Origin of the sequence: Pseudomonas sp. SJZ078 (assembly GCF_007828255.1) — a bacterium.
Classification (GTDB): Bacteria; Pseudomonadota; Gammaproteobacteria; order Pseudomonadales; family Pseudomonadaceae; genus Aquipseudomonas.
Genome location: NZ_VIUG01000010.1, coordinates 1 through 55,763, shown reverse-complemented (window position 1 = coordinate 55,763; position 55,763 = coordinate 1). Strand labels below are relative to the sequence as shown.

50 protein-coding genes, 2 tRNA genes, 2 rRNA genes and 3 pseudogenes are annotated in these 55,763 nt (G+C 60.7%); 28 read left to right on the top strand and 29 right to left on the bottom strand.

The window, feature by feature from the left end; translation table 11 throughout:
* The first annotated feature begins 104 nt into the window (after window positions 1-104).
* A complete protein-coding gene (gene dauA / locus FBY02_RS11825) occupies window positions 105-1,820 on the top strand; it encodes a C4-dicarboxylic acid transporter DauA (protein WP_144927590.1) in 1,716 nt (571 codons plus the stop codon).
* Window positions 1,821-1,868: 48 nt separating this feature from the next.
* On the opposite strand, the gene FBY02_RS11820 is transcribed toward dauA, so the two are convergent.
* Both FBY02_RS11820 and FBY02_RS11815 read right to left on the bottom strand, forming a co-directional pair.
* Window positions 1,869-2,342, bottom strand: a complete 474-nt coding sequence (locus tag FBY02_RS11820) for a WbuC family cupin fold metalloprotein (protein ID WP_144927587.1) — start codon at window positions 2,340-2,342, stop codon at window positions 1,869-1,871.
* A 3-nt stretch (window positions 2,343-2,345) separates the two neighbouring features.
* A complete protein-coding gene (locus FBY02_RS11815; protein ID WP_041020499.1) occupies window positions 2,346-2,903 on the bottom strand; it encodes a hypoxanthine-guanine phosphoribosyltransferase in 558 nt (185 codons plus the stop codon).
* A 161-nt stretch (window positions 2,904-3,064) separates the two neighbouring features.
* Between FBY02_RS11815 and upp the strand changes: the two genes are divergently transcribed.
* Window positions 3,065-3,703, top strand: coding sequence for a uracil phosphoribosyltransferase (upp, locus tag FBY02_RS11810; protein WP_024778135.1), 639 nt, complete (start codon window positions 3,065-3,067; stop codon window positions 3,701-3,703).
* 2 nt (window positions 3,704-3,705) lie between these two features.
* A complete protein-coding gene (locus FBY02_RS11805; protein WP_144927584.1) occupies window positions 3,706-4,980 on the top strand; it encodes a uracil-xanthine permease family protein in 1,275 nt (424 codons plus the stop codon).
* Between the two features lie 132 nt (window positions 4,981-5,112).
* On the opposite strand, the gene hemH is transcribed toward FBY02_RS11805, so the two are convergent.
* Together hemH and FBY02_RS11795 are read right to left on the bottom strand one after the other, a co-directional pair.
* Window positions 5,113-6,138, bottom strand: coding sequence for a ferrochelatase (hemH, locus tag FBY02_RS11800; RefSeq protein ID WP_144927581.1), 1,026 nt, complete (start codon window positions 6,136-6,138; stop codon window positions 5,113-5,115).
* A gap of 13 nt (window positions 6,139-6,151) precedes the next feature.
* Entirely contained in the window at window positions 6,152-7,051 is a 900-nt protein-coding gene (locus FBY02_RS11795; protein ID WP_144927578.1) for a TIGR01777 family oxidoreductase, read from the bottom strand.
* 196 nt (window positions 7,052-7,247) lie between these two features.
* Here FBY02_RS11795 and FBY02_RS11790 point away from each other — a divergent pair, with 196 nt between their 5' ends.
* The 6 genes from FBY02_RS11790 (at window position 7,248) to FBY02_RS11765 (ending at window position 12,989) form a co-directional block, all read left to right on the top strand.
* Window positions 7,248-8,234 (top strand): NAD(P)/FAD-dependent oxidoreductase, encoded by a 987-nt coding sequence (locus tag FBY02_RS11790; RefSeq protein ID WP_144927575.1) that lies wholly within the window; start codon window positions 7,248-7,250, stop codon window positions 8,232-8,234.
* A 175-nt stretch (window positions 8,235-8,409) separates the two neighbouring features.
* Window positions 8,410-9,372, top strand: coding sequence for a DUF523 and DUF1722 domain-containing protein (locus FBY02_RS11785; protein ID WP_144927572.1), 963 nt, complete (start codon window positions 8,410-8,412; stop codon window positions 9,370-9,372).
* Complete coding sequence (locus tag FBY02_RS11780) at window positions 9,372-10,310, top strand: MerR family transcriptional regulator (protein ID WP_144927569.1); 939 nt, start codon at window positions 9,372-9,374, stop codon at window positions 10,308-10,310. Before FBY02_RS11785 ends, FBY02_RS11780 begins: the two co-directional genes overlap by 1 nt.
* A 13-nt stretch (window positions 10,311-10,323) precedes the next feature.
* On the top strand, window positions 10,324-11,778 hold the full coding sequence (phrB, locus tag FBY02_RS11775; protein WP_144927566.1) for a deoxyribodipyrimidine photo-lyase: 1,455 nt from the start codon (window positions 10,324-10,326) through the stop codon (window positions 11,776-11,778).
* Between the two features lie 118 nt (window positions 11,779-11,896).
* Window positions 11,897-12,655, top strand: coding sequence for an SDR family oxidoreductase (locus FBY02_RS11770; RefSeq protein ID WP_144927563.1), 759 nt, complete (start codon window positions 11,897-11,899; stop codon window positions 12,653-12,655).
* A 28-nt stretch (window positions 12,656-12,683) separates the two neighbouring features.
* The gene (locus FBY02_RS11765) at window positions 12,684-12,989 is read left to right on the top strand and encodes a YkgJ family cysteine cluster protein (protein ID WP_144927560.1); all 306 of its coding nucleotides are present in this window, start codon (window positions 12,684-12,686) and stop codon (window positions 12,987-12,989) included.
* 179 nt (window positions 12,990-13,168) lie between these two features.
* On the opposite strand, the gene FBY02_RS11760 is transcribed toward FBY02_RS11765, so the two are convergent.
* From FBY02_RS11760 to hemA, 6 genes are all read right to left on the bottom strand, one after another.
* Entirely contained in the window at window positions 13,169-13,687 is a 519-nt protein-coding gene (locus FBY02_RS11760; RefSeq protein ID WP_144927557.1) for an acyloxyacyl hydrolase, read from the bottom strand.
* Window positions 13,688-13,803: 116 nt separating this feature from the next.
* A complete protein-coding gene (gene murI / locus FBY02_RS11755; RefSeq protein WP_144927554.1) occupies window positions 13,804-14,595 on the bottom strand; it encodes a glutamate racemase in 792 nt (263 codons plus the stop codon).
* Entirely contained in the window at window positions 14,588-15,343 is a 756-nt protein-coding gene (locus FBY02_RS11750) for a molybdopterin-synthase adenylyltransferase MoeB (protein WP_144927551.1), read from the bottom strand. The genes murI and FBY02_RS11750 overlap by 8 nt, the downstream gene beginning before the upstream one ends.
* Window positions 15,337-16,167, bottom strand: coding sequence for a peptide chain release factor N(5)-glutamine methyltransferase (gene prmC / locus FBY02_RS11745; protein ID WP_144927548.1), 831 nt, complete (start codon window positions 16,165-16,167; stop codon window positions 15,337-15,339). The genes FBY02_RS11750 and prmC overlap by 7 nt, the downstream gene beginning before the upstream one ends.
* Before the next feature lie 11 nt (window positions 16,168-16,178).
* Entirely contained in the window at window positions 16,179-17,261 is a 1,083-nt protein-coding gene (gene prfA / locus FBY02_RS11740) for a peptide chain release factor 1 (protein WP_144927546.1), read from the bottom strand.
* Window positions 17,258-18,547, bottom strand: a complete 1,290-nt coding sequence (hemA, locus tag FBY02_RS11735) for a glutamyl-tRNA reductase (RefSeq protein ID WP_144927544.1) — start codon at window positions 18,545-18,547, stop codon at window positions 17,258-17,260. Before hemA ends, prfA begins: the two co-directional genes overlap by 4 nt.
* 172 nt (window positions 18,548-18,719) lie before the next feature.
* On the opposite strand from hemA, the gene FBY02_RS11730 reads away from it, so the two are divergent.
* The 8 genes from FBY02_RS11730 to ychF all read left to right on the top strand — a co-directional run bounded on the left by FBY02_RS11730 (window position 18,720) and on the right by ychF (window position 25,628).
* Window positions 18,720-20,444, top strand: a complete 1,725-nt coding sequence (locus FBY02_RS11730; protein ID WP_144927542.1) for a tetratricopeptide repeat protein — start codon at window positions 18,720-18,722, stop codon at window positions 20,442-20,444.
* 4 nt (window positions 20,445-20,448) lie between these two features.
* Entirely contained in the window at window positions 20,449-21,066 is a 618-nt protein-coding gene (lolB, locus tag FBY02_RS11725; protein WP_144927540.1) for a lipoprotein insertase outer membrane protein LolB, read from the top strand.
* A gap of 1 nt (window position 21,067) precedes the next feature.
* Window positions 21,068-21,919: a 4-(cytidine 5'-diphospho)-2-C-methyl-D-erythritol kinase gene (gene ispE / locus FBY02_RS11720; protein ID WP_144927537.1), complete on the top strand. Its 852-nt coding sequence runs from the start codon at window positions 21,068-21,070 to the stop codon at window positions 21,917-21,919.
* 37 nt (window positions 21,920-21,956) lie between these two features.
* A tRNA-Gln gene (locus tag FBY02_RS11715) sits at window positions 21,957-22,031 on the top strand.
* A gap of 47 nt (window positions 22,032-22,078) precedes the next feature.
* On the top strand, window positions 22,079-23,020 hold the full coding sequence (locus FBY02_RS11710; protein ID WP_003205529.1) for a ribose-phosphate pyrophosphokinase: 942 nt from the start codon (window positions 22,079-22,081) through the stop codon (window positions 23,018-23,020).
* 137 nt (window positions 23,021-23,157) lie between these two features.
* Window positions 23,158-23,760, top strand: a complete 603-nt coding sequence (locus tag FBY02_RS11705) for a 50S ribosomal protein L25/general stress protein Ctc (protein ID WP_144927533.1) — start codon at window positions 23,158-23,160, stop codon at window positions 23,758-23,760.
* Window positions 23,761-23,921: 161 nt separating this feature from the next.
* Window positions 23,922-24,506 (top strand): aminoacyl-tRNA hydrolase, encoded by a 585-nt coding sequence (gene pth / locus FBY02_RS11700; RefSeq protein ID WP_030138575.1) that lies wholly within the window; start codon window positions 23,922-23,924, stop codon window positions 24,504-24,506.
* A 21-nt stretch (window positions 24,507-24,527) separates the two neighbouring features.
* Window positions 24,528-25,628: a redox-regulated ATPase YchF gene (gene ychF, locus FBY02_RS11695; RefSeq protein ID WP_144927531.1), complete on the top strand. Its 1,101-nt coding sequence runs from the start codon at window positions 24,528-24,530 to the stop codon at window positions 25,626-25,628.
* A 156-nt stretch (window positions 25,629-25,784) separates the two neighbouring features.
* On the opposite strand, the gene FBY02_RS11690 is transcribed toward ychF, so the two are convergent.
* From FBY02_RS11690 to FBY02_RS11680, 3 genes are all read right to left on the bottom strand, one after another.
* Window positions 25,785-26,369, bottom strand: a complete 585-nt coding sequence (locus FBY02_RS11690) for a hypothetical protein (RefSeq protein WP_047701413.1) — start codon at window positions 26,367-26,369, stop codon at window positions 25,785-25,787.
* A gap of 2 nt (window positions 26,370-26,371) precedes the next feature.
* The gene (locus FBY02_RS11685; RefSeq protein ID WP_144927528.1) at window positions 26,372-26,815 is read right to left on the bottom strand and encodes a DUF3592 domain-containing protein; all 444 of its coding nucleotides are present in this window, start codon (window positions 26,813-26,815) and stop codon (window positions 26,372-26,374) included.
* 67 nt (window positions 26,816-26,882) lie between these two features.
* Window positions 26,883-27,491: a LysE family translocator gene (locus FBY02_RS11680; protein WP_144927525.1), complete on the bottom strand. Its 609-nt coding sequence runs from the start codon at window positions 27,489-27,491 to the stop codon at window positions 26,883-26,885.
* Between the two features lie 95 nt (window positions 27,492-27,586).
* On the opposite strand from FBY02_RS11680, the gene gcvA reads away from it, so the two are divergent.
* Window positions 27,587-28,552: a transcriptional regulator GcvA gene (gcvA, locus tag FBY02_RS11675; RefSeq protein WP_144927522.1), complete on the top strand. Its 966-nt coding sequence runs from the start codon at window positions 27,587-27,589 to the stop codon at window positions 28,550-28,552.
* On the opposite strand, the gene FBY02_RS11670 is transcribed toward gcvA, so the two are convergent.
* The 3 genes and pseudogenes from FBY02_RS11670 to FBY02_RS28750 form a co-directional block, all read right to left on the bottom strand.
* Window positions 28,434-30,005 carry a TerC family protein gene (locus FBY02_RS11670; protein WP_144927519.1) on the bottom strand — a complete coding sequence of 524 codons (1,572 nt, stop codon included), beginning with the start codon at window positions 30,003-30,005 and terminating at the stop codon, window positions 28,434-28,436. The two genes, gcvA and FBY02_RS11670, sit on opposite strands and share 119 nt — an antisense overlap.
* A gap of 251 nt (window positions 30,006-30,256) precedes the next feature.
* Complete coding sequence (locus FBY02_RS28755; RefSeq protein ID WP_371921417.1) at window positions 30,257-31,045, bottom strand: methyl-accepting chemotaxis protein; 789 nt, start codon at window positions 31,043-31,045, stop codon at window positions 30,257-30,259.
* A gap of 111 nt (window positions 31,046-31,156) precedes the next feature.
* Window positions 31,157-32,179, bottom strand: a pseudogene (locus tag FBY02_RS28750) (HAMP domain-containing protein); the annotation flags it as partial.
* 1,013 nt (window positions 32,180-33,192) lie between these two features.
* Between FBY02_RS28750 and FBY02_RS11660 the strand changes: the two are divergent.
* Both FBY02_RS11660 and FBY02_RS11655 read left to right on the top strand, forming a co-directional pair.
* On the top strand, window positions 33,193-35,256 hold the full coding sequence (locus tag FBY02_RS11660) for a methyl-accepting chemotaxis protein (protein ID WP_371921414.1): 2,064 nt from the start codon (window positions 33,193-33,195) through the stop codon (window positions 35,254-35,256).
* Between the two features lie 103 nt (window positions 35,257-35,359).
* Window positions 35,360-35,436: transfer RNA gene (locus tag FBY02_RS11655), tRNA-Met, on the top strand.
* Window positions 35,437-35,594: 158 nt separating this feature from the next.
* On the opposite strand, the gene FBY02_RS11650 is transcribed toward FBY02_RS11655, so the two are convergent.
* A complete protein-coding gene (locus FBY02_RS11650) occupies window positions 35,595-36,206 on the bottom strand; it encodes a glutathione S-transferase (RefSeq protein ID WP_144927510.1) in 612 nt (203 codons plus the stop codon).
* Between the two features lie 134 nt (window positions 36,207-36,340).
* Between FBY02_RS11650 and ggt the strand changes: the two genes are divergently transcribed.
* On the top strand, window positions 36,341-38,179 hold the full coding sequence (gene ggt, locus FBY02_RS11645) for a gamma-glutamyltransferase (protein WP_256667313.1): 1,839 nt from the start codon (window positions 36,341-36,343) through the stop codon (window positions 38,177-38,179).
* 17 nt (window positions 38,180-38,196) lie between these two features.
* Here the strand turns inward: ggt and FBY02_RS11640 are convergent, their stop codons facing one another.
* The 4 genes and pseudogenes from FBY02_RS11640 to FBY02_RS28740 all read right to left on the bottom strand — a co-directional run.
* Window positions 38,197-38,415: a helix-turn-helix transcriptional regulator gene (locus FBY02_RS11640; RefSeq protein WP_144927507.1), complete on the bottom strand. Its 219-nt coding sequence runs from the start codon at window positions 38,413-38,415 to the stop codon at window positions 38,197-38,199.
* 7 nt (window positions 38,416-38,422) lie between these two features.
* On the bottom strand, window positions 38,423-38,977 hold the full coding sequence (locus tag FBY02_RS11635) for a DUF2975 domain-containing protein (protein ID WP_055128162.1): 555 nt from the start codon (window positions 38,975-38,977) through the stop codon (window positions 38,423-38,425).
* Between the two features lie 92 nt (window positions 38,978-39,069).
* Window positions 39,070-39,501: pseudogene (locus tag FBY02_RS28745) on the bottom strand (methyl-accepting chemotaxis protein); the annotation flags it as partial.
* A gap of 108 nt (window positions 39,502-39,609) precedes the next feature.
* A pseudogene (locus FBY02_RS28740) lies at window positions 39,610-40,296 on the bottom strand (PAS domain-containing protein); the annotation flags it as partial.
* Between the two features lie 311 nt (window positions 40,297-40,607).
* On the opposite strand from FBY02_RS28740, the gene FBY02_RS11625 reads away from it, so the two are divergent.
* The 3 genes from FBY02_RS11625 (at window position 40,608) to FBY02_RS11615 (ending at window position 44,033) form a co-directional block, all read left to right on the top strand.
* Window positions 40,608-42,026, top strand: coding sequence for a short-chain fatty acid transporter (locus FBY02_RS11625; protein WP_144927501.1), 1,419 nt, complete (start codon window positions 40,608-40,610; stop codon window positions 42,024-42,026).
* A gap of 111 nt (window positions 42,027-42,137) precedes the next feature.
* Window positions 42,138-43,298 (top strand): hypothetical protein, encoded by a 1,161-nt coding sequence (locus tag FBY02_RS11620; protein ID WP_144927498.1) that lies wholly within the window; start codon window positions 42,138-42,140, stop codon window positions 43,296-43,298.
* A gap of 207 nt (window positions 43,299-43,505) precedes the next feature.
* Entirely contained in the window at window positions 43,506-44,033 is a 528-nt protein-coding gene (locus FBY02_RS11615) for a hypothetical protein (RefSeq protein ID WP_047701425.1), read from the top strand.
* An 11-nt stretch (window positions 44,034-44,044) separates the two neighbouring features.
* Here FBY02_RS11615 and can read toward each other — a convergent pair whose 3' ends face one another.
* On the bottom strand, window positions 44,045-44,689 hold the full coding sequence (gene can / locus FBY02_RS11610; protein ID WP_041023284.1) for a carbonate dehydratase: 645 nt from the start codon (window positions 44,687-44,689) through the stop codon (window positions 44,045-44,047).
* A 131-nt stretch (window positions 44,690-44,820) separates the two neighbouring features.
* Here can and FBY02_RS11605 point away from each other — a divergent pair, with 131 nt between their 5' ends.
* A complete protein-coding gene (locus tag FBY02_RS11605) occupies window positions 44,821-45,225 on the top strand; it encodes a hypothetical protein (RefSeq protein ID WP_047701426.1) in 405 nt (134 codons plus the stop codon).
* Between the two features lie 125 nt (window positions 45,226-45,350).
* Here FBY02_RS11605 and rimI read toward each other — a convergent pair whose 3' ends face one another.
* The gene (gene rimI / locus FBY02_RS11595; protein ID WP_144927495.1) at window positions 45,351-45,803 is read right to left on the bottom strand and encodes a ribosomal protein S18-alanine N-acetyltransferase; all 453 of its coding nucleotides are present in this window, start codon (window positions 45,801-45,803) and stop codon (window positions 45,351-45,353) included.
* Window positions 45,796-46,581 (bottom strand): energy transducer TonB, encoded by a 786-nt coding sequence (locus tag FBY02_RS11590; protein WP_144927493.1) that lies wholly within the window; start codon window positions 46,579-46,581, stop codon window positions 45,796-45,798. Before FBY02_RS11590 ends, rimI begins: the two co-directional genes overlap by 8 nt.
* A gap of 180 nt (window positions 46,582-46,761) precedes the next feature.
* Between FBY02_RS11590 and mksB the strand changes: the two genes are divergently transcribed.
* The 3 genes from mksB to mksF are packed head-to-tail and all read left to right on the top strand — an operon-like array spanning window position 46,762 to window position 51,567.
* Window positions 46,762-48,039 carry an Mks condensin complex protein MksB gene (gene mksB / locus FBY02_RS11585; RefSeq protein ID WP_144927490.1) on the top strand — a complete coding sequence of 426 codons (1,278 nt, stop codon included), beginning with the start codon at window positions 46,762-46,764 and terminating at the stop codon, window positions 48,037-48,039.
* Window positions 48,029-48,730: an Mks condensin complex protein MksE gene (gene mksE, locus FBY02_RS11580; RefSeq protein WP_024778194.1), complete on the top strand. Its 702-nt coding sequence runs from the start codon at window positions 48,029-48,031 to the stop codon at window positions 48,728-48,730. The genes mksB and mksE overlap by 11 nt, the downstream gene beginning before the upstream one ends.
* A complete protein-coding gene (mksF, locus tag FBY02_RS11575) occupies window positions 48,727-51,567 on the top strand; it encodes an Mks condensin complex protein MksF (protein WP_144927487.1) in 2,841 nt (946 codons plus the stop codon). The genes mksE and mksF overlap by 4 nt, the downstream gene beginning before the upstream one ends.
* A gap of 121 nt (window positions 51,568-51,688) precedes the next feature.
* Here the strand turns inward: mksF and FBY02_RS11570 are convergent, their stop codons facing one another.
* From FBY02_RS11570 to FBY02_RS11550, 5 genes are all read right to left on the bottom strand, one after another.
* Complete coding sequence (locus FBY02_RS11570; RefSeq protein ID WP_144927484.1) at window positions 51,689-53,992, bottom strand: PqiB family protein; 2,304 nt, start codon at window positions 53,990-53,992, stop codon at window positions 51,689-51,691.
* Complete coding sequence (locus FBY02_RS11565) at window positions 53,985-54,608, bottom strand: paraquat-inducible protein A (RefSeq protein WP_144927480.1); 624 nt, start codon at window positions 54,606-54,608, stop codon at window positions 53,985-53,987. The genes FBY02_RS11570 and FBY02_RS11565 overlap by 8 nt, the downstream gene beginning before the upstream one ends.
* Window positions 54,595-55,254, bottom strand: a complete 660-nt coding sequence (locus FBY02_RS11560) for a paraquat-inducible protein A (protein ID WP_144927476.1) — start codon at window positions 55,252-55,254, stop codon at window positions 54,595-54,597. The genes FBY02_RS11565 and FBY02_RS11560 overlap by 14 nt, the downstream gene beginning before the upstream one ends.
* A gap of 148 nt (window positions 55,255-55,402) precedes the next feature.
* Window positions 55,403-55,518 (bottom strand): 5S ribosomal RNA (rrf, locus tag FBY02_RS11555).
* A gap of 171 nt (window positions 55,519-55,689) precedes the next feature.
* Window positions 55,690-55,763, bottom strand: a 23S ribosomal RNA gene (locus FBY02_RS11550); the annotation flags it as partial.

The window sequence follows — 55,763 nt, the reverse complement described above, 5'->3', positions numbered from 1 at the left end:
CAGCCAGGGGCTGCTACGCAGCCCAGCGGGAGCAAGCTCCCTCGCCACAGGGATTGGTGTCCGGCAGGTCCGGTGTCTTTGCCCATTCATTTTGAGGAGTACCCATGTCCTTCTCCGCTCCACCGCTATTCGCCGCCTGGCGCCAAAGCTGGCGGGCCGGTTATACCCTTGAAAGCCTGCGGGGCGACCTGGTGGCCGGGCTGACGGTCGGGATCATCGCCATTCCCCTGGCGATGGCCCTGGCAATCGCGGTGGGCGTACCGCCGCAACACGGCTTGTACACGGTGCTGGTGGCCGCACCGCTGATCGCCCTGACCGGTGGCTCGCGTTTCAACGTGAGCGGGCCGACGGCGGCATTCGTGGTGATCCTGCTGCCCATCACCCAGCAGTACGGGCTAGGCGGCCTGCTGCTGTGCACGATGCTGGCCGGGCTGATTCTGGTCGCTTTAGGATTGATGCGCGCCGGGCGGTTGATCCAGTACATCCCCTATCCGGTCATCCTCGGTTTCACCGCCGGCATCGGCGTGGTCATCGCCACCCTGCAACTGAAGGATCTGTTGGGCCTGACGACCACCGGCCAGGCCCGACACTACATTGAACAACTGGGCGAGCTGATCGTAGCACTGCCGGGGGCCCACTTCGGTGACAGTCTCATCGGTGCCGCGTGCCTGGCGGTCTTGATCGTCTGGCCACGCTGGGTTCCGCGGGTGCCGGGCCACCTCGTCGCCCTGCTGGTCGGTGCATTGCTGGGGCTGGCACTGGAGCGCGGCGGGTGGTCAGTGGCGACACTGGGGGAACGCTTCAGTTATGTCGTCAACGGCATCAACCATCCCGGGATTCCACCGTTCCTACCGAGCTTCGACTGGCCCTGGAATCTTCCTGACGGCCAGGGGCGACCGTTGGTGCTGTCCTACGACCTGATCCGACAGTTGCTGTCACCCGCCTTCGCCATTGCCATGCTCGGCGCCATCGAGTCGCTGTTATGCGCAGTGGTGGCGGACGGCATGACCGGCAGCAAGCACGATCCCAACGCAGAGCTGATGGGCCAAGGCCTGGGCAACCTGGTGGCGCCGCTGTTCGGCGGCATCACCGCCACCGCCGCGATTGCCCGCAGCGCCACCAACGTGCGCAGCGGCGCGTCTTCGCCCTTGGCGTCGATCATCCACAGTCTCGTGGTGCTGGCGGCGATCGTGCTGTTGGCGCCGCTGTTCAGCTACCTGCCCATGGCCGCGCTGGCGGCGCTGCTGGTGATGGTCGCCTGGAACATGAGCGAAGCCGGGCACGTGCTGCACACCCTGCGCATCGCCCCGCGTAGCGATGTACTGGTGCTGCTGACCTGCCTGGGCCTGACGGTGCTGTTCGACATGGTCCTGGCGGTTTCCGTCGGCCTGCTGCTGGCGGCCGGGCTGTTTATCAAGCGCATGAGCGAGCTGACCGACAGCACCGAACTGCCGCGGCACTTTCATCAAGCCTTGCAGGACATGCCTGAGCATGTGCGTTGCTACGAGATTCGCGGCCCACTGTTCTTCGGCGCGGCAGAAAAGGCCCTGGACGTGCTGCGTCGGTTCGATCCGGGGGTCCGCATCGTGGTGGTGGAAATGAGCGCCGTGCCGATGCTGGACATGACCGCACTGGCGGCGTTTGAAAATATCCTGAAGGACTACCGCAAGCACGGTATCGGCCTGATCCTGGTAGCGACCGCGCCGCGAGTGCGCCTGAAGCTACGCCGCGCCGGCATCCATCGCGAGCAGCGCCAACTGGCGTATGTACAAACCCTGGAGCAGGCGCGGATCAAAAGCCAGCAGTGGTTGGCAGCTTGAGAGCAAGGCTGTGGGAGCAACGCTTGCTCCCACAGGGTGAAGCGCACCTTAGTCGAACTGAGCACGCATCCATGCCTGGTACTCAGCCACGCCCGCCTCGCCTTCGCGGGGCGCCCAGTGGGCCAGCTCGCCGTCACCCACCGGCCGGTAAGGGCCGGCCTTGCACTCGAACATCAAGCTGTCGGCTTCCAGCACCACCAGGCCGTGAAACACACCGGCCGGAAGGTCGACGCCGAGGCAATCGCCACCGGCCTGGAGAATGCGCTTGTCCGTCACCGCACCGGCGTCGTCAAAGATCAATACCCCCAGGCGCCCCCTGAGCACCAACAGGGTTTCTGCCTTGTCGGCGCTGAGGTGACGATGGGGCGGGATGTACGTGGAAGGCTGCAAACCCACCACCATGCGATGGCAGGGTTCGTCCATCCGATGGAAGTTGTGGTGCTGCCGCCCGCGAGGGCTGGTCGCGGCTTTCTCGGCCAGCTCAGCGAACAGTGTCTGATCCAGGAACCCCGGCCGAGACATCGATCACATGCCCTTGACGGCGAAAATACCGTTGGCGTTGCGCCAGTAACCTTTGTAGTCCATGCCATAACCGAAGATGTAGCGATCGATACACGGCAGGCCGACGAAATCGGCCTTCAGGTCGGGACGGGCCTTGCGGTCATGGTCCTTGTCGATCAGCACGGCGGTGTGCACCGCGCGCGCACCGGCATGCCGACAGAAATCGATGATCGCGCCCAGGGTGTGCCCCTCATCGAGGATGTCGTCGATGATCAACACGTCGCGGTCGATGAACGAGACTTCCGGCTTGGCTTTCCAGAACAGATCGCCGCCGCTGGTTTCGTTGCGATAACGGGTGGCATGCAGGTACGACGCCTCCAACGGGAAGTTCAGGTAGGTCAGCAACTTGCCGGAGAAAATCAGCCCGCCGTTCATGACACAGAACACCACCGGATTGGAATCGGCCAGTTGGTCGTTGATCTGCGCACCGACCCGGGCAATGGCTGCTTCGACTTCGGCTTCGGTGTACAGGCAATCAGCCTCCGCCATAATTTGACGGATATGCTCGAGATCAGCGGACATGGTGCTCTCCAGAGGGGCAGGTTCGGAAAAACGGGCAAAGGTACGCATCCCGCCCGGCCAGATCAAGGGTTTGTGGACTAACGTTCTGTATTGTCTATAGGACAAGCCATCGGGATAGATTAATCTAGCCCGGTTTTTTTGCCCGCCGCCGGAGCCTTCCCATGCCTATCCTCGAGATCCGCCATCCGCTGATCAGACATAAACTCGGCCTGATGCGTCGCGCCGATATCAGCACGAAGAACTTCCGCGAGCTCGCCCAGGAAGTCGGTGCGCTGCTCACCTACGAAGCCACCAAGGACCTGCCACTGGAATCCTACGAGATCGACGGCTGGGCCGGTGCGGTCCAGGTGGAGAAAATCGCCGGCAAGAAGATCACCGTGGTGCCGATCCTGCGCGCCGGCATCGGCATGCTCGAAGGTGTGCTGAGCCTGATCCCGGGTGCCAAGGTCAGCGCCGTGGGCGTGGCTCGCAACGAAGAAACGCTGCAGGCCCACACCTACCTGGAAAAACTGGTGCCGGAAATCGACGAGCGCCTGGCGATGATCATCGATCCGATGCTCGCCACCGGCGGTTCCATGGTCGCCACCATCGACCTGCTGAAAAAAGCCGGTTGCCGCGACATCCGTGCCATGGTCCTGGTTGCCGCCCCCGAAGGCATCAAGGTGGTCCAGGACGCTCATCCGGACGTGACCATCTATACCGCCTCCATCGACCAGAAACTCAACGAGCACGGCTACATCATCCCGGGCCTGGGCGATGCCGGCGACAAGATCTTCGGCACCAAGCAGAAGGACGCTTGATCATGCAGGACGAGTTCAACGATCCGCTCTGGCGCCAGGTGTTGTCCGGCGCACAGATGCTGTTCGTCGCCTTCGGCGCCTTGGTGCTGATGCCGCTGATCACCGGGCTGGACCCGAACGTCGCGCTGTTCACAGCAGGCCTGGGGACGATCCTTTTCCAGGTCGTCACCGGGCGGCAGGTGCCGGTGTTCCTGGCGTCGAGCTTTGCCTTCATCACCCCGATCATTCTCGCCAAGGGCCAGTTCGGCCTCGCGGCGACCATGGGCGGCGTGATGGCGGCCGGTTTCGTCTACACCTTCCTGGGCCTGGCCGTGAAGATCAAGGGCACCGGTTTCATCGACCGACTGCTGCCGCCAGTGGTCATCGGCCCGGTGATCATTTCCATTGGCCTGGCGATGGCGCCGATTGCCGCGAACATGGCGATGGGCAAGGCCGGCGACGGTACCGAGCTGATTCATTACCAGACCGCCATGATGATTTCGATGCCGGCCCTGCTCACCACGCTGATTGTCGCGGTGTTCGGCAAAGGTATTTTCCGTCTGGTGCCGATCATCTCCGGCGTGCTGGTGGGCTTCGCCATGGCGTTTTTCTTCGGCGTGGTGGACACTGCCAAGATCGCCGCCGCACCGTGGTTCTCCCTGCCGGCCTTCACCGCCCCCGCGTTCAACTGGCAGGCAATTCTGTTCATCGTGCCGGTGGCCCTGGCGCCGGCCATCGAACACATCGGCGGGGTGATTGCGGTAGGCAGCGTAACCGGTCGCGACTACCTGAAAAAGCCCGGCTTGCATCGGACCCTGCTCGGTGACGGCATTGCCACCACCGCGGCCGGTCTGTTTGGCGGTCCGCCTAATACCACCTACGCCGAAGTCACCGGCGCCGTGATGCTGACCAAGAACTACAACCCGAAAATCATGACCTGGGCGGCGATCTTTGCCATCGCCCTGGCCTTCATCGGCAAGTTCGGTGCGCTGCTGCAAAGTATCCCGGTACCGGTCATGGGCGGGATCCTGTGCCTGTTGTTCGGTTCGATTGCGGCGGTGGGCATGAACACCCTCATCCGCCACAAGATCGACCTGGGCGAAGCACGCAATCTGGTGATCGTTTCGGTGACACTGGTGTTCGGCATCGGCGGCGTATTGGTGGGGACCGGCACCGGCCCGGATGACTTCGGCCTCAAAGGCATCGCGCTGTGCGCGGTGGTGGCGATCGGGCTGAACCTGCTGCTGCCGGGTAATGACGGTTGGAAGCAGAAGAAGGCGGATGAACCGCTGCTCTGATAGGTGTGTTGTCTGATAGGGCCTCTTCGCGAGCAAGCCCGCTCCCACAGTGGAACTTCGCGGGTCACAAAACTTGTGTACATCGCAGATCCCATGTGGGAGCGGGCTTGCTCGCGAAAGGGCCCTTGAATATTACAAAGCGATCGGCGCCCGTTCGCACAACGTGCTCAACGCCTCGGCCCATTGCGGCTGGTCGTTGAGACACGGCACCAGTACCAATTCCTCCCCCCCGGCCTCGCGGAACTGCTCGCGCCCGCGATCACCGATTTCCTCCAGGGTCTCGATGCAGTCGGCCACGAACGCCGGACACATCACCAGCACCTTCTTGACCCCGCTTTTGGCCAATTCTTCCAGGCGCGTTTCGGTGTAGGGCTCGATCCACTTGGCGCGGCCGAGTCGGGACTGGAACGACACCGACCATTGGCCTTCCTTGAGGCCCATCTGCCGGGCGAACAGTTCGGCCGTGCGAATGCACTGGGCGCGGTAGCAGGTCGCGATAACCTCCGGCGGCGCGTTCTTGCAGCAGTCGGCATCCTTGAAGCAATGAAACCCCGTCGGGTCGAGCTTGGTCAGGTGCCGCTCCGGCAAGCCATGGAAACTCAACAGCAGGTGATCGTAATCCTGCGCCAGATAAGGCCTGGCACTGGCAACCAGAGCGTCGAGGTATTCCGGCTGATCGTAGAACGGCTGGAGAATCGAGAACTGCACGTCGAGCTTCCTGTCCCGCACGACCCGCTTGGCTTCTTCGACCACAGTGGTGACGGTGCTGTCAGCGAACTGCGGGTACAACGGTGCCAGCGTGATCTTCTTGTGCCCCTGGCTCGCCAGGCGTACCAGTGCCGACTCAATGGACGGTTCGCCGTAACGCATCGCCAATTCCACCGGACCTTGGGTCCACTGGGCGGCCATCGCCTGTTGCAGCCGGCGGCTGAGCACCACCAGCGGCGAACCTTCCTCCCACCAGATCGAGGCGTAGGCGTGGGCAGATTGCTCGGGGCGCTTGATCAGGATCAGCGACACCAGCAAACGCCGCACCACCCATGGCAGGTCGATGACATACGGGTCCATCAGGAATTGATTGAGGTAGCGGCGTACATCGGCCACCGAAGTGGAGGCAGGCGAACCCAGATTCACCAGAAGCAACGCGTGATCGGTCATGCAACGTCCTATTTCAAAAGCGGCCGGACAAATCGTCCAGAGCCGCAGGCAAATCCGTGAACCGGAAAGTGAAACCCGCCGCCTGCAACCGGGCCGGCGTGGCGCGCTGGCCGCCCAGCAACAGCGATGACAATTCCCCCAGTGCGACTTTCAATACCAGCTCCGGCATCGGCATCACGGCGGGCCGATTCAACACGTGTCCCAGGGCCTTGGCGAAATCGCGGTTACGCACCGGGTTCGGCGCGCAGGCATTATAAGGACCGCTGGCGTCATCGCGGTGCAGAAGAAAATCAATCAGGGCGATTTGATCGTCGATGTGGACCCATGGCATCCATTGCCGACCATTGCCGATACGCCCACCCAACGCCAGTTTGAAGGGCAATAACAGCCGCGACAAAAAGCCGCCCTCGGCGGACAGGACCAGGCCGGTACGGACCAGTACCACGCGTATGCCCATGGCCTCGGCCCGTTGCGCGGTTTCTTCCCAGGCGATGCACAATTGGCTGGCGAAATCCTCGCTGACCGGCCCCGACTCCTCGGTCAATTCCCGTTCGCCGCCGTCGCCGTACCAGCCCACTGCGGAACCTGAAATCAACACGGTGGGCTTCTGCTCGCAGCGCTCCAGCCACGCCAGCAAAACCTCGGTCAAGGTCACGCGACTGCTCCATAACAACATCTTGCGCTTATGGGTCCAGGGCCGATCGGCAATCGGCGCTCCGGCGAGGTTGACCACCGCGTCCACCGGCTCGTCGATCTCATCGAGCCTGGCGACGCCCCGCACCTGCGTCCCACAGATTTTCGCCACCTCTGCGGGTCGGCGACTCCATACCGTCAGCCGATGTCCTTGCTCCAACCAGAGGCGGCAGAGCTGACGTCCGATCAAACCAGTACCGCCGGTCAGCAATATGTGCATGAGATGTTCCTCGTAGCGCGTTTTACCCGGCCCACTAGTCTATTTTTATAAGCAGGGATTTTTCGTATCGGGCAGGGTCTGTGTTTAACAATAGGTCAACCTGTCCAAACGCGAACGGTAAAACTTATACCAAAAACCCAAATTGTACAGGTTTAAACGACGGCGTAGTCTGTACAGAAAGGTAAACGAGGCCCTCATGACTGTACCCATCGCAATCATCGGCACCGGCATCGCCGGACTCTCAGCCGCCCAGGCCCTGACGGAGGCCGGGCATGTCGTTCAACTCTTCGATAAAAGCCACGGTAGCGGCGGACGCATGTCCAGCAAACGCAGCGACGCTGGCACACTGGACATGGGCGCACAATATTTCACCGCCCGTGATCGCCGCTTCGTCACCGAAGTCCAGCGTTGGCAGGCCAACGGCTGGGCTGCGGAGTGGAACCCGCAACTCTACAACTTCCAGGACGGGCAACTGACCCCCTCCCCGGACGAACAGACCCGCTGGGTCGGCACCCCGCGTATGAGTGCCATTACCCGCGCCTTGCTCGGCAAGTTGCATGTACAGTTCTCCTGCCGGATCACCGAGGTCTACCGCGGCCAGGAACACTGGCATTTACAGGACGCGGAAGGCTTCACCCACGGCCCCTTCGGCCAGGTTGTCATTGCCACGCCCGCGCCCCAGGCCACCGCGTTGCTGGCGGCCGTGCCGAAACTCGCCGGGGTGGCGGCCGGCGTGAAGATGGACCCCACCTGGGCCGTGGCCCTGGCCTTCGAACAGGCGCTGGATACGCCCATGGAAGGCTGCTTCGTGCAGGACAGCCCCCTCGACTGGCTGGCCCGTAACCGCAGCAAGCCGGGACGCGACAGCACGCTCGACACCTGGGTATTGCACGCTACCAGCGACTGGAGCCGGCAGCACATTGACCTGCCCAAGGAAGCAGTGATCGAACACCTGCACGGAGCCTTCGCCGAACTGCTGCACAGCGCCATGCCCGCGCCGAGCTTCAGCGTGGCCCACCGCTGGCTCTATGCGCGCCCTGCCGGCAGTCATGAGTGGGGCGCCTTGGCCGATGCCGACCTGGGCCTGTATGTCTGTGGCGACTGGTGCCTGTCCGGCCGGGTCGAAGGCGCCTGGCTCAGCGGTCAGGAAGCCGCGCGGCGCTTGCACGCCAGCCTCCAGTAGAGCGCGTCACCCTGCGCCACCCGCTGCTGTCGAACGAGACGGCAGCCTACCCGCGAGTAACGCCAGCGGTTCTCCCACCCGGCAAACCAGGTTGACTTGTACAGCCATGGATCTATGATGAGTAAAATTGTACAAAAAATCACATTTTGTACAAGTTTATACGCCAGAGGTCTTCATGCCCGACTCAGCCGCCATCCGCCCGAAAATCGCCGTCAGCGCTTGTCTGATGGGAGCAGAAGTTCGCTTCAACGGCGGGCACAAGCAATCGCAGCTGTGCAGTCGTCTCCTCGCGGAGCACTTTGATTTCGTGCCGGTCTGCCCGGAAGTCGCCATCGGCCTGGGCATTCCGAGAGAACCGATCCGGTTGGTGGGCAATCCCGAACGCCCCGAGGTGCTCGGCACGGTGACACAGGGCCTCAACGTGACTCGCCCGTTGGTTGATTACGCTCGGCAGATGGCTGCGGAACTGGACGACATCTGCGGCTACATTTTCATGCAGAAATCGCCGTCATGCGGTCTGGAGCGGGTCAAGGTCTATGACCATAACGGTGCGTCGCAGCCAGGTGGCGGACGTAGCATCTATGCACAGGCATTCTGCGCGCGCCATCCGGACCTGCCGGTGGAGGAAGATGGCCGCCTCAACGATCCGGTACTGCGGGAGAATTTCCTGACCCGGGTGTTCGCCTACGCCGCCTGGCAATCACTGCGTCGCAAAGGCCTGACCCGGCGCGACCTGATTGCGTTCCACTCGCGCTACAAGTACCTGCTGATGGCTCATAACCCTGTGCAATACAAAGTCCTGGGCAACCTGTTGGGCAACATGGGCAAGACCGACCCCAACGAGTTGGGTCCGCGATATTTCAGCGCACTGATGGCCGCCCTGAAAAAATGCGCTACCCGCCGCACCCATACCAATGTGTTGCAGCACCTGAGCGGTTATCTCAAACGTGCCATCGACGCCGAGGACAAACAGGAAGTCCAGCATCTCATCGCCCAGTACCGTCTCGGCATCGTACCGCTGGTCGTGCCGCTGACCTTGCTCAAGCATCACCTTCGCCTGCATCCCGATCCCTATCTGGCGCAGCAGGTCTACCTGCAACCGCACCCGGAAAATCTCAGTTTGCGGAACGCCATCTGATGAAAGGCGATACCGACTCCAGTGCTCGCGAAGACCTTGGCAGCGATTTCGCCCAGGCCCTGGCAGACGGCTGGCTACCCATACGCGAAGTGGCGCGGCGAACCGGTGTCAACGCCGTGACGTTGCGCGCCTGGGAGCGCCGTTATGGCCTGATCGTGCCGTTACGCACGCCCAAGGGACACCGGTTGTTCAACGCCGAACATGTGCAGCGAATCCAGAGCATCCTCACCTGGATCGACCGGGGCGTGACGGTCAGCAAGATCAAGCCCTTGCTCGACACGCCGCAACCGCCCACCGAACCTCAGGACAACGACTGGCTGCGCCAGCGTCATGCCCTCGCCCTGGCAGTGACGCAACTGGCCGAGCGCCAGGTCGATGACCTGGTCAACCAGGCCATGGGCTTGTACCCACCCTGGACCGTGTGCGAGCAGTTGCTGTTGCCCTTGCTCGAGGAGCTGCAATTGCGTTGGCAAGGCCAGTTCGGCGCACAGCTGGAGCGGGTGTTCCTTTACTCCTGGCTGCGCAGCAAATGCGGCAGCCGGATCTACCACAACAACCGTCAGCTACGCGGCGCGCCGTTGCTATTGGTCAACCAGTCGGACGTTCCCCTGGAACCGGGTGTGTGGCTCACCGCCTGGCTGGCGAGCAGTGCCGGTTGTCCAGTGGAGGTCTTCGACGGGCCGATACCGGCGGGCGAACTGACCTTGGCGGTCGAACGCCTCAAGGCCCGCGGTGTACTGCTGTATTCCAGCCACGCCATGAACCTGTCCCAACTGCCCAGGCTGCTGAATGGAATCGACTGCCCGATCATCGTGGCCGGCACCGCCGCTTCGATCCATCACGCCAAATTGTCCACCGGCATCTCGACGAAGGACATCGCCTGGGCCGAAGACCCGTTAGCGGCTTACCGCGAGCTGGGTCGCAGAGCACTTCTTTGAAATGGAAAACCCCATGCAATTGATCTGGCTGCGCAGCGACCTGCGCCTGAACGACAATACCGCCCTGGCGGCGGCCGCGGCCCGGGGGCCTTGCGTGGCGGTGTACCTGACCAGCCCAGCACAGTGGCGTGCCCATGACGATGCGCCGTGCAAGATCGATTTCTGGCTACGCAACCTGGCCTCGCTGAGCACAGCCTTGGCCGAACTGAACATTCCCTTGCTGATCCGCCATGCACCGCACTGGGATCAGGCTCCGTCGGTACTGCTCACGCTGTGCCGCGAACTGAACATCGAAGCGGTTCATGCCAACGAAGAATACGGAGTGAATGAGGCCCGGCGCGATGCCGAAGCAGCCCGTTGCCTGAAAGCCCAGGGCATCGATTTCCACAGTTATCTCGACCAACTGCTGTTCAAGCCCGGCAGCGTGCTGACCCGGACCGGCAGCTACTTCCAGGTGTTCAGCCAATTTCGCAAAGCCTGCTACAGCCGCCTGCACCTTTCACTGCCGAAGCTGATCCGTGCACCGGCCCGGCAGGCACCGACCGGTATCCACAGCGACCTGGTGCCCACAGAGGTCGAAGGATTTGCTCTCCCCAGCAACTCCCTGCGCACCCTCTGGCCCGCCGGTGAAAACGAAGCCCGGCGGCGCCTCGACACGTTCGTCGATCAACACCTGGACTTTTACCAAAGCGAACGGGACTTCCCGGCCAAGCCCGGTACCAGCCAGCTTTCGGCTTATCTGGTGACAGGCGTAGTCTCGCCGCGCCAGTGTCTGCATGCCGCATTGCAAGCCAACCAGGGCGAATTCGAGAGTGGAAGTGCCGGAACCGTGACCTGGATCAATGAATTGCTCTGGCGTGAGTTTTATAAACACATTTTGGTGGGCTTTCCCCGTGTGTCCCGCCATCGTGCGTTTCGCCCGGAAACCGAAGCCCTGGCCTGGCGCAATGCGCCCGAGGAGCTGGCAGCCTGGAAGCAGGCACGCACCGGACTGCCGATCATCGATGCCGCCATGCGTCAACTATTGGAAACAGGATGGATGCACAACCGTTTGCGGATGGTCGTCGCGATGTTTCTTACCAAGAACCTGCTGATCGACTGGCGCGAAGGCGAGCGCTTTTTCATGCAGCACCTGATCGACGGAGACCTGGCCGCCAATAACGGTGGCTGGCAATGGAGCGCTTCCACCGGAACGGATTCGGCGCCCTGGTTCCGCCTCTTCAATCCGTTGAGTCAATCGGAAAAATTCGATCGTGACGGCCTGTTTATCAAACGCTGGTTACCTGAGCTGAACGATCTCGATAAGCAACAGGTCCATAACCCATTGGGCGGGTTATTCGATAGGCCGGACTACCCGGCTCCGATCGTCAATCTCAGCCAATCCCGGGAACGTGCGTTGGAGGCTTTCAGGAATTTGCCGACGCGGCAACATGCCATGACTGGAAAAACGGGCGATCAACGAACGTGAAATTATCGACATCCAGAGTGCGGGCCAGCCAGGCGATATATAGTCAAGCTACCCCAAGACTCGTCATGGGTGTCCCTTACCCGAAGCGGCGGGCCGCCCCGATCAAGAGGAGTATGGAATGGGTCAGAGACCACCGCGACGATATTGGCTGACGGGTGCCGGCAACGGAGTCGGCGCTTCGTTGGCCCAGGCAATTCTTGAGACCGGGGCGAACCTGGCGATCAGCTCACGCTCGGCTCAATCCTGCGAAGCCCTTTCGGCACACTATCCAGGTCAGATACTGACGATGCCTGGCGACTTGACCGACAGCCAGACGGTACGCGACATCACCGATCAGATCGCTCAGCAGTGGGATGCCCTGGACACGCTGATCCTGAACGCCGGCACCACCGAGTACGTCGACAGTCAGTTTACCGACGCTTCTCTCATCGAACACATCGTGCGCAGCAACCTGTTGGTCGCAAGCCTTTGCATCGAAACAGCCTCGCCATTGCTGCGTGCCGGCACCGCACCCCTGCTGGTGGGAGTCATCAGCCCGGCAACTTACCTGCCACCGTCCCACACCGAGGGCAGCAACGGAGCAATGCGTTATCTGTTCGAATCGGTCCGTGCCTGCGAAAACATCGACGTAACGCTCGTTCGCCCGGACTTCGACTGCGCCCTTGGGAGCCTGGCGGAGTTTCCGGCCACACCAGGGTCGACAGACGAAATGGCTGCCTACATCCTGAGCCAGTTGGTCGAACGTCCCCATGAAGTGCTTCTCCCTGTCACGGCCGTGGCCGCGCTGTGGCCGTTACCGCCTTCGGGCCAGATCACACAAGCGGACATCGATCCCTGCCAGGCAAGCGTCTGGTCACCGATCAAGGGTCGACCCTGAGCGACCCGCATGCCTTACACTGCGCGCCATGGAAATCATCCCTCTCGCTGACCTCACTGCATCGACCGTTACGTGCTCAACGTGCGCGGCGTGCTGCTGCCAACTGGAAGTGCTGTTGATCACTGACACCGGTGTCCCGCAACGCTTCATCGCCACGGACGATTGGGGCGGGGAAGTGATGCTGCGTCTCGATGACGGCTGGTGCGCGGCGCTGGATCGCGACAGCATGAAGTGCACCATCTACGAAAAACGCCCGCTGATCTGCCGGGAGTTCGAAATGGGAGCATTGGAATGCATTGAAGAACGCCGCGGGATTACCACGGCGTATCGGTAGAACATCACCGCCGCTATCGCGAGCAGGCTCGCTCACAGGATCAGCGGGGGATATCAGACTCGCGGCTACCCGCGAAACAGTATGGGAGCGAGTCTGCTCGCGATAGCGGTAGCACAGTCGACCTCAAAGCCAACTGCACCAGCCACGTTACAAGCAACTGCTCCCCACAGGGTCAGGTATTACAGCGGCATCGTGTAATGCAGGGCGTAGCTTTCCACGCCATCGTTATCCGACTTGATACCCGCATTGGAATAATGAGTAGCGCGAATGCCCACTTCATGCCCACCGTTGAAGCGCAAGCCGAAGCCGATGCGGTCTTCGAACTGGAACGAGCTACCGAGCTTGTTATCTTCCAGCTCGGTCTTGTCGAACAGCGCAACACCCACGCCCGCCTCGATATAAGGCTTCACGTTCTCACCGGAAAATTCATACACGAAGACTGGCGAGAACGACAGGCTGTGGTTACTGGACGTCTTATCCCCTTCCCAGTAAGTGTAGGCACCGCTCCAGTAGCCAGTCAGGCGGCCAACGTCGCTTTGCCACCAACTCTTGTCCCAGTCGAATTGCATCCCCAGGCGATAGGTCATGGTCGAGTCGCCGGTCTGGCCGACCGCGAACTCAACACCCGCTGCCTGTGCGGTGTAAGTGTGCCCCAGCAATGCAGCCGCAAATGCGGCAAAGCAGAGTAAGCGCTTCATTAGAAACATCCTTTTCCGAACGTACATCGTTAGTTATTTGTTACAAACAGACGAAGGTATAGAAATCCGCGCTGGAACAGAAGTTCAGCAGCATTTACGGAATTTTCACATTTTGCTTACAGATTGAAGCCTTGCACAAGGCCAGACGAATGCCACAGCATCGGTAGGATATTTCTTAAATGTGTCGGATCAGCGCTGCTCCAGAACTGCGTTTCGCTGGCCGGTCCCTCGGCCAACAATCCACGCTCAGCCAACAGGCGCTGGAGTTGTCGGGCCACGGCTGCGCCGGTGTCGATCAGCCTGATGTGATCCGGGATCATCTGCTTGAGCATTGGCCTGAGGAAGGGGTAGTGCGTGCAGCCCAGGATCAGCGTATCGCAGCCGGCGGCGAGTAACGGGTCAACGTAATGCTGCAGCAACTGATGCAAGGCCGGACTGTGCAAGTCACCCGTCTCGATCAGCTCCACCAGGCCCGGGCACGGCTGGGTGATAACTCGCACATCGGTGGCGAAACGGTCGAGCAAGGCGGCGAACTTGGCGCTCTGCAAGGTGCCGGTGGTGGCCAGCACGCCGACAATGCCGCTGCGGGTAGCAGCGGCGGCCGGCTTGACCGCCGGCTCCATGCCGACGATAGGCCAGTGGGGGAAATCGCGACGCAAATCAGCCGCCGCAGCGACCGTCGCGGTATTGCAAGCCACCACCAGCGCCTTGGCACCCTGGCTGAGGAGAAAATCGGCAATGATCGCGCAGCGCTGTCGGATGTATTCCGGCGTTTTCTCGCCGTAGGGAATGTGCCCGCAGTCAGCCACGTACAACAGCGACTCGTTGGGCAGCAGCCGATGGATTTCGCCCAGCACCGACAGCCCGCCGACACCCGAGTCGAGCACACCGACCGGCGCTTCACGCATGGGGGTCACCACAGACGCTGCAAGCCGGGTCACGCTTGACCCGCAATTCGCGGAACCGCGTACCCAAGGCATCGATCAATAGCAGGCGTCCCACCAAGGGCTCACCAAAGCCGGCCAGCAATTTCAAGGCCTCAAGGGCTTGCAGACTGCCCACCAAGCCTACCAACGGCCCAAGCACCCCCGCTTCGCTGCAGGTCAACTCGGACTCGCTGCCATGCCCGTAGAGGCAGTGATAGCAAGGGCTTTCGGGACGGCGTGGGTCGAACACCGAAAGCTGGCCCTCCAGACGGATCGCCGCCCCGCTGACCAGCGGCTTGGCAGCCGCGACACATGCCGCATTGACCGCCGTGCGTGTCGAGAAATTATCGGAACAGTCCAGCACCAGATCCACTGCCGCGACAGCCACGGCCAGGCTGTCCTCGTCCATGGCCATTGGATGCGGCACCAGTCGAACCTCGGGATTGATCGCCGCGAGACGACGCAAGGCCGAATCGACCTTGCTCAGGCCGACGCTGTCGGTGTCATGGATGATCTGGCGTTGCAGGTTGGTCAGGTCGACCGTATCGAAGTCCGCCAGGTGCAGTTCGCCGACGCCGGCGGCGGCCAGGTACAGCGCCACCGGCGCACCGAGGCCACCAAGGCCGACGATCAATGCACGACTCTGCTTGAGGCGCAGTTGGCCGTCGATGTCCACATGCTGCAGCAGGATCTGCCGGCTGTAGCGCAACAACTCCTGATCGTTCAGCACGGCAGGCACCCCAGGCTTATGCGTTCATGGCCGCCGAGGTCCTTGCGACTATGGACCTCGGAGAAACCCTGGTTCTGCAATAGATCCCGCACCGCCCCGGCCTGATCGTAACCATGCTCGAGCGCCAACCAGCCGCCCGGTGCGAGGTGAGCCGGTGCCTGGGCAATAATCTCGCGCAGGTCATCGAGCCCATCCTGGCCCGCGACCAATGCACTGGCAGGTTCGAAACGCACGTCACCTTCGGCCAGGTGCGGATCGGTGGCGGCAATATAAGGCGGGTTGCTGATGATCAACTCGAAACACTCGCCTTCCAAGGCACTGAACCAGTGACTGCTCAACACCGTGACATTGCCCAGCTCCAGGCGCTGGCGATTGCGTTCGGCCAGGGCCACGGCCTCCAGCACCCGGTCGACCGCCGTGACCGTCCAGGCCCGACGCTCGCTGGCCAGCGCCAGGGCAATCGCGCCGCTGCCGGTGCCCAGGTCCAACACCCTGGCCGCTGTGGCCGGCAACAAGGCCAGCGCGGTTTCCACCAGCAACTCGGTATCAGGACGCGGGATCAGGGTATGGGGCGCGACTTCCAGGTCGAGTTTCCAGAAGCCCTGCTGCCCCAGGATGTAGGCCACCGGCTCGCCGGAACGACGCCGACGCAGGTACTCGGAAAACAGCAGCGCGGCCTCGCTTGGCACGATTCGCTCGGGCCAGGTGTGCAGGAAGCTGCGGGACTTGCCCAGCGCAGCCGCCAGCAGCAACTCGGTATCCAGTTTTGGTGTGGGTGAATCCGGCAATTCGGCGGCACGTAGCAGACTGGCGATGATGGTCATGTGTTTACCTTTTATTCGCCAATCGCGGCCAACTGGTCGGCCTGGTATTCGGCCAGCAGCGGTTCGATCACCGCCTCGACACCGCCGGCCAGGATTTCATCCAGGGAATACAAGGTCAGGTTGACCCGATGATCGGTGACCCGGCCCTGGGCAAAGTTGTAGGTTCGGATGCGCTCGGAGCGATCCCCCGACCCCACCAGCAACTTGCGCTCGCTGGCGATGGCGCTGGCGGCGGCACTGGTCTGCTGGTCGTTGAGCTTGGCCGACAGCCAGGCCATGGCCCGAGCCCGGTTCTTGTGCTGGGAACGCTCTTCCTGGCATTCGACCACGATGCCCGAAGGCAAGTGGGTGATGCGGATCGCCGAATCGGTCTTGTTGACGTGCTGACCGCCCGCGCCGGAAGAGCGGTAGGTGTCGATCCGCAGGTCCGCCGGGTTGATTTCGATGGCTTCCTGTTCGTCCGGCTCGGGCAATACTGCCACCGTGCAAGCCGAAGTGTGAATGCGCCCCTGAGACTCGGTGGCCGGCACACGCTGTACGCGGTGGGCACCGGACTCGAACTTCAACTTGCCGTAGACGTTGTCGCCCTCGACCCGGGCGATGACTTCCTTATACCCACCATGCTCGCCTTCGTTCTCCGAGAGGATCTCCACCCGCCAACCGCGACGCTCGGCATAACGCGAATACATGCGAAACAGGTCGCCGGAAAAGATCGCTGCCTCATCGCCACCGGTACCGGCACGGATCTCCAGGAACACGTTGCGTCCGTCGTTCGGATCCCTGGGCAGCAGCATGCGCTGCAGATTGCTCTCCAGTTCGATCAACTGTTCCTTGGCCTCGCGGACTTCCTCCACCGCCATTTCACGCAGGTCGGGGTCACTGTCCTTGAGCAGCGCCTGGGCACCGGCGAGATCGTCCTGCACTTTGAGCAACTGTTTATAGGTGGCGACAACCGGCTCGACTTCCGCGTATTCCTTGGAATAGGTGCGAAATTTGTTCTGGTCGGAAATGACTTCGCCATCGCCCAGCAAGGCGGTCAGTTCTTCGAAACGGTCCTGGAGGGTGTCCAGTTTATTGAGCAGTGACGCTTTCATTGCGATTTCTTATCCGAAAAGCTATCCGGTGAACCCTCACCGAGGGCAAAGAGTTCCTGGGCCATGGCCAGTGCATCGAGGCGGCCCTCGGCGGTCAGTTTCTTCAGCTGGACACTGGGGGCGTGGAGCAATTTATTGGTCAGGCCACGGGCCAACTGCACCAGGACCTCTTCGGCGCTGCCGCCGTTGGCCAGCAGGCGCTGGGCTTTGTGCAGCTCTTCGTCGCGCAGGCGTTCGCTCTGCTGACGGTAGGCCTTGAGCACATCCACTGCGGCCAGCTCGCGCAGGCGCACCATGAAGTCCTCGGCGCCGACGGTGATCATCTCTTCAGCCGCCTGGGCCGCGCCCTGCCGGCTTTTGAGGTTTTCGGCGACCACTTCGTGCAAGTCGTCGACGCTATAAAGGTACACGTCGTCCAGTTCGCCGACTTCCGGCTCGATGTCCCGGGGTACGGCAATGTCCACCATGAAGATCGGCTTGTGCTTGCGCAGCTTCAGGGCGCTTTCCACCGCGCCCTTGCCGAGGATCGGCAGCTGGCTGGCGGTGGAACTGATGACGATGTCGCTGTGCACCAGCTCGGCCGGGATATCCGACAGCAGCACCGCGTGGGCGCCGAACTGTTCGGCCAGGGTACTGGCCCGCTCCAGGGTCCGGTTGGCGACGACGATGCGCTTGACCCCCAGGTCGTGCAGATGGCGGGCGACCAGGGTGATGGTTTCGCCGGCGCCGATCAGCAGCGCCTGGCTGCGTTGCAGATCGCTGAAAATCTGTTTTGCCAGGCTGACGGCGGCAAACGCCACGGACACCGGGTTCTCGCCAATGGCCGTGTCGGTGCGCACCTGCTTGGCGGCGTTGAACGTGGCCTGGAACAACCGCCCCAGCAGCGGGCCAACCGTACCGGCCTCGCGGGCCACGGCATAGGCCGACTTCATCTGGCCGAGGATCTGCGGCTCGCCCAGCACCAGCGAATCGAGCCCGGAGGCGACGCGCATCATGTGACGAACGGCCGCATCGTCTTCATGCACATAGGCACTGGCACGCAGTTCTTCAAGGCTCAAATCGTGGTATTCGGCCAGCCAGCGCAGCACGGCATCGACCGAAACATGATCCTGTTCTATATAAAGCTCACTGCGATTGCAGGTGGAGAGGATCGCAGCCTCGCGGCTCTCGGTGAGCCGGCAGAGCTGCTGCAGGGCCTCCACCAGCTGCTCAGGCGTAAAGGCCACGCGCTCGCGGACGTCTACTGAAGCAGTCTTGTGGTTGATACCAAGTGCAAGGAAGGCCATTCAAGGTCGCTGATGGTGACGTGAAGCCGGCAATTGTCCTACTTCGCCAGATCCAGAACAACCACTGCATCTCTATCGCCCTCGCTGACTCCGTAAATCGACGGGGCGGTTATGTTTGACCGAAGGCTTGTGTCATGATGATCCGACCGCAGGTTAGTCGTCCTCTTCCTATATGAATAGATCTTCCGCGTTGCTCCTCGCTCTTGCCTTGCTCAGCGGCTGCCAGTCCATGGCCCCCGTTTCGACGGACGGTACGCCGCCGGTCGAAGACAGCACGCAGGCACCTGAAAAACCCAAGGTCTACGGCTCGTTCAGCGAAGAAACCATCTTCAGCCTGTTGAGCGCCGAACTGGCGGGCCAGCGCAATCGCTTCGACATTGCGCTGGATAACTACGTGACCCAGGCCATCAATACCCAGGACCCGGGCATCTCCGAGCGGGCGTTCCGCATCGCCGAGTACCTGGGGGCCGACCAGGCGGCGCTGGATACCGCGATGATCTGGGCCCGCAATGCCCCGGACGACCTCGAAGCGCAACGCGGCGCCGCCGTGCAACTGGCACGCGCCGGGCGCTACGATGATTCCATGGCCTATATGGAAAAAGTCCTCCAGGGCAAAGGGGATACCCACTTCGATTTCCTCGCGCTGTCGGCTGCCGATACCGATCAGGAAACCCGCAGCGGCCTGATGAAAAGCTTCGATCGCCTGTTGGAACGCCATCCGAACAATGGTCAGTTGATTTTCGGCAAGGCCTTGCTGCTGCAACAGGATGGCGACGCCCAGGGCGCCCTCACCCTGCTGGAAGACACCCCCCCGGAAGCCGGCGAAGTGGCGCCGATCCTGCTGCGTGCTCGCCTGTTGCAAGGCTTGAACCGTGGAGACGAAGCCCTGCCGCTGCTGGAAAAAAGCATCAAGAAGTATCCGGACGACAAGCGCCTGCGCCTCACCTACGCCCGCATGCTGGTGGAAAACAACCGCATGGACGATGCCAAGGTGGAGTTCTCCAGCCTGGTCCAGCAGTACCCCGAGGACGACGAGCTGCGCTACTCCCTGGCACTGGTCTGCCTGGAAGCCAAGGCCTGGGATGAGGCCAAGGGTTATCTGGAAGACCTGATCGCCCGGGAAAGCCACGTCGACTCGGCCCACCTGAACCTGGGCCGCATTGCCGAAGAACGCAACGACCCGCAAAGCGCACTGATCGAGTACGCCCAGGTCGGTCCGGGCAACGACTACCTGCCAGCACAATTGCGCCAGGCCGATATCCTGATCGGCAACGGCAAGACGGCCGAGGCCCAGAGTCGCCTGGCCGTACAGCGCGACGCCCAGCCGGACTACGGCATCCAGCTCTACCTGATCGAAGCCGAGACGCTGTCGGCCAACAATCAGGGCGACAAATCCTGGAACGTGCTTCAGCAGGCCTTGAAGCAATACCCGGATGATCTGAACCTGCTGTACACCCGCGCCATGCTGGCGGAAAAACGCAATGACCTGGGGCAGATGGAAAAAGACCTGCGCCTGATCATCCAGCGCGATCCCGACAACGCCATGGCCCTGAACGCCCTCGGCTACACCCTGTCGGACCGCACAACTCGCTATGCCGAAGCCAAGGTATTGATCGAGCAGGCCCACCAGCTCAACCCGGAAGACCCGGCGGTACTCGACAGCCTCGGCTGGGTGAATTTCCGCCTGGGCAACCTCGACGAAGCCGAACGCCTGCTGCGCCAGGCCCTGGAGCGCTTTCCCGACCAGGAAGTCGCCGCTCACCTGGGCGAGGTCCTGTGGGCCGCCGGCAAACAACGCGAGGCCCGGCAGATCTGGAGCAAGTTCCTCAAGGAACAGCCCGACAGCCCCATCCTGCGCGGTACCATCAAACGCCTGACCGGATCAGAGACCCTTTAAAATCATGTTTTTGCGCCACTTCATCGTTTTCAGCTTCATCGCCCTGCTCGCCGGCTGTACGGGCTTCGGCACCCGCGAATCCGTCCAGGGCCACGGCAACCCGGCCCAGTGGCGTGAACACAAGGCACAACTGAGCGGCCTCGACGGCTGGCAGATCGACGGCAAGATCGGCATCCGCGCGCCGAAGGATTCGGGCAGCGGCACGCTGTTCTGGCTGCAACGCCAGGACTACTACGACATCCGCTTGTCCGGCCCACTGGGACGCGGCGCGGCGCGCCTGACCGGCCGGCCAGGGCAGGTGTCGCTGGAAGTCGCCAATCAGGGTCGCTACGAAGCCCCCACGCCTGAAGCCTTGCTGGAAGAGCAACTGGGCTGGAAATTGCCGGTCTCCCACCTGACCTGGTGGGTGCGCGGGCTGCCGGCACCGGAAAGCAAGAGTCGCCTGACCCTGGATGCCGACAGCCGCCTGTCCAACCTGGAACAGGACGACTGGCAGATCGAATACCTCAGCTATGCCCAGCAGAACGGCTACTGGTTGCCCGAGCGGATCAAGCTGCACGGCAGCGATCTGGATGTCACGCTGGTGATCAAGCAATGGCAACCGCGCAAGCTGGGGCAATGACATGACCGCTGCACGCCTGACCCTGCCCTCCCCGGCCAAGCTCAACCTGATGCTGCACATCCTGGGTCGTCGTCCGGACGGCTACCACGAGCTGCAGACGATTTTCCAGTTCCTGGACTACGGCGATGAAATCACCTTCGCAGTACGCGAGGACGGTGCCATTCGCCTGCACACCGAGTTCGAAGGCGTTCCCCACGACAGCAACCTGATCGTCAAGGCCGCAAAAAAACTCCAGGAACAATCCGGCTGTTCGCTGGGCATCGACATCTGGATCGAAAAAATCCTGCCCATGGGCGGCGGTATCGGTGGCGGCAGCTCGAATGCGGCGACGACTTTGCTCGGGCTCAACCACCTCTGGCAACTGGACTGGGACGCGGATCGGCTGGCAGCGCTTGGCCTGGAACTGGGGGCAGATGTCCCGGTTTTCGTGCGTGGGCACGCCGCTTTTGCCGAAGGTGTCGGGGAAAAACTCACGCTGGTAGAGCCCGAAGAACCCTGGTACCTGGTACTGGTGCCGCAAGTCTCTGTAAGTACAGCAGAAATTTTTTCAGATCCACTGTTGACACGTAACTCTGCGCCCATTAAAGTGCGCCCCGTTCCCAAGGGAAACAGTCGAAATGACTGCTTACCGGTGGTAGCAAGGCGTTATCCAGATGTTCGTAACGCATTGAATTTGTTAGGTAAATTTACCGAAGCAAAACTCACCGGAACTGGAAGTTGTGTGTTTGGGGGCTTCCCAAGCAAAGCTGAAGCTGATAAAGTCTCGGCCCTTCTGACAGAGACCCTTACAGGGTTTGTAGCGAAAGGAAGCAACGTTTCGATGTTGCATCGCAAGCTGCAAAGTCTGCTCTAAAAGGAATCGAGTGCTGGGCACTCGCAGCAACAGATACAGGGGCGTCGCCAAGCGGTAAGGCAGCAGGTTTTGATCCTGCCATGCGTTGGTTCGAATCCAGCCGCCCCTGCCATTTTCCTATACTCATCCAGGTATACCCTCAGCCTTCAGGTACTGCGCGTGTCCAAGATGATGGTCTTTACGGGGAACGCTAACCCCGATCTGGCTCGGCGTGTCGTACGTCAGCTGCATATCCCTCTCGGTGACATTTCTGTCGGTAAGTTCTCCGACGGTGAAATCACTGCCGAGATCAATGAAAACGTTCGCGGTAAAGACGTCTTCATTATTCAGCCGACTTGCGCTCCGACCAACGATAACCTGATGGAACTCGTCGTGATGGCTGATGCCTTCCGTCGCTCCTCGGCTACTCGTATCACTGCTGTTATTCCCTATTTTGGTTATGCCCGCCAGGATCGCCGTCCGCGTTCCGCGCGTGTAGCAATCAGCGCGAAAGTCGTGGCTGACATGCTCACCGTCGTCGGCATCGATCGTGTACTCACGGTTGACCTGCATGCTGACCAGATCCAGGGCTTCTTCGATATTCCCGTGGATAACATCTACGGCTCCCCAGTTCTGGTGGATGACATCGAAGATCAGCGCTTCGAGAACCTGATGATCGTGTCCCCGGACATTGGTGGCGTCGTGCGTGCACGGGCAGTGGCCAAATCCCTGGGCGTGGATCTGGGGATCATCGACAAACGCCGTGAGAAAGCCAATCACTCCGAAGTGATGCATATCATCGGTGACGTCGAAGGGCGTACCTGTATCCTGGTCGACGACATGGTCGATACCGCCGGCACCCTGTGCCACGCGGCCAAGGCCCTGAAAGAGCATGGCGCTGCCAAGGTCTTTGCCTACTGCACACACCCTGTGCTGTCGGGTCGGGCAATCGAGAACATTGAAAATTCCGTGCTGGACGAGCTGGTGGTGACCAACACCATCCCGCTGTCCGCCGCCGCACAAGCCTGTGTACGTATCCGTCAACTGGATATCGCACCGGTGGTTGCCGAAGCGGTTCGCCGCATCAGCAATGAAGAATCGATCAGCGCGATGTTCCGCTAAGGGCCCTGCCCTTACATGACATCCCGTTGACGAAAAGCGCCCCGCCCCAACACTCATGTTGGGGCGGGGCTTTTTTGCCCATCCGCTTTGACGTCGGTCGCAGACGTCATCCGGAATGGCTATTTTGGAGATACAAAATGACTGATTTCATCCTGAACGCCCAAGCGCGTACCGACCTGGGGAAAGGTGCGAGCCGCCGCCTGCGTCGTCTCGCCAACCAGGTTCCTGCCGTTGTATACGGTGGTGACAAGGCCCCTGAGTCCATCACCATGCTGGCCAAGGAAGTGGCCAAGCTGTTCGAAGACGAGGCTGCTTTCAGCCACGTGATCGAGCTGAACGTCGATGGCAAGAAGCAGAACGTCATCGTTAAAGCGATGCAGCGTCACCCGGCCAAGCAGTTCATCATGCACGCAGACTTCATTCGCGTCGTGGCTGGCCAGAAACTGACCGCTACCGTTCCAGTGCACTTCATCAACGAAGCTGCCCCGGTCAAGAAAGGCGGCGAAATCTCGCACGTGACTTCCGAGCTGGAAGTATCCTGCCTGCCGAAAGACCTGCCTGAATTCATCGAAGTCGACCTGGCTGACGCCGAAATCGGCACGATCATTCACCTGTCTGACCTCAAGGCCCCTAAAGGCGTTGAGTTCGTTGCCCTGGCACACGGTGATGACAAGGCTGTTGCCAACGTCCACGCTCCACGTGTTGCTCCAGAAGCTACCGAAGAAGGCGCTGCAGAGTAATTTCACTCTGTTGCCGGAGTGACCGGAAAACATCGCGGACTGGAACGTAGCGAGACAGCGGGCGGGAACGCGAAGTTTACTTAACGGTAGATCCGCATTGTTCGTCCACTGTCGCTACGTCTGATCGCGACGTTATCCACACTCCAGGAAGGGCCCCTATCGTGACTGCCATCAAACTGATCGTTGGCCTGGGAAATCCAGGCACCGAATACGAACAGACCCGGCATAACGCAGGGGCCCTTTTTGTTGAGCGCATCGCGCACGCGCAAGGCGTCAGCCTGGCGGCCGATCGCAAATATTTCGGCCTGACCGGACGCTTCTCGCATCAAGGTCAGGATGTTCGCCTGTTGATCCCCACCACCTACATGAACCGCAGCGGCCAGGCCGTGGCGGCATTGGCCGGTTTCTTCCGCATCAAGCCTGAAGAAATCCTGGTGGCCCACGACGAACTCGACCTGCCTCCGGGCGTTGCCAAGCTCAAGCAGGGCGGCGGCCATGGCGGTCACAACGGGCTGCGCGACATCATCGCGCAGTTGGGTAATCAGAATACCTTTCACCGCCTGCGGCTTGGCATCGGCCACCCGGGCGTAGCCAGCATGGTTTCAAATTTTGTCCTGGGTCGCGCGCCTCGCGCCGAACAGGAAAAACTCGATGCCAGCATCGACTTTGCCCTCGGCGTGCTGCCGGATATCCTCGCCGGTGAATGGAACCGCGCGATGAAAAACCTGCACAGCCAGAAGGCCTGACTCTTACCGAGGGGAAACACCATGGGATTCAATTGCGGCATCGTCGGCCTGCCTAACGTCGGCAAGTCCACCCTGTTCAACGCCCTGACCAAATCCGGTATCGCGGCCGAGAACTTCCCCTTCTGCACCATCGAGCCGAACAGCGGTATCGTACCGATGCCGGATTCGCGCCTGGACGCACTGGCGGCCATCGTCAACCCCAAGCGCATCCTGCCGACCACCATGGAGTTCGTCGACATCGCAGGCCTCGTTGCCGGCGCCTCGAAAGGCGAAGGCCTGGGCAACAAGTTCCTGGCCAACATCCGTGAAACCGACGCCATCGCCCACGTGGTGCGCTGCTTTGAAGACGAGAACGTGATTCACGTCTCCAACAGCGTCGACCCGAAGCGTGACATCGAGATCATCGACCTGGAACTGATCTTCGCCGACCTCGACAGCTGCGAAAAGCAACTGCAGAAAGTCACCCGCAACGCCAAGGGTGGCGACAAGGACGCAGTGGTCCAGAAAGGCCTGCTGGAGCAATTGATCGCCCACCTCACCGAAGGCAAGCCCGCGCGCAGCCTGATGAAGAACATGAGCACCGAAGAGAAACTGGTGATCAAGGGCTTCCACCTGCTGACCACCAAGCCGGTCATGTATATCGCCAACGTCGCTGAAGACGGTTTCGAAAACAACCCGCATCTGGACGTGGTCAAGGCCATCGCCGAAGAAGAAGGCGCCATGGTCGTTCCGGTCTGCAACAAGATCGAAGCGGAAATCGCCGAGCTGGACGACGGTGAAGAGAAAGACATGTTCCTCGAGGCCCTGGGCCTGGAAGAGCCTGGCCTGAACCGCGTGATCCGCGCCGGCTATGAAATGCTGCACCTGCAGACCTACTTCACCGCCGGTGTCGAGGAAGTCCGCGCCTGGACCGTGCGCGTCGGCGCCACCGCCCCGCAAGCCGCCGGCGTGATCCACACCGACTTCGAAAAAGGCTTCATTCGTGCCGAGGTGATCGCCTACAACGACTTCATCCAGTACAAGGGTGAAGCCGGTGCCAAGGAAGCCGGTAAATGGCGTCTGGAAGGCAAGGAATACGTCGTCAAGGACGGCGACGTGATGCACTTCCGCTTTAACGTCTGACGGTTTGTCGCGTGGCAGCTCACCACTGCCACGCATCCTCCCCCACGGACATCGTCAAGGTTTTCCAGCCAGTCTCGCCAAGTCCAATCTGCATCAATGCTGCCTGACTCACCGCAATCGCGAGCAGGCTCGCTCCCACAGGTTCTTCATAACTGGCTAAAACAGATAGCCAATATAGACCGCCGCCCCACCACCGGCCTGCACGCCAGCGTTCATGCCCGCCATGACCAGGGCTCCCTTCGCCGACTGCACCAATTGCCGGTTGACGATGCTGGCAGCCATCATGGTCGCAGGGCTGGCGCTCAGCGCCACCGACAACGCCAGCAATTTGGGATCAAGCCCGAACAGCAACGCCGTGGCCGAACCGCCAACCACCAGGCCCGCCCCCACTTCCGTATACATGCACGGTCCAGTGATGTCGTCGCTGGTCAGGTCACGCTCGACCAGAGCATCGCTGACAAAGACCTTGCCGGTACTCGGGAACGCCTCCGCCGCCGCGGCCCCGCCCACGCTCTTGCCTTTGATCTGGATATTGACCTTGCCGAAACGCGGCAGCCGCGCGCCAAATCCGGCCCCCACCCCGACGCCGCCGTAACGGTAGCTGACGTCCTCGCCCTGGGGCGAACGCAGGATGATCGAACCGCCACTGCCCGCTACCATCACCACGGTCAGGCCGCCGCCACTGGCGGTCTGGTACTGCCAGCGACTTTCGTTGACCGGGATCGGGATGTTGTAACTCATGATCAGAATCCTTTATGTGAATGAGCCGCACCGCGACCACGCTGACGGATGATTCCCAGCAAACCGACAATGGCGAACACCAGGCCGATGCAACCCAATACACCCGGGGTGCCCCACAGTGCGGCCGGGTCATCGACGATGGCGCTGCCAGCCGGCTTTTCGGGCAGGTAATGCACCCGCACCGACTGATCCTGTCGATAGCCGAAGATAAAACCGCCCTGGGGGTAGGAAATCTTTTCACCACTGCCGGTGGTAAAGGCAATCTCGGGATGCGAGCCACCGGCATTCAAGCGGCTGACGACGCCATCGGCGGTCTGTGCATGAGCGAGGAATTCGCGTCGATCAAGTGTGAGATGAACGGCAATGCTCAACAGGCCGATACCGATCAGGGCAAACAGCAGCCCCCGCAATATCTTCCCGATGGATGACGAAGTGTCGTTAGCCATGAAGGGTCTCAGTATTCGTCCATGAAAGAGGGAGGTCAGGATAGCAAGAAGCTTTCTCCGAGTCCGCTCATTTGCTGGCGGAGGCCATCAGTACACCAAAACAGAAAAAAGTGATACCCGACAACCTGCCGACGATCCCTGCCCCCCTGTTCGTGGAGAGCCAGCCTCTTGCACGGTTGGCCATGAATGCATACCCGGTATGAACCAGTACGACAAGCAAGCTGTAGGAAGACACCAGCAGGAAAAACTGACTGTAGTAGTTATCTCCCGGCTTGATGAACTGCGGGAATACCGCGAGAAAGAAGAAGCCCGCCTTGGGATTCAGGAGTTGGATCGACAGGGCTTCGACGAATCGGTGCCACGGATGCAGCGACGTGATGTCGAGTTCTGGAATGAAACGCCTCGTACGCCACATCTTGATCCCAAGGTATAGCAAGTACAGCGCGCCGACATATTTGAGAACGATGAACGCAGTGGCTGACGCGGCGAGGATCAGCCCGACACTGGTAGCGGAAATACCCGCCACGACAAACGCCCCCAACGCGATACCGAAGATGCCGGGAAACGAACCGGTCCAGCCATGGCGCAAGGCATTGGAAATCGTCAGCACCACCCCGGGGCCAGGGCTGAGCACGGTCAGGGTAGCCAACATCAGAAACAATCCATAATTAACCATGAAATCACTCCAGAGCATGTGGTGCCCAGAGTGGTATGAAGGGGCATCGCTGACAAACGCTTTAATTACACCCCTGATGTGCCTAAATTAGACACATGATTGCCAACCTCCCGCCCTTGAACGCCGTGCGTGCCTTCGCCGCTGCCGCTCGCCACCAGAGTTTCAGCCGTGCGGCCGAAGAACTGCATGTCAGCCACAGCGCTGTCAGCCGTCATATCAAGCTGCTCGAAGAACATCTGGGGGTGCTGCTTTTCGAACGTCGTACCCGTCAATCCGTGCTCACACCGGCCGGCCAGACGTTTTACGAGCAGGTCAGCATGGCCCTTGCACAGATTGCCAACGCCGCGACCGCACTGACCCGCAGCGCTTCGCGGCGCAAAGTGACGATCAATGTGCGCCCATCCTTCGCAGTACGCTGGCTGATCCCGCGATTACCGGACTTCATGGCGCAGTACCCGGATATCCACCCTGAAGTGGTCACCAGCACCCGGCCACCGGATCTGTCGCGCGAAGCATTCGACGTCGTGATTCGCCGCGGACAGTCCGGATGGTCAGCCAACGTTCACCCCCACGCGTTGCTGGAAGATCACCTGATACTGGTCACCGCCCCGCGCCTGTTGCAAAGCCAGCCGCTGGACAGTCCCAACGATCTGCTCCAGCACACGCTGCTGACCGCAAGGACTCGCAGCAGTGATTGGCCGGACTGGGCCAGACAGACGGGCCTCGCGCAGTTGCGAACTCGACCGACCCTGCCATTCGACCACATGCACTTGGTGTTGCAGGCCGCCGTCGATGGCCTGGGTGTGGCGCTGTGTCCGGTTTCATTGCTAGGCAGGGACTTATCCACAGGGCGGCTGACCAGCCCGTTCCCCTCCTTGCAGCTGCCGCTGATCCGTTATTACTACGGCGTCTCCCCGGACGCAGCGGCTGAAACCCAGGTGTTTATCGACTGGACGCGGTCTCATATCCGTCAGGACGCAACAACACCCTCGTCACCCGACGCTCCTGGACCTCTACAACCCGCAGGCTCCACGCCTGCCAATGAAGCTCATCGCCAATGACCGGCAAGCGATCCAGCAAGCTCATGACCAAACCCGCGAGTGTCTGGTAGTCATCGGTGGCCTGCGCCTGGAAGCCCGTCTGCTCGCGGATCTGACTGAGGTTCAGTGCACCACTGATGAGAAAGCCGCCCTCCTGGGCCAGGATATTCGGGCCTTCGATTTCACTGGCATCGGGCAACTCACCGGCGATGGATTCGAGGATGTCGGTCATGGTGAGCAGCCCCACGAAATCACCGAACTCGTTCACCACAAAAGCGATGTGCGTCGACTCCTTACGCATTTGTTCCAGCGCGTTGAGAATCGTGAAACTGTCCAGCAAATTGACTGCCTTGCGGGCCATGGCTCCCAGATCTGGCTCGTGCCCCGCCAACAGTTCCTTGAGCAGTTCCTTCTTGTGGACGAAACCCAACGGCTCATCGACCTGACCATCACGAATCAACGGCAACCTGGAGTAAGACGAGTGCATCAGCTTCGTGCGGATCACGTCTGGGGTGTCGGCCAGGTCGAGGTGATCGATTTCCGCGCGGGGAGTCATGACCCCGCGTATCGGACGTTCCGCCAACTGAAGCACACCGCTGATCATGACCCGTTCGCGGCGGTCGAACGCCGGTTCGACCTCATCGCTTGCGAGCATGTCGGCGATCTCTTCACCGACCTCGTCGGCGTCCAACGAATGGCCACCCAACAAACGCATCACTGCATGGGCGGTACGTTGGCGCATGGGGCGGCGGCCCTGCAGGCTCTTCTTGCGGCGTGAACGAGCCAGCTGGTTGAACAGTTCGATCAGGATCGAGAAGCCTATCGCGGCGTAGAGGTAACCTTTCGGAATGTGGAAACCCAGGCCCTCCGCGGTAAGGCTGAAACCGATCATCATCAGGAAGCCCAGGCAGAGCATGATGACAGTGGGGTGCCCGTTGACGAATCTGGTCAGCGGCTTGCTCGCGATGATCATCAGGCCGATGGAGAAAATCACCGCAATCATCATGACCGACAAGTGTTCCACCATACCCACGGCGGTGATCACGGCATCCAGCGAAAACACCGCGTCCAGCACCACGATCTGCGCAACGATTGGCCAGAACATCGCGTAGGCCGCGCGCCCCGTGCGCTGGGCCACATGCCCTTCGAGTCGCTCATGCAGCTCCATGGTTGCCTTGAACAACAGAAACACGCCCCCGAACAACATGATCAAGTCTCGCCCCGAGAACATCTTGTCGAAGACCTCGAACAACGGCTCGGTCAGGGTCACCATCCAGGAAATGCTCGCCAGCAAACCAAGACGCATCAGCAGCGCCAGGGACAGCCCGATGATGCGGGCACGGTCCCGCTGCTCTGGAGGAAGCTTGTCGGCCAGGATGGCGATGAAGACAAGGTTGTCGATGCCGAGCACCAGCTCCAGCACGATCAGCGTCAGGAGGCCAAGCCAGGCCGTGGGGTCAACGATCCATTCCATGGTGTTATTCACCCCCTCGGAAAGAGATCGTCAGATGGATGCAACGAATGGGAGGAGAAAAGCGACTGGGGGGCTCCATGGGGGTGTTCATATCGACCTGAAAGTAATTTGGGATAAAAATCCTACAGAGTTTCAGGACGCTTCATGCAAGACGAATCATTACAGGATCTGACAAGCGCCCTGCATCCATCACCGATGCAGGGCTTCTTGTGCTGATTTGACATGCTTGGCTGTACCCACGGGAACGGATACTAGCCCCCTTTGACCTTAAAGCGACTCAACACCCGTTGCATCAGCGACGCTCGCTCCGACAGGTCCCTGGCCGCTACCGCGCATTCTTGTGAGCTCGATTGGTTTTTCTGCGTCACCTCGTCGATCTGTTCCAACCCGACACTTGCCTGTTGCAAGCCTGAAGCCTGCTCGCTGGAAGCCTGGTAGATCAGCGAAACCAGGCTGGACACCGCACTGGTACCGCTGACAATATTTTTGAGGGACTCGGCGGTACGGCCCGCGATGACCATGCCGCGTTGGGTCTTGCTCGAAGAGTCGGCGATCAGCGCAGCCGTCTGCTGCGCGGCCTCGGCGCTGCGGGCTGCCAGGGTGCGCACCTCATCCGCGACCACGGCAAAGCCGCGCCCGAGCTCACCGGCCCGGGCGGCCTCGATGGCCGCGTTCAACGCCAGAAGATTGGTTTGTGCGGCAATGTTGTCGATGGTGGTGATGATCGCGGTGATGTCCTTGCCCGAGCTATCGATTTCGGCCATTGCGGCAATCAGTTCGCTCATCAACTTGTCGCTCTCGCCTGCATCGGCCCGCGACGCCTGGGATTGCTCATCGGCCTTCTTGGCATTGGCGGCATTGTCCCGGGTCTGGGCAGCCATCTGGGTCATCACCGCACTGATCTCGGTAATGGACGAAGCAGAGTTGGCCGCCCCTTCGGACAAGGACTGACTCAGATCGGTGACCTGCGCCGAACTGCCGCTGATTCGAGTGGCACTCACCTGCACTTCGCAAATCAACTGGTTCAGGTTGGTGACCATCTTCTCCAGCGACTTGCCCAAGGTATCGTGAGGTGAAGACAGACGGACCTCCAGGTCCAGATCGCCTTCGGAGATGCGCTCAGCCACCCGGACCTGTCGTTGCAGGCTCTCGGACATGTCGTTGAGCGCGATGGACAACTGCCCGACTTCGTCCTCGGATTTCTGCACCAGACGACGAGAGAAATCCCCCAGGCTGATTTGGGCCGCCAGGGCAGCCGCCTCGCGAATCGGTCCGACGATTTTTGCCGCAGCCAGCCAAAGGCCAGCGAGGGCCAACAATGAAATACCCAGCCCTACGGACACTTGCCAGACGCTGTTGCTGATACTGCGCGATTGCAGCTCCTGTTCCAGGGCAATCGCCTGGCTCATGACCACCGCCTTGGGCAAGCGAATGAGCACTGCCCACGGCTTCCCCGTGCGCCCCAGTTCAATGGGCATCAACACTTCAATGTTCTGCGTTTGCGGATTGAGCAGGCCATCGCCACGACCACGCTGGATATCGCTCAGCACCTTTTCCCAGGAATCGGGCAACAACGCCTTGATGGGTTGCCCGATCAGATCCATACGCCTGCTGTCCGCGACCACCAGTCCCTGGTTGCTCATGATCGAGACTGAACCCTTGCCATCGTAAAGATCGGCGGACATCTGCTCGCTGAGCTTCTGGATGAAAGCGATATCGAAGTCAGCCCCGACCACCCCGTAGAACTTGCCACCGGACACAATCGGCACCGATAGGATGGTCAGCCAGACATTCTTGCCCTGGACCACATAGGGAATGGGGTCCAGCACACTTTCCTTCAGGGTGTCGCGCGGGCCGCTGTACCAGCCACCCTTGGGTACACCGTTGGGATGAAGGTCCGGGGAGTCATACTCCACCAGCGGTTGCACCGCGACATGGCCATCCGCGCTGCGTGTCCAATAGGGCGTAAAACGTCCTGTCAGCGGGTTATTGCCATCCTGGGCATTTCGGAAAGCGTGATCCTGTCCATCCAATGCATCCGGCTCCCAGCAGGAATATGTGCCGTTGAAGTCAGGGTTATCCTTGAGGACATTGAGCAATACGCTGTTGACCTGATCGCGGCCCAATGCCAGGGGACTTTGCGCGGCTTTGCCGGCGGCAAAGGTATTGGCCATGGTGCGGGCTGCATCCAGGGCGGTTTGCAGCCTGGCCTGAATGGCGTTGGCGCGGGACTCGGCCAGGTTTTGAATTTCCCGGATCGTCGATTTTTCAATCAGTGCAGTCACTTCCGTCGAAACATAATGCTCATTGGAGCGAGCGGTGAAGAGCCCGTAGACAACCAGGCTGACCGATGAAACAAACAGGCATACGCCCGCCGTGACACAAATACGTGCCTGCAACGACTTGAACTTCATATCGACCCCTGCCTGATTCTATTTATTGCTACCGTCAACAACGACGGCGGCATTTCAACGTGTGCACGACGTGGCGAATAACAATCGATCACCGCTGCTTACGCCGCCTCGGACGAATGCCTTCAAGGACACGGCGATACAGCTGTTACCAGCATTGAAACGTGGCAAGTGGGGGACAAGCATTCATCGCTCTATCCACTCAGTAGCGAAAGAGATGTTCGAATCAGAAACCGGAGGCTTGTTTCCAGGGAGGCAAGGGCGATAGGCGGAAAGAATGTAAAGCCTGCTTCTGCTGTAACCCAGGATCACCCTTGAATAAAGCCGCAGAATCCATTCAAACCAACAACCACAGCAGCAAATTAACACGGGCAATATTTCTACAACATCAACTTAGGACTTATACAAATCAGTACTTTAGTCGTAACGAGAGCACACTGGGCGACCGACGTTCGTATCGTTTCAACTCAGCGAACGGGAGCGCACAAGGACAGGTCTCGCGATGTGCCATTTTAGTGCAGCATGTTTTTCGTTAGCAGGCTATGGACCTAAAAAAATCCCCGCTCACAGGGTGATAGCGCAACGCCATGGTCTGAATCTTGCCTTATTTATCGTTATAACGCGGCCCCTTACAAAGGGGACCGAGAGTGGGAAGTTTCGCTACAGAACCCGCGTACAGAGCGACCAGAGCGACTTTTCGAGGCCTTTTAAAAGGACACCTGTTCCAGCATTTGTGTAGAAACGCACAAAAACAGTGCAAGGGTGTTCAGGGGAGTATGGGCATGCAGGCTTTTCTATTACCGGGCATCAGATTATTGGGACGTTTCGGCTTCGCCGGTAAATTCCAATTGTTGTTCCTGCTCTTCATCCTGCCACTCACGGGCAGCCTGTGGATCATCGGCCAGGACTATCGCGATCAGCTCAGCCTGATTTCCGGGGAACGTGCCGGGGTCCGCCAGTTGTTGGCCCTGGATAACCTGGACAACCTGCTCACCGCCCAGCGCAACCGCGCCGCCCGTTGGCGCGCCACGGAAACCAATCGACAACCCACGCCTGCCACCCTTGCCGCGATGGCGGCGTTCGATGCCGTGCAACCGGCCCTCAACCAGGCCGCCGATGAGCTGAGCGCCGCCTTGCAGGCCGATGGCGCCGAAACCGACATCCTGGCCCGCTTTCAGGTCTTGCAGACCAGCCTCAAGGGCCTGGACTCGAAAAGCCTGGGCGCCGTGGGTTGGTGGCCGGACGGCTATGACCGCTTCACTGCCGCCCTGAGTGCGCTGCAAGCCCTGCGTGAGCAGATCGTGATGGACAATCGCCTGACCCTCGCCTCCTGGCTCGAAACCTATCTGCTGACCCAGATCTCGACCCAGCAGACTCCGGAACTGATCGAACGGGTCGGACGTCTGGCCAGCGTCGGACAGGCTTCGGTGGTGTCGGGCCAATTCACCCTGCAGAGCCGCCTGCAACTGCGGGACCTGCGCAGCCGCATCGGCGACGCCCGGGATCAATTGCTCAAGACCGGTGGGCTCCTGGAAGCACGCCTGCCTGGCGATCTGCAAACCTGGGCCGGTCAATACCAAGGGAGCCTCAAACATCTGGACGCCGAACTGAAAGTGCTGGATGACGGCGTGTTCGGCGGCTCCATCAGCCTCAAGCCGGAAGACTTCGAGAAGCACCTGGACGCCCTGCTGTCCGATCTGGCCGCCCTGCGCCAGCAATCCCTGGTGGCCCTGGATACACGACTGAACCATTATCACGGCACGGCGATCCGCCAGTTCACACTGGTGGCGACGGTGCTGGGTTGCCTGCTGTTGGCGGCGCTCTATCTTTTTGTCTGCCTGCAAGCGTCCATCCGTCGCAGCGCCAGCGGCATCACCTTGCTGGCCGAAGCGTTGCGTGATGGCAACCTCAGCCTGCAAGTGCCAGTAGAAGGACGCGATGAATTGGCGGCGATCAGCACCGCCCTGAACGTCGCCGTGGTGCAATTGCGCACCAGCCTGCTGGGAGTCGACCACGAGACGTCGCAAGTCAGCAATGCCGTGCGCACCCTCAATACCCACTCCAGCGGTGCCCTGGGAGAAGTCGAAGCCCAACAGCTGCAGATCAGCCAGATCGCCGCCGCGGCAACGCAACTGGCCGCGACCTCTCAAGGCGTGGCAAAAAGTTGTGAGCAAGCGTCCGACAGCGCCCAGCAGACCCGGCGCATCGCCACCGACAGCAGCCGCGACAGCCAACGCACCACCGCGAGCATCCAGCAGCTCAACCAGCGCCTCAACGACACCGCCGCCGCACTGGGCCGGGTGAGCGAACAGGGACAACAGATCCAGTTGGTAGTCGACACCATCCGCGGCGTGGCCGAGCAGACCAACCTGCTGGCCCTCAACGCCGCCATCGAAGCAGCCCGCGCCGGGGAACAGGGCCGCGGTTTCGCCGTGGTGGCCGATGAGGTCCGTAGCCTGTCGCAACGTACCCAATCCTCGACCCAACAGATTGCAGGCACGGTCGACAGCCTGCGCGCTACGGTCAATGAAGCGGTCAGCCTGATGGAGGCCGCCTGCGAGCAGGCACAGACAGACGCCCAGGCCGTTACCAGCCTGGGCGAGCGCCTGGGAGAAATCGCCAGCGCCGTGCAAAGCGTGACCGATACCCTGGCGCAGATCGCCACCGCAGTGGACGAACAGGCCAGCACGGCCGACGAGGTCAGCGGCAATATCCAACAGGTCGATCAAGCCGCCATGCGCTTGCTGGACGGCGCACGGGCGGTGAACCTGGCGGCGGATACCTTGAGCCAGGGAAGCCAGGCACTGAGTGCGAATACCGGGAGATTTCAACTCGGTTGAAGGGCATTTGTGGCGAGGTTGGATAAGCGGTTGAAAGCGCAGAGAAATATTTCAGATTTACGCTTGACACATCCTCGCTACCGGCGAATAATGCGCGCCACTTGGCTACATAGCTCAGTTGGTTAGAGCATAGCATTCATAATGCTGGGGTCCGGGGTTCAAGTCCCTGTGTAGCCACCAAGTACTGAAAAACGGCTTATCGAAAGATAAGCCGTTTTTTTATGCCTCGAGAAAATTAGCTGATCCCACAGGATCTGTTTACGGCTCGCCATAGCGAATCGTTCAACTGATATAGCTCTGCCCCGGTACCCGGCGCCTGCAAATACAACGTGCCGTCCTCAAACCTGAGGATATCGCTTGAACCATTCGGTCTCTTCCAACCGTGCCGCATGAGCATGCAACACGGGGAAATCATCTGACCTGACGATATCGGCGATCATCATTTGGATGAAGGACCAGGCGACTGCACTGGTGATGGCGGCCTGATCCGGCCTGCCCTCAACAGTCGGCGGCACACACGCCAGCCGGGCTTCCCATTCGCGACAGGCCGCCAGCAACTGCCCGACCACCCGGTCCAGCCAAGGCTGATGACGTTTTTCCTCAGGGCGTAACTGGCGTTCATAGACAATCTGCACGGCCTTTTCGCAAGCCGCCAGCGCCAATCCCAGCATCTGCAGCGAAGCGACCAAAAGCACTGCCTGTTGTGGCATCAACTTCTTGTCGGTGGGGCTCTGCGCCTCGAAGTAGTCGAGGATCAGCGTCGAGTCCATCAACACGCTACCGTCATCCAGTACCAGACTGGGGGCCTTTACCACCGGGTTGATCGAGCGGAATGCCTCGAACGAACCAAATACCGACAGTGCGACATGCTCGAACGAGACGCCCATCAGATCAAGCGAGATGGCCACGCGGCGAACATAGGGAGAATCCAGCATGCCAATCAGTTTCATCAGGTCATTCCTCCGTGATGCGGATCAATCCTGTTTATGGCGGTACTGCTGAGAAGCGGTCCCGTCGGTTTGCGCCCTGCGTCTCGCATCGCTACAGTCCGACTCTATATTCCATGCCACGGATGGAGCAACACGTGTTTACAGACCTCAAGCCGAACCTTCATCGCCTGTCAGCCGTTTCGTTGCTGGCTATAGCCCTCACCCTCGTAGCCTGTAAGGCTCCATCCTCCTCCACACCCACATTACCCAGCGCACCGGAAATCACCTCCGGTTACCGCGCCGATCTGCAAGTCCGCCACGCCGACAGGCACATGGCCGCCGCCGCCAACCCTTTGGCGGCTGAAGCCGGGCGAGAGATGTTGCGGCGTGGGGGCTCGGCCATCGACGCGGCGATTGCGATGCAAGCGGTGTTGACCTTGGTGGAACCACAGTCTTCCGGCATCGGCGGCGGAGCATTCATCGTGCTCTGGGACGGCAAGGCCGTGCGTACTTACGATGGCCGCGAAACGGCACCGGCCGGTGCTACCGAACGACTTTTCCTGCAGGCCGATGGGAAACCCATGCCGTTTACCGCCGCACAGATCGGCGGCCGTTCGGTCGGCACACCGGGTGTGTTACGCGCGCTGGAACTGGCTCACCAAAAATACGGGCGCTTGAAATGGGCAACGCTGTTCGAACCGGCCATCAAGCTGGCGGAACAAGGCTTTCCGATCTCGCCTCGGTTGCACTCGATCATCGCCGGCGACCCGTCTCTGCCAGGCTCGCCGGACATGGCCGCTTACTTCCTGAATACCGATGGCAGCCCGAAAGCCGTCGGCACGCGGCTGAAGAATCCCGCATTAGCCGGTGTGCTCAAACGCATCGCCAATGAAGGTCCCGATGCGTTGTACGAAGGACCGGTGGCCCGGGAAATCGTCGCCAAGGTGCAAGGCCACGCCAACCCCGGCAGCCTTTCGCTGAACGACCTGAAAGGCTACGCCGCCCGGGAGCGTGCGCCGCTGTGTACCGACTACAAGCGCTGGCAGGTCTGCGGCATGGCCCCGCCCTCTTCCGGCGGGATCGCCCTAGCGCAGATTCTCGGGACCTTGCAGGCTTTGGAACGGCGCGACAGCCACACCGCCCTCGCCCCCATTAAACCCATCAAGAGCGACAAACCCGCCGGCTTCGAGCCTGCGCCCGAAGCCGTGCATTTGATCGCCGAAGCCGAACGCCTGGCCTACGCCGACCGTGCCCAGTATGTCGCCGATTCGGACTTCGTGCCTGTACCGGTCAAGGGCCTGGTCGACGCCGGGTACCTGGCCAGCCGCGCCAACCTGATCGGCCCGCGCAGCATGGGCGTCGCCAAGCCCGGTACGCCACCGGGCATCCAGGTGGCCTACGCCCCGGACCGTTCGCCACTGCGTATCTCCACCTCGCAAGTGGTGGCGGTGGACGACCAGGGCGGCGCCGTGTCCATGACCACCACAGTGGAATCGGCATTCGGCTCACATCTGATGGTCCAGGGTTTCATGCTCAACAACCAGATGACCGACTTCTCGTTCATCCCGGAAGAGAATGGACAAAAAGTCGCCAACCGTGTCGAACCCGGCAAGCGTCCACGCTCATCCATGGCACCAACGCTGATTTTCGACCGTCAGAACGGTGAACTGCTGGCCGCTGTCGGCTCGCCGGGAGGGTCGCAGATCATCGAATACGTAGCCAAATCGGTCATAGGCCTGTTGGACTGGAACCTGGACCCACAAACCGCCATCAACCTGCCCAACTTCGGCAGTCGCAATGGCCCCACTGAGCTGGAACAGGGGCAATTCAGCCCTGCGTTGATCCAGGCGCTGAAAGATAAAGGCCATACGGTGAGCGAAATCGACATGACCAGCGGCACCCAGGCCATCGTCCGGGTGCGCGATACGCAAGGAAAGACATCACTCGCCGGGGGGGCGGACCCTCGACGTGAAGGTGAAGCGCTGGGAGATTGAGCGGATACCTGATTCGCTCATGACTGTTCGTTCTCAGGTTGATAAACCAGCAGATCGGCGGGCTGACATTGCAGGTAACTGCAGATGGCCTCGAGCGTCGCCAGGCGTATGCCCTTGACCTTTCCCTGCTTCAACAGGGAGAGGTTGGCCTCCGTGATGCCTATGGCGGCGGCCAAATCTTTGGATTTGACCTTGCGCGTCGCCAGCATCACATCCAGTTGAATAACGATAGGCATAGGGTTCTCAAACGAAAGTTCTGTTTTCTGAGTCGACTTCACTGGCCTGGGACAATATCCGGGCAATGATTGCGATACAGGCGGCCAGGAACAAGGCGACGAAGGACGGGGCGGTGATGCTGATGGTCAGCAATCGCTCGCCGACCGGCGCGTTGATCGTGACCAGCAGGCTGAGAAACGGTTCGCACAGGAAATCCAGCAGCACCCACAGCGCTACTGCGCGCCCCGCATTTCCCAAGTAAACCGCTGCTTCACTGGAAAAATACTGCCCCTGGGCATAGCGCCTGAAAAGCTGCCGCAGGTTGACCAGCCCGGCCGCCAGCGCCAGCAGAGGCACGCTGGACAAAAGGATCCCGCCAAGACGTTGCCAGCCCGTCAGCGCCGTCGCCCCACCGGGCAGACTGGACAGTTGCCGCTCGGTCAGGGAAAAGCCCAGGCCGTATTTTGATGCGATATCAGGAAACAGCCAGGCAGCCGCATTGACGGCCATCATCGCGACAATGAAAACAAGCGTGACGGCAGCCATGCGCTGGCTGTACAGGGCGAGACGATTCGAACACATGTCAGGGCTCCAATAGAGTACGAGAGCGCCAAACATAGCCACGAAATTATCGCAGAACAATAATTAATATGTAAAAAACAATAACCCCGGCATCAAGTCGATAACTGATTGGCGAACTGGCTCACGGCGTCGACCACTTTCTTCGCCCCATCCTGAATCTCGACGATCACCGTCCCCGCCTCGGCAGCCAGGGCAAGGCCTTGTTCGGCCTGGTGTTGACCATCCGTCATCAACGACACGGCATTGCGTGCCATGTCCTGGTTCTGGCGGACCACGCCGACGATTTCATCGGTGGCCTGGCTGGTACGCGACGCCAGTTGCCGCACTTCATCGGCCACTACCGCAAAGCCTCGACCCTGTTCGCCGGCACGAGCGGCTTCGATGGCCGCGTTGAGCGCCAGCAGGTTGGTCTGTTCGGCGATGCCGCTGATGGTCTTGACGATGGTGCCGATCACCAGGGATTGCTCGTTCAACGCTTCGATGCCCTCGCCTGCGGTCTGCATGTGCCGGGCCAGGTCACGCATCACGTCTACGGCCTGGGTCACTACAGTGGTACCGCGCTGAGCGCTGTCGTCGGTTTGCAACGAAGTGCTGTAGGCGATGCTGGCGGCCTCGGCGACGGCCTTTTCCTGGTTGACCTGGTCGGTGATGTTCGTGGCGAACTTGACCACTTTGTACAGTCTATTGTTGGCGTCGAGCACCGGGTTGTAGGAAGCCTCCAGCCACACTTCACGACCATTGCTGTCGAGGCGCTTGAAGCGGCCGGCAACGAACTCACCACTGTTCAGGCGCTTCCAGAACTGCTGGTAGGCAGGGCTGTTGTATTCCTCCGGCTCGCAAAAGGTGCGGTGGTGCTTGCCCTTGACCTGCGCCAGGCTGTAGCCCATGGCATTGAGAAAGCGATCATTGGCTGTCAGTACGTGACCGTCCAGGTCAAATTCGATCACGGCCGTTGAGCGTACCAACGCACCAATGAGGTTTTCATGCTCGCGAGAACCTTCGATGGTGCGGGTCAGGTCATTGGAGTACATCGAGAAATAACGGACTCGCCCATCTGCGCCCTTTACAGGCTGAAGAATCGAACGCAACCAGGCTTCCTTGCCGTTGCCCCGCAGCAGGCGCACGGCGCCAGAAAAATGCTCGCCACGGGTCAATGCCGACTTGAAGCGAATCTGGAATTCATTGGACTTCAAGTAGGCCGGCACCAGATCTTCTACAGCCCGACCAAGGAGGTCCTGGCTCTTGTAGTGCATTTCATCGAGAAATTTCTGATTGACCGTCTGCACCCGCCCCTCGGCATCAAGGGTAAGTGCCAGCATTTCGCGGTCCAGGCTTTCCTTTACTTGCATGAGGCTGGAGAGTTCTTGGCGAAGAGCCGTCAGCTCCTGCTTCAAGCGTTGATTGAACATAGGCATGCTCCGGGTGGCAGGAGAATTGACAAGCTGTTCTCATGCCATCGGCCCGGCGACTTTTTTCTAAAGAGTGTCGTTGGTCGGCCTGGGGTTTTGCAGATCGCTCGCGAACCCTGGCCCATCTTTCACGGTCAGTGAGTTGTTCTACCGTTGTCGGGGCCGCGCCGCTCCAGATGCCCGCATCCATAAAATCAACCATAAGAATCGAGGTAATCGCCGTGACCACCGACATCCAAGACAGCCGCTCCGCCCGCTTCGCCTTGCGCTGTTCCAGTTTTGCCGAACGCTGGTTTCCCGACTCCTGGGTCTTTGCCGCGCTGGCAGTGCTGGTGGTCGCGCTGGCGACGCAGTTTATCGGCGCCACGCCCACGGCCGCCGCCATGGCGTTCGGCGACGGCTTCTGGAGCCTGATCCCGTTCACCATGCAAATGGCCTTCGTCGTGATCGGTGGCTACGTGGTGGCCAGCTCGCCACCCGCCGTCAGGCTGATCGACCGCCTGGCACGGATACCGAAGAACGGGCGCTCCGCAGTGGCCTGGGTAGCGCTGATCTCCATGGTTGCCTCATTGCTGAACTGGGGCCTGTCGCTGGTCTTCGGCGGTCTGCTGGTGCGCGCCCTCGCCCGCCGCACCGATCTGAAAATGGACTATCGCGCCGCCGGCGCCGCCGCTTACCTGGGCCTCGGCGCGGTGTGGGCCCTGGGGTTATCGTCGTCGGCCGCGCAATTGCAGGCCAACCCGGCCAGCCTGCCGCCGTCGATCCTGTCGATCACCGGCGTCATTCCCTTCACCCAGACCATTTTCCTCTGGCAGTCCGGCGTGATGTTGCTGGCGCTGATTGTCATTTCGCTGCTGGTGGCCTATGCGACCGCCCCAGGCCCGAACAGCGCCCGGGACGCCGCCGCGTGCGGCGTCGATCCCAGCTTCAGCATGCCGGCCCTGCAGCCGCGCACCCGGCCCGGGGAATGGCTGGAACACAGTCCGCTGCTGACCATCGCGCTGGTGCTGCTGTCGGCCGGCTGGCTGTTCCACGAGTTTTCGACCAAGCCGGCGATCAGTGCGATCTCGGGACTCAACACCTACAACTTTCTGTTCCTGATGCTCGGCGCCTTGCTGCACTGGCGCCCGCGCAGCTTTCTCGACGCCGTGGCCCGCGCGGTACCGACCACCACCGGCGTACTGATCCAGTTCCCGCTGTACGGCTCGATCGCCGCGCTGCTGACCACCGTCAAGGGCAGCGATGCCCAGACACTCGCCCACCATATCTCGACTTTTTTTGTGCAGATCGCTTCCCACGACACCTACGCCCTGTTGATGGGGGTCTACTCGGCGGTCCTGGGGTTCTTCATTCCTTCCGGCGGAGGCAAGTGGATCATCGAGGCCCCCTATGTGATGCAGGTGGCCAATGACCTGGAGTACCACCTGGGTTGGGCCGTACAGATCTACAACGCCGCCGAAGCGTTGCCGAACCTCATCAACCCCTTCTACATGCTGCCGTTGCTGGGTGTGTTAGGACTGAAGGCCAGGGACTTGATCGGCTTTTCCTTCGTGCAACTGCTGGTGCATACCCCATTGGTGCTGGTGCTGTTATGGGCACTGGGGACGACATTGGCTTATTTTCCGCCGGTGATGCCATAAAGCCATAAAAAAGGGCCGATATTTCCATCGGCCCACTTTTTCTTCGGCTCGGTCTGTTTCAGTATGGGGGCGCCCTGTTCGAAGGGCCCAAACGCTGAAAAGGATCTGAGCATGTCTAAACTCGCAGTATTTCCCCTTGCCGCCCTGGCCTTGAGTGCCACCGTCCACGCCACCGACATCGATGTACAACTTGGCAGTACCGAACGCGTCACCCGCCTCTTCGCTTACCCCAACAACTGCAATGTCATCTGCTTCCGCAACTGGACGCTGGAACAGACCGTCGAACATTACCTCACCCAAAGCGTTCAACGTGATGGCTACGGCAACGCCAAGGTCAGCGTCAAACGCGACAACGGCAAAATCTACGCCCATATCAGCGGCGTGCCGAAAGCCTACGGCCAACCACTGAGCAAGCTGCTCGATGCCGGTGACCTGGCGTACAAGGGCGCCACGAAGCTCAACGACGACAAGAAATGGGCTTACAACTGGTATCTGTTCCTGCCATTGGGCATGGCCCTGGAAAACCGCAAGAGTGTCGAACTGCTGCACTTCCCGCCGGATTACTCCCTGACCCAGGCCCAGGACTACCTGGAGTCCGCCACCACTGATCGCTGGGCCACCCTGCTGACGGCCAACGGCATTGCCGCCGACCAGACGCCGGCCTACCAGACCATCATCGACATCGCCCCCATCGCCGCGCCGTCCACTGCCGGCGCGACGCTGGAGGGTGTCTACGATTACTTCAACGACTACCAGACCACCATGGTCAAGCAAGTCAGCCAGAGTGCTGGCGGAACCGCGCTGCCGATGGTGGCCTTTGGCGCCCCCGTGCGGAACTGGATCAAGAGCCAATATGGCCAGACCGTGGCGGTGCTCGGCCTGGCGACCATTTCTCCCGCTACCGGCGTCAAGGTCCCGGTCCTGGGTTCCAACCACCCAAGCTACATCTGGTACGCCGCCGATCCGGAAAGCTACGGCGGCGACGAAGCCAAGGCGGACGCGGCAGGCCTGAAAGTCATGGGCCAGGACCTGAGCGCAGCCTGCTGGCAAGCCGGTATGGGCAGCAAGCCGAGCAGCGATCCAACCACTCAATTGAACCAGTGCACGCAGACCTGGCAGGTCACGCAAAAGGAGAAAACCTGCGAGTTGTTCTACACCTCGATTCGCAAGCTGTCGCCGGAAGATGCGGCGAAAAAATGCGATACGCCTGCAATCAAGTCGCAACTCCCGCAACTGAAGGTGCCAATGCCGTTGCCATCCGAGCCGGTATGACCCAGAGGCCTTGTGGCGAGGGGACGGACTCCTCGCCATAAGGCCCCGCTCCCGTGTAAGCCCTCGCTCACACGGGAAAGCGCTTTTGGCGCCTGTCAGAGTTGACAGTAGATGCCGCGCCGGACTTGGAGGAAGCTATCCGGGTCACCCACGACCGTTGGCAGGACGCCAACGGCAGCAAGTCGGCCTGTACCGACAAGGACTGTCATGACCATCTTCGTTGCAGATAAAGCCTTTTCGCAGGACCGGGACTGCATATACCCGGAAAAAGCACTCAGCCTCCGCCTGGGTTATCCGTCTGCCCGTGACTTCGAAGTGTTACGCGCTCCCAATGGGCGCGGCAACGCCGTTATCGCCCGGAAAAGGTTCGCCCCCATGGAGCGGATGTGCAGGGTATCGGGGTTGCTGGTGGGCCGGCGACGCCTGCACACCGTACAGATCCTGCCGGATATACACATGTATGACCCGTATTTCGCCGGACTGCTGTTGCATTCCTGCAACCCGAATGTCTTTCTCGACATGAGCGAACTGTGGCTGTGGGCCCTGACGCCCATCCACGCTGGCGACTGCCTGACGATGGATCACGCCAGTACCGAACGGAAACTCTACCGGCAGTTTGCCTGTCGGTGCGGTTCGTCCAATTGTCATGGCTGGATCACCGGCTACGACGAACCGCCCAACGAACAGGGCATGAAGTTCCTGAAGCACTGGCGCCGCCGCTGTCACCGCGACTGACGCCAGTCAGATCAGGGAGCACCCACCGGACGCAAGCGATACTGCGGCGGCAATTGCTCGAAACCGCTGATTGTGGTGTCCAGGCTTTTCCAACGCCCGTCCTTGATGCCATAGATGCAACCGTGGATCGACAACTTCTGTCCGCGATGCCAGGCGTTCTGCACGATGCTGGTATGGCCGACGTTGGCCACCTGCTGGATCACGTTGAGTTCGCACAGGCGGTCCACGCGTTCTTCTTCGGTCGGCAGTTGGGCCAACGCTTCGCGATGCTCGTAATACAGGTCGCGAATGGAACGCAGCCAGCCATCGATCAGGCCCAGCTGGCGATCCTGCATCGAGGCCCGCACGCCGCCACAACCGTAATGGCCGGTAACCAGGATGTGTTTCACCTTGAGCACGTCTACCGCGTACTGGATCACCGACAGGCAGTTGAGGTCGGTGTGCAGCACCACGTTGGCCACGTTGCGGTGCACGAACAGATCGCCCGGCAGCATGCCGACGATTTCGTTGGCCGGCACCCGCGCATCGGAGCAGCCGATCCACAGGTATTCAGGGGTTTGCTGACGAGCCAGCTTGGCGAAGAAGTCAGGATCCTCCTGCTTGATCGCATCGGCCCAGCGCGCGTTGTTATCAATCAGATCTTGTAGTTCGTTCATGCTGTCTTGCCCTCGAGAACAGTGCGCAACTTTGACATCGGCGCGGCTGTCGAGGTCACTTCGATAATGCCGTTGGAATTCTCGACACGGCTACCGGTCCATCCAGTAAGGCCCAAACCAGGAGAATTGCCATGAATGATTCACGACGTCCTTTCGATGCGGCGCAACCGGAGCCCATCGATGACAACGAAGACCGCATGGGTTCGATGCATGAACTGGAATTCGATGAAGATGAGCCCAGCGCGAAAATCGGTGACGAGCTGCCGGAGGACGAACGCGAACACTTGATGCCCCGTGAACGCGTCCGCGAAGCCGGCATGACCGGCGCCTCGACGGATGATCATCAACCGACCGACGATGACATGAGCCCCGAGACACTGATCCGTGAAGACGGCGCCCGGGATGCCCACGAGGCCGGCGACGACGAGCAGGCCGACTGGGACCTGAGCGTGGTGGATGAAAATGACATTGGCGGTGGCGATGGACTGGACGAGGCCGAGATGGCGGATATTGACCCGCTGGATGGCAAACGGTAAACATCCTTCGTGGGAGCGGGCTTGCTCGCGAAAGCGGTATGTCAGTCGGAAGATTTGTTAACTGACACACCGCTTTCGCGAGCAAGCCCGCTCCCACAGAGGGATGCGTCATGCCCGTTGGAACATCAATCCACCAGCGTACAAGCCATGACCACCGCATCTTCACGCCCACCCATCGCCGGATAGTAATCCCGACGCCGGCCGATCTCGTTGAAGCCATAGCGCTCGTACAACCGGAACGCCGTGCGGTTACTGTCGCGCACCTCCAGGAAGCACTCCCGTGCCTCAGCCTTGTACGCAATCGACATGAGATGCTCCAGCAGGCGCAAGCCCAGCCCCCGCCCCTGGTTTTCCGGCTTGACGGTAATGTTGAGCAGGTGTGCCTCGTCAAGAATGATCTGCACTACACCGTGCCCGACTTGCTGTTGGCCTTCGAACATCAGCCAGATCTGGTACTTGCCCAACCCATCGAGAAATATCCCCCGGGTCCAGGGGTGGCTGTAGGCCGCGTATTCGATCTTCAGCACGGCATCGAGGTCCGCCTCGGTCATCGGGCGAAACGAAACAGCATCACTCATTCGATTCTTTCCAGCGCGCCATCAGCCGGCGCATGGCTTGCCAGACTTCAGCCTTGTGCTGTGGCGTTTCCATTAACAGTTCCAGGCCCGGTATTGCCCAGGCCGCTCCCAGCCCTTCGATCTGCAATTCGCGATTGAACGCTTGCGCGTCCGCCTCGCCGGCAAATTTCACCGCAGGCAGGCCGATCAGCCACAGACACGCACAGGGCGCCTCTTCGAGCCGCGCCGCGACAAAGCCCTGGACGAAATCCCGCGCCGCTTCAGGCCCCTGGTCCATCGTTCCACGGGACAACAGCGGCCAGCGCACCGGTTCGCCAACTATTTGCGGACTGTCCGGCAGACCGGCGGCGCGCAACATGTCCTTGAGCAGCAGGTACGCGGGATCGCGGCTCTGGAACGGCTCGCCCGTGGGCAGTTCCACCAGCAACAGGCAGCGTCCGGCCCGTAGCAATTGCAGGGCGAAACGCGGTGGCGGGACCGGGGCTACCCTGGCCGGAGCCGGCGCCTCTTGCGCGTCCTCCACAGGTTTGACAGCCGTGCGGGGCGAGGACGGGCTCGGCCGTGGAACCTCGATTTTCGGCCGTTCGGCCACAGGTGCCGCCGGCTCGGCCACGGTCCGGGCCGCAGGCGCCGCCGCAACCGGCGCGAGCTCTGCCGGCTCGGGCATTTCCAGCAGTTCGGGCCGCGAAGGAGCGGCGAACGGCAATTCGGTGCGCGGCAGCCAATTGACCACCTGCATGGCAGTCAGATAGGCGCGGCGACGGGACTCGATAAGCAAGGGTCGGCCACTTGTGGGTAACTGAAAGTGGGAGGGATTCTACCGCCCTTCGCCGCGGATCGCTTCCCTGTTGAGTCATTAGTTAGGCAATACAGACGACAGTCCGTCTCGGGGGTGAATCGCAACGGGCCCGATGCAGTACAATCGCCCCTTTTAATTGCCAACCCGACGGCCATTGCGATGATCGAACCCAAGCGCGTCTTGCGCGCCCTCGCTGAACACTGGGCATTGCTGGAACCTTTGTGCGAGCACTTCGACCAGGGCACCCTGAGCCTCAACGAATTGCGTTCACAACTGGCCGCCCAACAGCTGGACAGCACGCCCCAGGACATCACCAACCTGCTGGACGTGTGGATCCGCCTGGACATCCTCGTGCCGGTGGCGAAAAGCCCGAACCGTTTCGAGCTGAACGCCCAGATCCATGACTTCCTCGCCTACCTGCGTCGCGAACACCGCCTGGGCCTGTGCCTGGAAATCGAAGCCTACCTGCGCCACCTCGAACGCTTGGCCGGTTATATACAGGACGCCTTCGACATTCGCGACGGCAACGACCTGGCCCGCCAGTTGCGCCTGCTGGACATGCGCGTGCGCGACGTCCTCAAGAAACTCGCCAACGACGAGCAGGCCCTGGTGGCCGTGGCCGAACGGGCCAAGACCAGCGACCGGCAGATCCCACTACGCCAGCGTTACGCTGAAGTGTTGGCGACCTGGGACGAGTACGTCGAACCGATGATCCAGTTGGTGAACGCCGACGGTGCGTTCGAGCAAGGTGTGCGCAAGGTCGAGAATGTGCTGTTGCGCATGCTCACCGAACAGCAACGACTCGGTCACCTGGTGGACGATGACATGCTGCTGCGCACCCACGCACGCATTCTCGAGATGCAGACCAGCGCCCAGTTGACCTTGCGCCATGCCCGCGAGCTGCTGCTGCCATTGCGCGAAGAAGCCCGCCGCCACAACGCCGTGACCCGTGGCGCCGCACTGGCCCTGGCCGCCATCCGCCGCAAAGGCATCGACGCCGTGCCGCAAGCCGCCATGCCGCTGTTCACCCGGCCGCAGAGCACTTTCCTTGGCAGTGCCAGCCAGGTCGAAGCCTATGTCTATGCCCTGGCCCGCTTCGAGCCGAAACCGGCGCGGTTCCCCAAATCCCACAAGACCCACAAGGGTGGCGATGCCCCACGGGCACCACGTACCGTGCGCGAGATGGTCGAGCGTTGCGAAGACGCCCTGCCGATGCCTGACCTGATGACCTGGCTGCTGGAACAGGAGCCGGACGGCGCCACCGACGAATTGCTGTACTGGTTCTCGCGCCTGTCGCGGGAAAAACGCTTCAAGCGCGAGCGCCTGGAGCGCCGCGACTACCACACTCACGAGCATCAGGTCAGCCTGCGCTCCTTCGCCCTGCTCTCGGCCCACGACGCTGCCGAGGATTCTGCGAGCATCCCCCATGCATCTTGATCTATCCGAACTGTCCCAGCTGGCGCCGATCTTCCGCGAGCTGTTCAAGGGTTACCACGTCAGCCGCCGCGACCCGGAGTTGTACGCGCAACTGTCGAATTTCCAGGACCAATACCGCACGCTGTTCAAGGCCCTGGGCTTCGAACTGGTGTGCGATACCCGTGGTTTCTACTACTTCGTGCCGGACCTGGCTGCCGCCGCGGTGAACAAGACCGCCCAGCGCCTGGCGCTGTTCACCTTCATCCTCGTCGAGCACCTGGCCGACCAGGGCCGCGACCCGATTGCCGTGCTCGACGGTGGCAGCCTGGGCCGCGATGAACTGCCTTCGCTGTTGGAAAAGTACCGCGACCTGTTCATCCAGGCCGAAGTGCAGACCCAGGAAGAGCTGGAAGAAAAAATCATGCGCCGCATGACCCAACTGGGCTTCGCCAGCGAAGACAACGGCGTGTACCGCTTCCTGCCGCCTATGCACCGTTTCCTCGACGTTTGCCTGTCGGTCCAGCAGGACCGCGACCTGGCGGCCAGCGTGCACAGCGTGTTGCCGTTGCCGGCACCGGTACTGATCGACGAAGACAGCGACGAGAAGCTGCTGCAAACCGACGATCCGCTCGACCTGGCGCCGTTTGAAGACGAAAGCGAAGAAGACGCACTGGCCCGCGCCATTGCCGAAGAACAGGAGACCGACGCATGAGCCAGGAACGCTACGGCATCCGCCGCTTTGCCCTTTTGAACACCGCCGGCTACAGCCTGGGCCTGTTCCCGCTGGAGGAGCCGCTGTCGGTATATGGCGCGAACAACCTCGGTAAATCCGCCTCGATCAATGCCTTGCAGTTCCCGATCCTGGCGCGCATGTCCGACATGAGCTTCGGCAAGTACAGCCTGGAACAATCCCGGCGTTTCTACTTCGCGTCGGACACCAGCTACATCCTGGTGGAAGTCGCCCTGCCCCACGGTCCTCATGTGATCGGCGTGGTCGGTCGCGGCCCCGGCGGCGGTTTCGGCCACCAGTTCTTTGCCTACGCCGGCAAACTGGACCTGGCCCACTACCAGAAAAACGACACCTGCCTGCGTCAGAAAGAGCTGTTCACCAACCTGGAGCGAGAAGGCCTCAAGGCTTACGAACTCAAGCCCGATGAACTGCGGCGTCTACTGGTAGGTGGTCATACCTCGATTCCCCTGGACCTGACGCTGATCCCGCTGCGCTCCACCAGCGAGCAAAGCCTCAAGACGTTCCGAGCGCTGTTCATCAATCTGCTGCACATGCGCGAAATCACCGCGGCCAAGCTCAAGCAGCTGTTCCTCGATGCCTTCGAGCACAGCCTGCGTTCCGGCAGCGTGGACTACATCGCCGCGTGCGAAGAAGCCTTCCGCGACGTACGACGTATGGAGCAGGACTACAACTCCCTGGTGGCCGCAGGTCCGTTGGTGGAAGCTCTGGCCAACGGCGTGAAGCAGCGCGATGTCCTGCGCGGCAAACTGCATCGTCTGTCGCCGTTGCTTGACTCATTGCTGGGCACCTGGTCGGACTACGCCGGTGCACGCAAGGAAGAACTGACCATCCAGGCCGAGCACTACCGCAACGAGCAAGACTCATTGCAGAACGACCAGCGCGGCAGCACCCAGGAACTGATGCGCCTGGAGCGGGAAATCACCGGCATCCAGCGCTGGCTCGGCGAACTGTCGGTGCTCAAGCATCGCTTCGCCCTGGTGGATGACGTCAAGGTCCTGGAGCAGCAACTGCTCGCTGCCAAGGACGCCCACGACGAACTGGCCGGCGCCCTGGCCCAGTCCCGGCAGTTCAGCGCCGAAGACCTGGAAGAGCGTCTGCGGGATCTGGAAAAACGCCTGAAATCGGTCAAGCAGCAACTCGATCACGCCGACAACAACAGCTACGCCCGCCTGCGGGAAGAATTTTCCCAGCAGGACGTCGAGCGCCTGATGCGCCTGTTCAACAGCGCCCTGTTCAGCCTGCCACTGGGCGAGCATGGCATCGCGCTGGACGAGAACGGCGACTGGGTCAAATCCGTGGAGCTGATCCTCGACGGCTTCAAGGGCGAGCGCTTCGAAGTGCCAGGTCTGTCCATCGACCTGTCCCACATCGAGCCCCCTGCCCTGCAAGCCCTGGCCGACCGCGCCGCGTTGCGGGACCAGAAAGAGCGCCTGGAAAAAGAACTCAAGCAGCTCAAGACCCAACAGGCCGTGGCGGCCGACCGTGCGGCGAGCAAAACCCAGACCGAAGCGCTGTACCAGCAGGTGCTGGACGCGCAAAAGGCCCTGGAAGACTTCCGTCGCAGCCAGACCCTGAGCGCCGAGGAAGGCGAAAAACTCGAGCAACTGGCACAGATGGAAGCCGCCCAGGACGAACTCAAGCGCTCCAGCGATGCCTTCACCGAGCGCGTCCAGCAACTCTCCGCCAAGTTGCAACTGGTGGGCCGGCAGATCGCCGATATGGAAGCCAAGCAGCGCACTCTCGACGACGCCTTGCGCCGCCGTCAACTGCTGCCGACGGACCTGCCGTTCGGCACGCCGTTCATGGACCCGGTCGATGACTCCATGGACAACCTGTTGCCGCTGCTCAATGACTATCAGGACAGCTGGCAAGGCCTGTTGCGCATCGACGGCCAGATCGAAGCGCTGTACGCCCAGGTGCGCCTCAAGGGCGTGGCCAAGTTCGACAGCGAAGACGACATGGAGCGCCGCCTGCAACTGCTGATCAACGCCTATGCCCACCGTACCGACGAAGCCCTGACGTTGGGCAAGGCTCGCCGTGCGGCGGTGACTGACATCGCCCGGACCCTGCGCAACATTCGCAGCGACTACGACAGCCTCGAGCACCAATTGGCGTTGTTCAACCGCGAGATCAACAAGCGCCAGGTGTCCAACCTGCAGAGCTTCCGCATCGTCCTGGCGCCGAACAAGGAAGCGCTCAAGCACATCGACCAGATCATCCACAGCGCCGGTCAATACGAGGAAGGCGAAACCCTCTCGGTGTTCGACCTCAGCCAGAGCGCCGAGCAGGACAACAAGAACGAAGAAGCCAAGGAATATCTGGCGCGCCTGGTGGCGGCGAACCACAACCAGCTCGGCCTCAAGGACCTGTTCGAACTGGCCTTCGAGATCACCAAGGTCAACGGTCAGCCGGTGATCCATACCGACATCGATGGCGCGGCGTCCAACGGCACCACCATGACCATCAAGGCGCTGACCAACATGTATTTGTTGCTGCACTTAATGGACCGCGAGCAGGCCGGTCGCGTGCGCCTGCCGTACTACCTGGATGAAGCGGCGGACATCGATGAAAAGAACCAGGCGGCGCTGCTGGAAACCAGCCTGCAACTGGGCTTCGTGCCGATCCTGGCGAGTGTGAAGCCGCAGGTCTGTGCCAGTGTCGCTATCGACCTGGAAGGCGGCAGCGGCCCGAGCGGCATCTACATCGACGAAGCGGACTGGAAGTACATCCGCCGCCATGATGCGGTGAAGGCCACGCAGAATGTAGAGGCCGATGAGCCGGAGCTGGACCCGGTGTGAGGTAGGTCCCGGGAAATGAAAAAGGCCGCGATCCATTGGATCGCGGCCTTTTTCATTGGAATGTCTGAAGCACTTGTATCGACTGTCCCGCAGCCATCGCGAGCAGGCACCGCCTGATCCGTTATTTACCCAGCTTGATCTTCGGCGCCCAGGTCAGCCATTCGTCCTCGAACTTTTCGAACAGCGGGAAGGTCTGCTCCGGCCGCGCCGGGCTGCCCATGTTCTCCCCATCCGGTGTCGCGAAAGCGACGCCCCCCTGGATCAACGTCTCCAGCGACTCGGTACGCACCGTCGCGCCCTTGAACAATCCGAAGTCCATATCGAAACCACTGGTGTTCCAGAACCGCGTACCACTGCGTACCAGCGGCGCGTACTTGGGTTCGATCAGGATATGGATCAACACCCGATCCGCCGTCTGACCCAGTTCATAACCGGTGACCTTGCCCACAGTGATCTCGCGGTAGGTCACCGGCACGCCCGTTTTCAACGAACCACGGCGGGCAGCACTGAGCACCAGGCTCAAACCGGCTTCGGGCACGGCGCTCTCCGGTGGGTTGGCAAGAGCCACGAAGCTCTTCTGTGGCCCGAGATTTTTCGTCGCGGGCAGCACTTCGAGGTACTGACCGGTCACCAGCGTTTCCAGGTTCGAGGTCTTGATCAGCCCCAGCTCGGGTTTGACGACCCAGAACTGGCTGCCGACCCGGGCGATGCGCTCCGGCACCTCGGTGATGCGAGCAGTGAGCAGCACCGACTGCAGGTCGGCACTGAGATCGACGTCCTCAATCTTGCCTACGTCCAACCCCTTGTAACGAATCGGCGTTCCGCTGCGCAAGCCGTCGGCACGATCGACCTTGATCGTCACCACGGTACCGTTCTGTTGCGCGGCTTCGCGGTTCTCGAACAGACGGAAGCGGGGTACACGCCGCTTCAACGGCACATTGGGCACCGGCGTTTCGAAGGCGATACCGCCAGCCATCAGACTTTGCAGCGACTCACTCTTGACCTGGATTCCCCCTGTCAGACCTCCTGTGAGGGTGATGCCACTGGCGTTCCAGAACCGCGTCGAGCCGTTGACCAGCCCTTCGTATTCCTTCTCGATGTGCACTCCGACGATCAACTGCTTTTTCTTGCGGGAAAACTGGTAGCTCTGTACCGAGCCGACCTTGACCTGCTTGTAGAGGATCGGGCTGCCGACCTCCAGCGATCCGAGGTTTTCAGTCAACAGGACCAGATGCAGGCCGGGCGAGCGCAAGTCCAGCGGCGGCGCCTTCGCCCTGGCTTCGAATTCACGCTGGGGGGCCGCGCCCTTGTCACCGGGTCGTACGGCAATGTAGTTACCCTTGACCAGCGCTTCCAGGCCGGTGATCCCCGCCAGGGAAATCGACGGCTTGACGACCCAGAATTGAGTACCGGTTACCAGGTAGTCTTCAGCCAGTGGGTCCATGGTCAATTCGGCCGTAGCGCTGGACAGGTCAGGGTCAATCTTGAGGTTCTTCAGGCTGCCGACCTGGATACCTTTGTACATCACTGGCGTACGGCCGGCCTGCAAACCTTCGAAGTCGCTGAGCTTGACCTTCACACGAATGCCGGCAGCAGCGGCGTCAAAGTCTTCGTATAGGCGAAACGGCAGACTGGGGTCCGTGGGCGGACTGTCCTTGCGGCTCTCCGGCGTGGCGAACGCAATACCACCGGCAACGATACTTGCCAGGGATTCGCTGCGGACTTTGACGCCTGAGAGATTGGCATCGATGCTAATCCCGCTGGCATTCCAGAAGCGCGTATGTTTACGCACCAGGCTGGCATAGGTCGGTTCGATGAAGACCTTGATCTCCACCGTGTTCTGATCTTCGGATAGCTGGTAGCTTTTCACCTGCCCGACTTGAAGCTGCTTGTAGAACACCGGGCTGCCCCGATCCAGCGAACCCAACCGGTCAGCCTTGATGGTCAGGTGCAAGCCAGGCTTGGCGTCCGACAGCGGTGGCTCCTGGGCGAGAGCCTTGAACTTGCGGGTGGATTCGCCCTCACCCGGGCTGATCGCTACGTAATTACCCGATACCAGGGTTTCCAGACCGGTGATCCCGGCCAGGCTCACGCTCGGCTTGACCAGCCAGAAACGCGTTCCAGTCTTGAGGTACTGTTCTACGTCCTTGTTCATCTCGACGGTCGCGATCACTCCTTTCGAGCTGCCTTCGTCGTCCAGGGTGAGGGCCTTCACCTTGCCGACCGGCATGCCCTTGTAGACCACCTCGGTCTTGTTGACCTGAATACCTTCGCCGCTCTCGAAGCGCACGCTGATCTCGATCCCGGTCTCGTTATAAGCCCGCCAGCCGAGCCAGCCCCCGATGATCAAGGCAATCAGCGGCAAGACCCAGATGGCCGACCAGTTCGAGGCCGGTCGGGTTTTAGCGGTAGGCAAATCAGTCATGGTCGTTATCCGACTCCGTGTTATCCCAAATCAGTCGGGGATCGAAGGTTACTGCGGCAATCATTGTCAAAATCACTACGCTGGCAAAGGCAATCGCGCCAAGACCGGCTTCGACACTGGCAAGCCGTCCGAAATTCACCACTGCCACCAGAATCGCGATCACGAAAATATCCAGCATCGACCAACGGCCGATGAACTCGATGAAACGGTACATAAGGATGCGTTGCCTCGCAGACATGGGCTGGTGCCGTTGTACGGAAAACAACAACAAGGCAATGCCCACCAGCTTGAAGGTAGGAACCAGGATACTGGCGATGAATACCACGGCGGCAATCGGGATCATGCCGTGCTGCACCAACTCGATGACACCGGCCATGATGGTACTGGGGGCACCGTGACCCAGCGAGTTGATCGTCATGATCGGTAGCATATTGGCCGGGATGTAGAGAATTGCCGCGGTGATCAGCAGCGCCCAGGTGCGCATCAGGCTGTTCGGGCGACGGGGATGAATCCGTGCCCCGCAGCGGGTACAAGCCTGTGCGTCGGCGTCGGCATCCAGCCGATTCAGTTCATGGCATTCGGTACAGATCAGAATGCCTGCATCAATCGCCCGCATGGGCATCCTCTCCTGATAACGCTTGCCAGATCTGATGCGGCGACATCACCACCTCCAACCAGACCTGGACCAGCAACAAACTGATGAAACATACCAACCCCAGGCCCACGCTGATGGCGGCCATGTCTGCCAACTTGACGATGGCCACCAACACGCCCATGAGATAGACCTCAAGCATTCCCCAATCCCGCAGGTGGTGATAAATGCGATACAGCAACAAGCCATAGCTGCGGCCGACGTTCCAGCGAATAGTCAACAATACAGCCAACTGACAAAGCAGCTTGAGCAGTGGTACCCCCATGCTGCAAAGGAAAACCACCACCGCGATGCCCTGCATGCCGCTATCGAACAGACCGAGTACGCCACTCCACACGGTATCCTGGGAGGATTGGCCGAGCAGGTTGAGTTGCATGATGGGTAGAAAGTTGGCGGGCACATACAACAACAGGGCAGCGATGACCAAGGCAAGACTGCGCTCGACAACATTGGGCCGGTGGGCGTAGAGCTCATATCCACAACGGGGGCATTCGGCTTTCTCGCCATGGGACAGTCGAGGCTTGCGCATCAACAGGTCGCACTCATGGCACGCTACCAGTTCGCCTAAAGGCAGTTCTGACAGCCGATGGGGGTCCAACGGGTCGGGCATAAACAACTCGGGCTCAACTGAGGTGGGGCTATTCTAGTGCTCCAGCTCAAAAATAACTGTGCAAATTTATTTCGAGCTTTCGCAGGCTTTTCCTGCGGGCAAAACAAAACCCCTACCTGCATCAGCAGATAGGGGTTTCGGAATTTAATCTTGACGATGACCTACTCTCACATGGGGAAACCCCACACTACCATCGGCGATGCATCGTTTCACTTCTGAGTTCGGGATGGGATCAGGTGGTTCCAACGCTCTATGGTCGTCAAGAAATTCGGTAGCCGGCGCGTGCCTTGCGGTCACGTTCCAGCGAATGGGTATGCGATAGTTTGTGTGTTGCGGATGAGCGCTTCGAACTTTCGGTTCGTTTCGTCTTCACACACCGCAATCTGGTGCCCTGACGCCTTTCGGCTTGGAGCCAGCAAATTGCTTGGGTGTTATATGGTCAAGCCTCACGGGCAATTAGTACAGGTTAGCTCAACGCCTCACAGCGCTTACACACCCTGCCTATCAAC

What these genes read in the sequence shown, in the direction of transcription:
- hemH (WP_144927581.1), bottom strand. Translation starts at nt 6,138, where the DNA reads ATGACCGATCACGCGTTGCTTCTGGTGAATCTGGGTTCGCCTGCCTCC.
- FBY02_RS11560 (WP_144927476.1), bottom strand. Translation starts at nt 55,254, where the DNA reads ATGCCCGACCCGTTGGACCCCCATCGGCTGTCAGAACTGCCTTTAGGC.
- mksB (WP_144927490.1), top strand. Translation starts at nt 46,762, where the DNA reads ATGATCGAACCCAAGCGCGTCTTGCGCGCCCTCGCTGAACACTGGGCA.
- FBY02_RS11780 (WP_144927569.1), top strand. Translation starts at nt 9,372, where the DNA reads ATGAAAGGCGATACCGACTCCAGTGCTCGCGAAGACCTTGGCAGCGAT.
- FBY02_RS11765 (WP_144927560.1), top strand. Translation starts at nt 12,684, where the DNA reads ATGGAAATCATCCCTCTCGCTGACCTCACTGCATCGACCGTTACGTGC.
- ispE (WP_144927537.1), top strand. Translation starts at nt 21,068, where the DNA reads ATGACCGCTGCACGCCTGACCCTGCCCTCCCCGGCCAAGCTCAACCTG.
- hemA (WP_144927544.1), bottom strand. Translation starts at nt 18,547, where the DNA reads ATGGCCTTCCTTGCACTTGGTATCAACCACAAGACTGCTTCAGTAGAC.
- prfA (WP_144927546.1), bottom strand. Translation starts at nt 17,261, where the DNA reads ATGAAAGCGTCACTGCTCAATAAACTGGACACCCTCCAGGACCGTTTC.
- FBY02_RS11820 (WP_144927587.1), bottom strand. Translation starts at nt 2,342, where the DNA reads ATGTCTCGGCCGGGGTTCCTGGATCAGACACTGTTCGCTGAGCTGGCC.
- prmC (WP_144927548.1), bottom strand. Translation starts at nt 16,167, where the DNA reads ATGACCATCATCGCCAGTCTGCTACGTGCCGCCGAATTGCCGGATTCA.
- FBY02_RS11795 (WP_144927578.1), bottom strand. Translation starts at nt 7,051, where the DNA reads ATGCACATATTGCTGACCGGCGGTACTGGTTTGATCGGACGTCAGCTC.
- rimI (WP_144927495.1), bottom strand. Translation starts at nt 45,803, where the DNA reads ATGAGTGATGCTGTTTCGTTTCGCCCGATGACCGAGGCGGACCTCGAT.
- FBY02_RS11690 (WP_047701413.1), bottom strand. Translation starts at nt 26,369, where the DNA reads ATGAGTTACAACATCCCGATCCCGGTCAACGAAAGTCGCTGGCAGTAC.
- FBY02_RS11770 (WP_144927563.1), top strand. Translation starts at nt 11,897, where the DNA reads ATGGGTCAGAGACCACCGCGACGATATTGGCTGACGGGTGCCGGCAAC.
- FBY02_RS11760 (WP_144927557.1), bottom strand. Translation starts at nt 13,687, where the DNA reads ATGAAGCGCTTACTCTGCTTTGCCGCATTTGCGGCTGCATTGCTGGGG.
- mksE (WP_024778194.1), top strand. Translation starts at nt 48,029, where the DNA reads ATGCATCTTGATCTATCCGAACTGTCCCAGCTGGCGCCGATCTTCCGC.
- gcvA (WP_144927522.1), top strand. Translation starts at nt 27,587, where the DNA reads ATGATTGCCAACCTCCCGCCCTTGAACGCCGTGCGTGCCTTCGCCGCT.
- FBY02_RS11570 (WP_144927484.1), bottom strand. Translation starts at nt 53,992, where the DNA reads ATGACTGATTTGCCTACCGCTAAAACCCGACCGGCCTCGAACTGGTCG.
- murI (WP_144927554.1), bottom strand. Translation starts at nt 14,595, where the DNA reads ATGCGTGAAGCGCCGGTCGGTGTGCTCGACTCGGGTGTCGGCGGGCTG.
- upp (WP_024778135.1), top strand. Translation starts at nt 3,065, where the DNA reads ATGCCTATCCTCGAGATCCGCCATCCGCTGATCAGACATAAACTCGGC.
- FBY02_RS11615 (WP_047701425.1), top strand. Translation starts at nt 43,506, where the DNA reads ATGACCATCTTCGTTGCAGATAAAGCCTTTTCGCAGGACCGGGACTGC.
- FBY02_RS11660 (WP_371921414.1), top strand. Translation starts at nt 33,193, where the DNA reads ATGGGCATGCAGGCTTTTCTATTACCGGGCATCAGATTATTGGGACGT.
- phrB (WP_144927566.1), top strand. Translation starts at nt 10,324, where the DNA reads ATGCAATTGATCTGGCTGCGCAGCGACCTGCGCCTGAACGACAATACC.
- FBY02_RS11730 (WP_144927542.1), top strand. Translation starts at nt 18,720, where the DNA reads ATGAATAGATCTTCCGCGTTGCTCCTCGCTCTTGCCTTGCTCAGCGGC.
- FBY02_RS11635 (WP_055128162.1), bottom strand. Translation starts at nt 38,977, where the DNA reads ATGTGTTCGAATCGTCTCGCCCTGTACAGCCAGCGCATGGCTGCCGTC.
- FBY02_RS11605 (WP_047701426.1), top strand. Translation starts at nt 44,821, where the DNA reads ATGAATGATTCACGACGTCCTTTCGATGCGGCGCAACCGGAGCCCATC.
- FBY02_RS11805 (WP_144927584.1), top strand. Translation starts at nt 3,706, where the DNA reads ATGCAGGACGAGTTCAACGATCCGCTCTGGCGCCAGGTGTTGTCCGGC.
- mksF (WP_144927487.1), top strand. Translation starts at nt 48,727, where the DNA reads ATGAGCCAGGAACGCTACGGCATCCGCCGCTTTGCCCTTTTGAACACC.
- FBY02_RS11640 (WP_144927507.1), bottom strand. Translation starts at nt 38,415, where the DNA reads ATGCCTATCGTTATTCAACTGGATGTGATGCTGGCGACGCGCAAGGTC.
- FBY02_RS28755 (WP_371921417.1), bottom strand. Translation starts at nt 31,045, where the DNA reads ATGGTCACCAACCTGAACCAGTTGATTTGCGAAGTGCAGGTGAGTGCC.
- dauA (WP_144927590.1), top strand. Translation starts at nt 105, where the DNA reads ATGTCCTTCTCCGCTCCACCGCTATTCGCCGCCTGGCGCCAAAGCTGG.
- FBY02_RS11705 (WP_144927533.1), top strand. Translation starts at nt 23,158, where the DNA reads ATGACTGATTTCATCCTGAACGCCCAAGCGCGTACCGACCTGGGGAAA.
- FBY02_RS11785 (WP_144927572.1), top strand. Translation starts at nt 8,410, where the DNA reads ATGCCCGACTCAGCCGCCATCCGCCCGAAAATCGCCGTCAGCGCTTGT.
- FBY02_RS11565 (WP_144927480.1), bottom strand. Translation starts at nt 54,608, where the DNA reads ATGCGGGCGATTGATGCAGGCATTCTGATCTGTACCGAATGCCATGAA.
- FBY02_RS11620 (WP_144927498.1), top strand. Translation starts at nt 42,138, where the DNA reads ATGTCTAAACTCGCAGTATTTCCCCTTGCCGCCCTGGCCTTGAGTGCC.
- FBY02_RS11670 (WP_144927519.1), bottom strand. Translation starts at nt 30,005, where the DNA reads ATGGAATGGATCGTTGACCCCACGGCCTGGCTTGGCCTCCTGACGCTG.
- FBY02_RS11650 (WP_144927510.1), bottom strand. Translation starts at nt 36,206, where the DNA reads ATGAAACTGATTGGCATGCTGGATTCTCCCTATGTTCGCCGCGTGGCC.
- FBY02_RS11685 (WP_144927528.1), bottom strand. Translation starts at nt 26,815, where the DNA reads ATGGCTAACGACACTTCGTCATCCATCGGGAAGATATTGCGGGGGCTG.
- ychF (WP_144927531.1), top strand. Translation starts at nt 24,528, where the DNA reads ATGGGATTCAATTGCGGCATCGTCGGCCTGCCTAACGTCGGCAAGTCC.
- FBY02_RS11790 (WP_144927575.1), top strand. Translation starts at nt 7,248, where the DNA reads ATGACTGTACCCATCGCAATCATCGGCACCGGCATCGCCGGACTCTCA.
- FBY02_RS11680 (WP_144927525.1), bottom strand. Translation starts at nt 27,491, where the DNA reads ATGGTTAATTATGGATTGTTTCTGATGTTGGCTACCCTGACCGTGCTC.
- lolB (WP_144927540.1), top strand. Translation starts at nt 20,449, where the DNA reads ATGTTTTTGCGCCACTTCATCGTTTTCAGCTTCATCGCCCTGCTCGCC.
- FBY02_RS11815 (WP_041020499.1), bottom strand. Translation starts at nt 2,903, where the DNA reads ATGTCCGCTGATCTCGAGCATATCCGTCAAATTATGGCGGAGGCTGAT.
- can (WP_041023284.1), bottom strand. Translation starts at nt 44,689, where the DNA reads ATGAACGAACTACAAGATCTGATTGATAACAACGCGCGCTGGGCCGAT.